Here is a 56250-nt window from a genome sequence, read left to right as displayed (position 1 = left end):
CTCCGACCGCCTCGACGCGCTCCTGCGTCGCCGTGAGGCCGGGGAGCCGCTCGAGCAGATCCTCGGCTGGGTCGCCTTCCGCGGGCTGCGCATCCCGGTCTCGCCCGGCGTCTTCGTCCCCCGACGGCGCACCGAGGCCGTCGTCGACGCGGCGCTCGCGCTGCTGGATGGGCGGGGGCCCGCGACCGTCCTCGACCTCTGCTGCGGTGTCGGAGCGATCGGGCGAGCCCTTCTCGAGGAGCGCGACGGCCTCACCCTCCACGCGGCCGACCTCTCCCCCGCCGCGGTCGCGTGCGCCCGGCGAACCCTGGCGGGACTCGCGACGGTCCACCGAGGCGACCTGTTCGCCGCCCTCCCCGAGGATCTCCGGGGTCGGATCGACCTCGTCGTGGTCAATGCGCCCTACGTGCCGACCGCCGCGATCGCCCTGATGCCGCCGGAGGCGCGCCTGCATGAGCCGGCGTCCACCCTCGACGGCGGGGGCGACGGCCTCGCGCTGCACCGCCGGATCGCGGCGGAGGTCCTACCCTGGCTGACTGAGGACGGCGCGGTCGCGATCGAGACGAGCAGAGAGCAGGCGGAGCGGACGGCGGCACTCTTCGCGGACGTGGGATTCTACCCGTCGATCCTCCTCGACGAGGACCTCGACGCCACGGTCGTCTCCGCCCCTCGACGGCGAACTACACGCGTGTAATTATCCCCAGGTGTTGAAACTCCTGTGGACAACTTCGGACCCCGCGCCAGTCCGCGGATGCGGAGCGTGATCGGGCGCGCATCGGCGGCGGGACGGGGCGGGATCGCCGATCCGGAGGCCGTCTCACCGGCCGCTCCGAATGACAACTGCGTAGTTCTCCCCAGTGTTAACAACTCTGTGGATAACTTCGTCCCCAGCTGTGGACAGCTGCTGTGGACAGTGGAGAACGCCCTGTGGACAGGCTCCCGGCCCGTGCCGCGGGGCCTCAGGCCAGGACGTACGCCCCGACGGTGATCGCCACGAGGCCGACGCCGATCAGCCCGACGAGAAGGTTCTGGGTGCGTCGCTGCGAGCGCTGCCGCGTCCGGGTGAAGACCAGCCCGATGAGAGCACCGGCGACCAGGCCGCCGACGTGCGCCTGCCAGGCGACGTTCATCCCCGGCAGGAAGCCGATCACGAGGTTGAGCCCGACCAGCACCAGCAGCTGCGAGGCCTGCCCGCCGAGGTGGCGAAGGATCACGAGGTACGCGCCCATCAGCCCGAAGATGGCGCCCGAGGCACCGATCACCGGCGTCAGCGGGCTGGAGAGGAGCAGGACGCCGACCGAGCCGGCGAAGCCGCTGAGGAGGAACAGCGTCAGGTAGCGCCCGCGGCCGAGCATCCGCTCGAGCGCCATGCCGAAGACCCACAGCGTGTACATGTTCAGCAGGAGGTGGAAGGGCACCACGAAGAAGAGGGACGTGCTGTGCGCGAAGATCGACGTGATCATCCGCCAGGGCTCGAAGCCCGCACCGAAGCCGGGCAGCGTGTACGCGGGGAAGTAGGCGATCGCGTTGAGCACGGTGTTCCCGATGAAGGGGAGCACCTCGAGGATCCAGACCAGGACGCAGAGCGCGATGATCGCGTAGGTGACGGTCGGCTGGTCGGCCCGTGTCATCGCCCGGACCCGCGACACGAGCGGTCCGCGGACGCGCGGGGCCTCGCTGCGCTGCTGCGCCATGTCGTCCGGGCAGATGACACCGACCGGGGCCGGGGTCTGGCACTCGCCGCAGATCGTGCGACCGCACCGCTGGCAGCGCACGAAGCTCTGGCGATCGGGGTGGCGGTAGCAGGTGTAGGTGCTGCTGCTCGGCGGGACCTGGGTCACGGACGTTCCTCCGGGAGAGAGAACGAGGGCCGGGCCCAGACGGACCCGACCCTCGATGAGTGGTGGAGAGGCGGTCAGACCTCGGTGATCTCGACGCTCTCGATGACGACGTCCTCGAGGGGCTTGTCGCGACCGTCGGTCGCCACGGCCGACAGGGAGTCGACGACCTTCTTGGACTCGTCGTCGGCGACGGCGCCGAAGATGGTGTGCTTGCCCTGGAGCCAGGTGGTCGGCGCGACGGTGATGAAGAACTGCGAGCCGTTGGTGCCGCGACCCGCCTGCTTGCCGGCGTTCGCCATCGCGAGGATGTAGGGCTGGGTGAAGTCGAGCTCGGAGTTGATCTCGTCGTCGAACTGGTAGCCCGGGCCGCCGATGCCCTGGCCGAGCGGGTCGCCGCCCTGGAGCATGAAGTCGGGGATGATGCGGTGGAAGACGGTGCCGTTGTAGAGCGGCTCCTTCGTCTTGGCGCCCGTCGCCGGGTGGGTCCATTCGATGTCGCCGGTCGCGAGACCGACGAAGTTGCGGACCGTCTTCGGCGCGTGGTTGCCGTAGAGGTTGACGACGATGTCGCCCTTGGTCGTGTGGAACGTCGCGACTGCGGTGTGCAAAGGCATGGGTGGATTCTCGCACAGCGGCTCTGTAGGGCTCCGCAACGCCGGGTGTCAATGCGCTGGGTGCGCGATGCGCGGGCCGCGGGATGAGTGGCAGTATTGAGCCGTTGTTCGCCGCTCGTAGCCGATGGAGGACCAAGTGGGTCTGTCACGTAAGCACAAGAAGGATCTCAAGCGCCTCCGCAAGAACGCCGAGGCGGTCTGGAGTGAGCAGCAGGAGGTGCTGGCGCACGCCGCCTCCGTTCTCGAGAAGAGCCGCCGCCACGCGACCAAGTACGCGAAGAAGGAGGTCGTGCCGGCCGTCAAGGACGCCTACTCGAGCCGGGTGAAGCCCGTCTACGACAACGGTGTCTCCGCCGTCGAGGGCACGTACTCCTCCGCACGCGACGCCTACAAGCACAAGGTCCTCCCGACCTTCGCCGCTGTCGGCGGCACCGCCGCAGCCGCGTTCGAGGCCGCCAAGGACTCGAAGAACCGCGCGAAGCTCGCCGAGATCTCGAAGGCGCGCTGGGAGGAGCTCACCACTCCCCCGAAGAAGAAGAACAAGGTCGGCACGGTCTTCGCGATCGGCGCCGCCCTCGTCGCCGTCGGCGGCATCGGCTACGCCGTCTGGCAGACGTTCCGCGCCGACGACGAGCTGTGGGTCGCCGAGGACGAGCCGGCCAGCGCCGCGCAGTCGCCGGCGTCGACCGCTTCCTGAGTCGCCGCGTGAGGCCCGGACACCGCACTGCGGGTCCGGGCCTCACGCGTGTCCGGTGGTGCGCGGTCCGCGGTTAGGCTGCTGATGTGGACATCCGGGTCGCCGCGTACGGCGTGATCATCGACGGCGAGCGCATGCTCCTCGCGCACTGGAGCCAGGGACCCTGGGAGGCGTGGACGCTTCCCGGCGGAGGCATCGACGAGGGCGAGTCGCCCGCGGACGCGGCCGTCCGCGAGATCTTCGAGGAGACCGGCTACCACGCCGAGCTCGAGGGGCTGATCGGCGTCGACTCGCACGTGATCCCCGCGCACCGCCGCAGCGACCCCGACGCCGGCCCGCTGCACGCGATCCGCGTCGTCTACCGCGCCCGGGTGACCGGCGGCGAGCTGACCCACGAGGTCGACGGCTCGACGGACGCCGCGGCGTGGTTCCCGCTGGCCGAGGTCGAGGGACTCGAGCGGGTCGAGCTGATCGACGTCGCGCTGACGATGAACGAGGCCTGGATGCTGCGCTGACGGCGGGTCTCGATACGCCGCCTCCGGCGGCTACTCGACCAGCATGCAGGGCCGCCGCCGCGTCCTCTCCCTCATCACCGGGACGCCGAGCCGCTTCCCGCTCGACCTGAGACCTCCATGCTGATCGAGTATCCCGCGCAGCGGGCGTATCGAGACCCGCCCCCGGGAATCGTGCGGTACTCGCCGGCGTTGTCTCCCCTGTGATCGTCGAGCTCTACACGTCCGCGTTCTGCGGCGCCTGCAACGCGGCCCGCAGCGTGCTCGAGCGCGCGGCGGAGCTGGTCCCCGTTGCGGAGATCCGCGAGTTCGACGTCGCCTTCGCGCCCGAGGCCGCGGAAGCCGCGGACATCCGCTCCACCCCCACGGTCGTGGTCCGCGGCGCCGACGGCCGCGCGGTGTTCCGTGCGGAGGGGGCGCCGTCACTCCCCCAGGCGCTCTCCGCGCTCGCCCTCGCCGTAGGGTGACCTCGTGCCGCATCGTCGTCGAGTCGCCAGCGTCGCGGTCGTGCTGGCGGCCACGGCCTCGCTGGCGCTGTCCGGCTGCGCGACGGAGCCCGTCTCCGAGGCGACCGTCGGCATCGGCCGCGGCGGACAGCGCGCCGAGGTGCTGGGCGTCGTCGTCGTCTGCTCCGGAGCCGTCGACGGCCTCGACCTCGCCGTCGAGGACACCGCTCCCCTGCTGATCGGCGATCGCGCGCGGCGGATCACCCGGTGGGTCGCCCCGGAGCCCGTCGACGACATCGGCGCGACCGACCTCGCCGGGCGCACCGTCTGGCCCGCCGACCGGGAGATCGAGCGCTTCCCCCTCGGCGTCGACCTCACCCTCGGCGCCTACGCGGTCGGCGGCTCGGTCATCGGCCGCCCCGTGGTCTTCACCGCCGAGCAGTTCGACACCCTGTCCGTCGGCGAGATCATCGTCGGCGACATCCGCGACGGCACCTCCGAGACCCTCTCCGTCGAGAACTTCCTCGGCCTGGCCTGCCAGCCTCGCTGACCCCGCCGCCTCCCGCCGGAGAACGAGTTGCTCGCAGTCCGGAGAGTTCTTATTAAGGCTTATCGACTTTTCCTTGAGTACACTCCGAGGATGACCGAGGATCAGAGCCCCCCGAGCTACAGATCCTGGCCCGCGGTCGGCTTCGAGCAGCGACCGTGGCAGCGGAGCGGGGACGAGGTGGCGTCGCGCCGACTCCTCCGTGCCGCGGCCGGCCCGTATCGAGCAGCGGTCCCGCCCTTCGTCGCGGACCTCGACGTCTCGCTGCCCTCCGACCTGCTCGCCGTCAGCGAGGACGCGAGCCGGGAGCTGACGCGGTTCGATGCTCAGGTCGGCACCCTCACCGCGCCCTTCGCCTCCATCCTGCTGCGGACCGAGAGCGCATCGAGCTCCGAGGTCGAGCAGCTCACCGCGAGTGCCAAGCAGGTCGCGCTCGCCGAGCTCGGCGATTCCACGTCGACGAACGCTCAGCTGGTCGTCCGCAACGTCGCCGCGATGGAAGCGGCGATCGCGCTGTCCGACGAGCTGGACACCGATGCCGTGCTCACCATGCATCGCGTCCTGCTGGAGAGCACGGCCCCCGACATCGTCGGGCACTGGCGCGACCAGCAGGTGTGGATCGGCGGAGGCGGGGTGTCCCCGCACGGTGCCGTCTTCGTTCCTCCGCATCACGAGCGCGTCCCGGCGCTGATGCTCGATGTCATGGAGTTCGCCCGCCGGGTCGACGTCCCCGTCCTCGCGCAGGTGGCGATCGCGCATGCGCAGTTCGAGACCGTCCATCCCTTCCCGGACGGCAACGGCAGGACGGGTCGCGCGCTCGTCCAGGGCATGCTCCGCGCTGCCGGGGTCACGGAGAACGTCACCGTCCCCGTCTCCGCCGGCCTGCTCGGCGACATGAAGCGCTACTTCGACGCGCTGACCGCCTACCGCTCCGGGGATGTCCGCCCGATCATCGAGACACTCGCCGACGCCGCCTTCGCCGCCGTGCAGAACGGCCGGCGACTCGCCGCGGACATCGCGGCGATCGGAGCGCGGTGGGACGCCGGCATCCGCGCGCGGAGCGACTCCTCGGTGCATGCACTGCGTCAGCTGCTGCTCCGCCAGCCCGTGGTCACGGTCGCGCTGGTCGCCGCCCAGCTCGGGGTGAGCTTCCCGACCGCGGAGGCCTCGGTGCAGAAGCTCGTCGAGGCCGGAGTCCTCGCCCAGTCGCGAGCGGGACGCAGGAACCGATCGTTCGAGGCCGTGGAGGTCCTGGCGGCCCTCGACGACTTCGCCGCCCGAGCGCGCCGCCCGCGGCACGGCACGCACAGCGGGTGAGGAGGACCCCGAGAGGGGTTCGAGTGTGGAGCCTAGGAGATTCGAACTCCTGACATCCTGCTTGCAAAGCAGGCGCTCTACCAACTGAGCTAAGGCCCCGGACCGGCGGCGGAACACCGGCGAGAGTGGAACGGCCCGACACCTCGCGATGTCGGGCCGTTCGGCACGTGGGGGTACCAGGACTTGAACCTGGGACCTCTTCATTATCAGTGAAGCGCTCTAACCGCCTGAGCTATACCCCCGAAATGGCCAGATGTGACTCTACCCGACACCGGGTCAGAATCCCAATCGGCCGCTCCGCCCTACTGGTTGGTGAAGCCGACCAGCAGGCCGCCGGTGATCTTGACGCTGAGGTTGTACAGCAGCGCCACGATCGCACCGAGGGCGGTGGTGACGATGGTGTTCAGCACCGCGACGACGACCGCGAAGCCCATGATCTGGGGCAGCGAGATGATCGTGTTGAGGTCGAACGCCTCCGCGCCGGCGATGTCCTGGACGAGGCCGTTGACCTCGTCGAAGACGCCGGTCTGCGCGAGCACCGTGTAGACGAGGTAGACGACGACGATCGTGATGATCGCCAGCGTCAGACCGAGCAGGAACGACAGCTTGACGGCCGACCAGAAGTCGACGTACACCAGCTTGAGTCTGACCTGCTTCGCCGCCGGGCTCTTCGCGGACTTCTTGGCGAGCTTCTCGGCGACCGTGCTACTCATCGACGGACTCATCCTCCTCCGACACCGCTTCGGACTCGGCCGACGCCGCGGCGTCGGGATCCTCGTCCTGGGCGTCGAGATTGCGTTCGGTGTTCTTGGCGAGTGCGATGATGCGGTCGTCGTCTGCGAATCGTGCGAAGACGACTCCCATGGTGTCGCGACCCTTGGCCGGTACCTCGGCCACGGCAGAGCGTACCACCTTGCCACTGGCGAGGACGACGAGCACCTCGTCGTCCTCCCCCGTGATGATGGCGCCCACCAGGTCGCCGCGCTTCTCCTCGAGCTTGGCCACCTTGATGCCCAGACCGCCGCGGCCCTGGAGCCGGTACTGGTCGACCGCGGTGCGCTTCGCGTAGCCGCCCTCGGTCACGACGAAGACGTAGCCCTCGTCGCTGACGACGTTGGCGTCCAGCAGTCGGTCGTCGCCGCGGAACGACATGCCCATCACTCCGGAGGTGGAGCGGCCCATCGGGCGCAGCGCCTGGTCCGAGGCGGTGAAGCGGATCGACATGCCCTTGCGGGAGACGAGCAGCACGTCGCTGTCCTCGTCGACCAGGAGCGCGGAGACGAGCTCGTCGCCCTCGCGGAGCTTGATCGCGATGATGCCGCCGGAGCGGTTGGTGTCGTACTCCATCAGCGCCGTCTTCTTGACGAGGCCGTCGCGGGTGGCGAGGACGAGGTAGCGGGCCGCCTCGTAGTCGCGGATGTCGAGGATCTGGGCGATCTGCTCGCCGGGCTCCAGCGCGAGGAGGTTCGCGATGTGCTGGCCCTTCGCGTCGCGGCTGACCTCCTGCAGCTCGTACGTCTTGGCGCGGTACACGCGGCCGGTGTTCGTGAAGAACAGCAGCCAGTGGTGCGTCGTGGTGACGAAGAAGTGCTCGACGATGTCGTCGGCCTTGAGCTGGGCACCGCGCACGCCGCGGCCGCCGCGGTGCTGGGCGCGGTACGAGTCGCTGCGGGTGCGCTTGAGGTAGCCGCCGCGGGTGACGGTGACGACCATCTCCTCCTCGGGGATCAGGTCCTCGACGCTCATGTCGCCGTCGAAGCCGAAGAGGATCTCGGTGCGGCGGTCGTCGCCGAAGCGGTCGACGATCTCGTCGAGCTCGTCCGAGATGATCGTCCGCTGGCGCTCCGGGCTCGCGAGGATCGACTTGTAGTCCTCGATCTCGGCCTGGATCCGGTCGTGCTCGTCGATGATCTTCTGGCGCTCGAGGGCGGCGAGCCGGCGCAGCTGCATGTCGAGGATGGCGCGCGACTGCACCTCGTCGATGTCGAGGAGCTCCATCAGGCCGTCGCGGGCCTCCTCCACGGTGGGGGAGCGGCGGATGAGGGCGATGACCTCGTCGAGCGCGTCGAGCGCCTTGAGGTAGCCGCGCAGGATGTGGATGCGCGCCTCGGCCTCGTCGAGCAGGTACTGAGTGCGGCGGACGATGACCTCGACCTGGTGGTCGACCCACGCGCGGATGAAGCCGTCGAGCGAGAGCGTGCGCGGGATGCCGTCGACGATCGCGAGCATGTTCGCGCCGAAGTTCTCCTGCAGCGGGGTGTGCTTGTAGAGGTTGTTCAGCACGACCTTCGCGACCGCGTCGCGCTTGAGCACGACGACGAGGCGCTGGCCGGTGCGGCCCGAGGTCTCGTCGCGGATGTCGGCGATGCCGGAGACGCGGCCGTCCTTGACCAGCTCGGCGATCTTGATCGCGAGGTTGTCCGGGTTCACCTGGTACGGCAGCTCGGTGACCACGAGGCAGGTGCGGCCCTGGATCTCCTCGATCGAGACGACGGCGCGCATCGTGATCGAGCCGCGGCCCGTGCGGTACGCGTCCTGGATGCCGCGGACGCCGAGGATCTGCGCCCCGGTGGGGAAGTCGGGGCCCTTGATGCGCTGCAGCAGCGCCTCGAGCAGCTCCTCGCGCGACGCCTCCGGGTTCTCCAGCGCCCACTTCGCGCCGGCGGCGACCTCGCGGAGGTTGTGCGGCGGGATGTTGGTGGCCATGCCCACCGCGATGCCGACCGAGCCGTTGACCAGCAGGTTGGGGAAGCGCGCGGGCAGGATCGCCGGCTCGCGGGTGCGGCCGTCGTAGTTGTCCTGGAAGTCGACGGTGTTCTTGTCGATGTCGCGGACCATCTCGAGGGCCAGCGGGGCCATCTTGGTCTCGGTGTAGCGGGGGGCCGCGGCGCCGTCGTTGCCGGGGGAGCCGAAGTTGCCCTGGCCGAGCGCCAGCGGGTAGCGGAGGCTCCACGGCTGGACGAGGCGGACGAGGGCGTCGTAGATCGCCGAGTCGCCGTGCGGGTGGAACTGGCCCATCACGTCGCCGACGACGCGGGAGCACTTCGAGAACGCCTTGTCAGGGCGGTAGCCGCCGTCGTACATCGCGTAGATCACGCGGCGGTGCACGGGCTTGAGCCCGTCGCGCACCTCGGGGAGGGCGCGGCCCACGATGACGCTCATCGCGTAGTCGAGGTAGGAGCGCTGCATCTCGAGCTGCAGGTCGACCGGCTCGATCTTGTCGTGCCCGTGGATCACGACACCGGTCTCGGTGACGATGTCCTCGCCGTCGTCCGGTCCGGTGGGGGTGTCTGATTCGTCTGCCATGATCTCTGTCTTCTCAGGTGGGTCCGGGCCCCGGGTCGTGACGGGGGCGGGTCGCGCTGGGTGTCAGTTCAGTTCTTGTGATGCGGTGGTGCGAGGTGGCGCGCGGGTCTCGATACGGCCTGCGGCCTACTCGACCTCGACATCTGTCGGTTATCGCGGCGCGATAACCGATCAGATGTCGAGAAAGCGCACGTCCTTCGCGTTTTTTTGGATGAAGGAGCGGCGGGACTCGACGTCCTCGCCCATCAGGGTCGAGAAGATCTCGTCGGCGGCGGCCGCGTCGTCGAGGGTGACCTGGAGGAGGGTCCGCGTGGCGGGGTCCATCGTGGTCTCCCACAGCTCCTTGTAGTCCATCTCGCCGAGGCCCTTGTAGCGCTGGATCCCGTTCTCCTTGGGCATGCGCTTGTTCGACGCGGCGCCGTGCGCGAGCAGCGCGTCGCGCTCGCGGTCGCTGTAGACGTACTCGTGCGGCGAGTTCGACCACTTGAGGCGGTAGAGCGGCGGCTGCGCGAGGTAGACGTAGCCGAGGTCGATCAGCGGGCGCATGTAGCGGAACAGCAGGGTCAGCAGCAGCGTCGTGATGTGCTGGCCGTCGACGTCGGCGTCGGCCATCAGGATGATCTTGTGGTACCGCGCCTTGTCGGGGTTGAAGTCCTCGCCGATGCCGGCTCCGAAGGCCGTGATCATCGCCTGGACCTCGTTGTTGCCGAGCGCGCGGTCGAGGCGCGCCTTCTCGACGTTGAGGATCTTGCCGCGGAGGGGGAGGACCGCCTGCGTCTCGGGGTTCCGGCCCTGGACGGCGGAGCCGCCGGCCGAGTCGCCCTCGACGATGAAGATCTCGGAGATCGACGGGTCCTTCGACTGGCAGTCCTTGAGCTTGCCCGGCATGCCGCCGCCCTCGAGCAGGCCCTTGCGACGCGCGGTCTCCCGCGCCTTGCGGGCGGCCATCCGCGCGGAGGCCGCCTGGATCGCCTTCCGGATGATGTCCTTGGCCTGGTTGGGGTTGCGGTCGAACCAGTCCGCGAGCTGCTCGCCGGCGACCCGCTGCACGAACGCCTTGGCCTCGGTGTTGCCGAGCTTGGTCTTGGTCTGGCCCTCGAACTGCGGCTCGCCGAGCTTGATCGACACGACGGCGGTGAGGCCCTCGCGGATGTCGTCGCCCGAGAGGTTCTCGTCCTTGTCCTTGAGCAGGTTGTTCGCGCGCGCGTACTTGTTGACGAGCGTCGTCAGCGCCGCCCGGAACCCCTCCTCGTGCGTGCCGCCCTCGTGGGTGTTGATCGTGTTCGCGTAGGTGTGCACGCTCTCGGTGTACGCCGTCGTCCACTGCATCGCGACCTCGAGCGAGATGCGGCGCTCGGTGTCCTCGGACTCGAAGTCGATGATCTCGGAGTGCACGAGATCGGACTTCTTCAGCGAGTTGATGTACTCAACGTAGTCGACGAGGCCCTTCTCGTAGAGGAAGACGTCGCTGCGCGGGCCGGAGGTCTCGTTCTCCCCCTCGCCGTCGAACTCGATCTCCTTCTCGTCGGTCAGCGCGATGCGGAGGCCCTTGTTGAGGAACGCCATCTGCTGGAACCGGGCGCGGAGGGTCTCGTAGTCGAACTCGACGGTCTCGAAGATCTCGGCGTTCGGCCAGAAGGTGATGGTGGTGCCGGTCTCGTCGCTCGGCCCGCCCTTCGCGAGCGGCGCCTCCGGCACTCCGTCCGCGAAGGTCATGCTGTAGGAGGCGCCCTGGCGCTTCACCTCGACCTCGAGGCGGGTGGAGAGCGCGTTGACGACGGACGAGCCGACGCCGTGCAGACCACCGGAGACGGCGTAGCCGCCGCCGCCGAACTTGCCGCCGGCGTGCAGGACGGTCAGCACGAGCTCGACGGTGGAGATGCCCTCGGTGGGGTGCATGTCCACCGGGATGCCGCGGCCGTTGTCGACGACGGTCAGGCCGCCGTCAGCGCGCATGACGACCTCGATGTTGTCGCAGTAGCCCGCGAGCGCCTCGTCGACGGCGTTGTCGACGATCTCGTAGACCAGGTGGTGCAGACCGCGCGGGCCCGTCGAGCCGATGTACATGCCGGGGCGCTTGCGGACCGCCTCGAGGCCCTCGAGGACCTGGATCTGGTTCGCGCCGTAGTCGCCGGAGGACTTCGTCGACATCCCCGAGGAGTGCGACGCCTCCGTCCCGGCGGTCTCGGGAGCAGCGGAGGGGCCGGTGGAGCCGTTCGCGTCCAGGTCGTTCGCTGCGGGGGCTGACGTGGAGTCGGTCGGCTCGGGTGTCATAGCTGTGGAGTTCTCCTCTGACGGTCCGTCGCGGCGCGCAGGCGGATCTGGAGATCTCGCGCACGGGGTCGACGCTGCGGTTCGGCGGCCCTCCATTCTACCGCGCGGCGGCCGGTCGCGCGGCGCTCAGTGGCGATCTGACGAACGATTTCTGGAGGGTCGACCGAAAATGCGTCCTCAACCGTAGGTATCGCGCGGACCACGCCCTGGAATCGACCTGGGGCCCTTTTTCCAGTTCGGGACGTCGGGCCCCTGGAAACGGATCGCGGTGATCCCCGCGTCCGGGTGGTTCACCGCGATGTGGTTCATGATCTCGATCCGCATCAGACGCAGCTGCGTCGACCAGGCCGTCGACTCGCACGCCACCGTGAGCACGCCGTCCACCACGCCGACCGGAGTGGAGTGCTTCGCCGTCTCCTCGCCGGCGATGGCCGTCCAGGACGACATCAGATCGCCCTGGGCGAGGGGAGCGGTCCAGCCGAGCTTCACCGTGAGAGAGGAGAGGACGTCGCCGAGGTCGTGCGGATCGCGGCCACCGCCGAACGGGGCGGCGTCGCCCTTGGGCTCGGCGCGGTCGACGGTCTTGCGCACCCGGCGGGGGGCGTCGCCGCCGAAGACCTCCTTGAGGTGCTGGTAGACGCGAGCGGCCTCGGAGTCGGGCGCGGGGGAGGGCGCGCCGCGGCGGGGGGAGTCAGCCACGGTCGGGGTCCGCGGCGGGCTCGGGCTCTTCGGAAGGCTCGGGGACGGGCTCAGTCTCCGCGGAGGGCGTCGGCTCCGGCTCGGAGTCCGGCTCGGACTCGGGATCCGCGGCCTTCTCGGGCGCGGTCAGGGGCGTCTCCGGGACCACGACCGCGTCGGACTCGACGATGCGGCCCGCCTCGATCCGGACCGTGTGCGCCGCCAGCGCCGCGGGCACGTCGTCGAAGACGGCGGCCGTGATCAGCACCTGCTCGTAGTCGGCGACCACGGCCGCGAGCCGCTCGCGCCGGCGGGCGTCGAGCTCGGCGAAGACGTCGTCGAGCATCAGCACGGGGTCGCCCATGGGGGAGTCGCGCCGGAGCAGCTCGGCCGCGCCGAGCTTGAGCGCGAGCGCGAACGACCAGCTCTCGCCGTGGCTGGCGTAGCCCTTCGCCGGGAGGTCGTTGAGCTCGAACTGGACGTCGTCGCGGTGCGGCCCGACCAGCGAGATCCCGCGGTCGAGCTCACGGCGGCGCACGGAGAGCAGGGCCGCGGAGAAGGTCGAGGCCAGCTCCGCCGGTGCCGCGGACGCCTGGGCCGTCGCGACGGGCTCGTCGTCGTCGTCGACCGCTCCCTCGATGCTCAGGCGCGAGCGCAGGACCGGGCGCTGGTCCGCTCCGGCGACCGCCTCGTAGGCGGCGCGGACCGGTCCGCTCAGCTCGTCGACCAGGGTCAGCCGCGACTGCATGATCTCGGTGCCGAGGGCGACGAGTCGCTCGTCCCAGATGTCGAGCGTCCCGAGCTTGGCGGGATCGCGGACGCCGCTCGCCCGCGCGGACTTGAGGAGGGAGTTGCGCTGACGGAGCACCCGCTCGTAGTCCGCCTGCACGGCGCTCATCCGCGGGGAGCGGAGGACGACCAGCTGGTCGAGGAAGCGGCGCCGCGCGGACGGGTCGCCGCGGATGAGGAGGAGGTCCTCCGGCGCGAAGAGGACGCTCGAGAAGAAGCGGGGCAGCTCGCGCGGCTTGATGCCGCCGCGGTTGATCTGCGCGCGGTTGGCCGAGGAGCGGTTGATCTGCACCTCGGCGAGCAGGTCGCGGTCGCCGTTGCGCAGGCGGGCGCGGATCACCGCGCTGTCCCGACCCGCGCGGATCAGCGCCTGATCGGTGGACACCCGGTGCGAGCCGAGGGTGGAGAGGTAGCCGAGCGACTCGACCAGGTTCGTCTTGCCCTGGCCGTTGCGGCCGACGAAGAGGTTGGGGCCAGGTGCGAGCGCGACGTCCACGGAGGCGTAGTTGCGGAAGTCGCTCAACGCCAGCTGCGTCACCTGCACGCGCTCACCTCCTCCGTGTCCACTCTGCCCGATGCGGCACCTGCCGACGCGGGGTCTCGATACGCCGCTGCGCGGCTACTCGACCAGCATGGTGCGGCCGTGCACCGCGACGGAGCCTTGCTGATCGAGTAGCCCGTGGAGCGGGCGTATCGAGATCCACCCGCGTCAGAAGGACGAGTCTGCAGGCCCCACGGTTGACGACGGCGGGTCTCGATACGCCCCTGCGGGGCTACTCGACCAGCATGGAACCCCGCCGTCCGCAGGACGCGACCGAGCAAGCCACCGCGTCGTCCGAAGGACGCGCCTCTCCCACCGAGCACAGCAGAAGCCGACGAACTCCCCCGCGCAAGGTGAAGGCGGCCGGAGGCCCGCCGCCGCCGTGAGAGCATCCCTGCCTCACGGTGGCGGCGGGCCGCAGGTCGCCGTCCGCGACCGGCTCTGCGAAACGCAACGGCTTCGACAAGCCGACCGCCGTTGAGGACCGCCTCGGCGGTCCTCAACCAGTCGACTCAGTCGACCGCTTTGACGGAGTGCCCGCCGAACTGGTTGCGGAGCGCCGCGACCGCCTTCATGGCGGGGGAGTCCTCCTGGCGGGAGACGAACCGCGCGAAGATCGAGGCGCTGATCGTGGGGACGGGGACGGCGTTGTTGATGGCCTCCTCGATGGTCCAGCGGCCCTCGCCGGAGTCCTGGACGTAGCCCTCGATGTGCTCGAACTCGGGGTCCTGCTCGAGTGCGCGGACGAGCAGCTCGAGGAGCCAGGAGCGGACGACCGTGCCGCGCTGCCACGCCTTGAAGGTGCCGGTGACGTCCTTGATGATGTCCTTGCGGGTGTCGAGGAGCTCGTAGCCCTCGGCAAACGCCTGCATCAGCGCGTACTCGATGCCGTTGTGCACCATCTTCGCGTAGTGGCCGGCCCCGACCTCGCCGACGTGGACGAAGCCCTCCTCGCGGGGGCCCTCGGGGCGCAGCGCGTCGAAGACGGGCATCGCGTACTCGACGAGCTCCTTGGGGCCGCCGACCATCAGGCCGTAGCCGTTCTCGAGGCCCCAGACCCCGCCGGAGACGCCGGCGTCGATGTAGTGGATGCCCTTGGGCTTGAGCAGCGCGTCGTGCTTGAAGTCCTCGGTGAAGCGGGAGTTGCCGCCGTCGATGACCAGGTCGCCCTCGCTGAGCTTCTCGGACAGGTCGGTGACGACGGCGTCCGTGATGGCGCCGGCCGGGACCATGACCCAGACGACGCGCGGCGCGGGGAGGGCGGCGATCATCTCGTCGAGCGAGGCGGCGTCCGAGACGTCCGGGTTGCGGTCGTAGCCGGTGACCTCGACGCCCTTCTCCCGCAGGCGGGAGCGCATGTTGTCGCCCATCTTGCCGAGTCCGACGAGTCCGATGTGCATGGTGAACCTTCCTGGGATTCGATGTCCGGCGGGCGGGTGCTCGTCGGGAGCAGGGCGGTCGCGGCGCTGCGATCGGGGAGGAGCGGTCAGCGCAGGAGCAGGTTCGGCTGGAGCAGGTAGCGGTAGCTGTCGCTCCCGGGCTGCTCGCGCGAGGTCTGCGCCGTGATCAGGACCGGTCCGGGCTTGTTGGGGTTCTCGGTCTTCGTGAACGCGATGCGCACGAACTCCGAGTGCACGGCGGCGAGGCCGTCGAGCAGGAACTGCGGCTTCAGCGACACGACGACGTCGACGCCGGTGACGATGGCGTCGATGCTCTCGGACGCCTGCGCCTGCTCGGAGCCGATGGCCTCGAGGGTGAGCCCGTCGCTGCTGAAGCTGAAGCGCAGGGCGGCCTCGCGCTCGAGGACGAGCGAGACGCGGCGGGTGGCCTCGATGAGGTCGCTCGTCGCCATCACGGCGTAGTTCTCGACCGAGGCGGGGAAGAGGCGCTTCACGGGCGGGAAGTTGCCCTTGATCAGGAGCGACGTGACGGTCTTGCGATCGGCGGTGAAGGCGATCAGCTCGCGCTCGTCGCGCTGGGTGATCGCGACCGAGACGGTGCCGGAGTGGCTGAAGGTCTTGCCGACCTCCTGCAGGGTGCGCGCGGGCACCAGCGCGGTCAGCGGCTGGCTGGGAGCGGCGTTGTCGCCGTTGTCCCAGTCGATCTCGCGGACGGCGACGCGGTAGCGGTCGGTGGCGACGAGGCCGATGGTGTTCTCGGTGATCTCGAGCTGCACGCCGGTGATCACGGGGGTGACGTCGTCGCGGGAGGCGGCGACGGCGACCTGCGAGATCGCGGCGGAGAAGGCGTCCGCGGGGACGAGGCCGGTGGAGGCGTCGATCTCGGGGATGCTCGGGTACTCCTCCACGGGCATCTGCAGGAGCGTGAAGTGCGCGGAGCCGGCCGAGACCGAGACGCGCGACTCCTCCGTCGCGACGCGCACCGGGGCGTTGGGGAGGCGGTTGGCGATGTCGGCGAGCAGCCGGCCGGAGACGAGGACCGTGCCGGTCTCCTCGACGTCGGCGGCGATCTGCGTCTGCGCGGAGACCTCGTAGTCGAACGAGGAGAGCGTGAGGCCCTCGGCGGTCGCCTCGATGAGGATGCCCGAGAGGATCGGCAGGGTCGTGCGCTGCGGCAGCAGCTTGACCGCGAACGACACCGCCTCGCTGAAGACATCGCGGTTGGCTTGGAACCTCACGAGAACACCCCTGACGAGTCGTGGACGAAGACCGACGCCCATCGTACTCGTCAGCTTCGACGTGCCCGGAAGCACGGCGCCCTCCCGGCGCAGCCGAGCCCTGTGGAGAGGTTGCCGGTCCGCCCCTGATTAAAGAGAGAACTGCGTTAACAGTGTTAACACGTGTGGAAACTGTGGAAAACGTCCGGGACCCCTACTGCCGACTGCGATGCGGAGGGGGTCGAGCTGTGGACGGAGTGTGAGCGCGGTCGTGGACGGCCTGTGGAGGGATTCGACCGGGTCGTCCGGAGTGCACAGGCGGGTGCTCGGAGCGCACAGATCGAGGGCGGTTGTCCACAGTTATCCACAGGTTGCTCACACGTGTGGAAATCGACCGGAATCGTTCGATGTGGCGAACGAGGGCGGGCGTGGCGGGGTGGTGAGGGGGCGTAGTGGGAGACGGCGTCACCGGGAGGGGTGGGTCTCGATACGCCGCTGCGCGGCTGCTCGACCAGCATGTGGGGGCCGCTCTACGGGTGCTCCGCCGGCATGCGAGGGCCGCAGCGCGGCTGCTCGACCGGAGAGAGGGAGCAGCCGCGGCTCGGCCGTCAGCGGTTGGTCTTGATGCGGGTGGTCAGCTCGGTGACCTGGTTGTAGATGCTGCGGCGCTCCTTCATGAGCTCCGAGATCTTCTTGTTCGCGTACATGACGGTGGTGTGGTCGCGGTTGCCGAACAGCTGGCCGATCTTGGGCAGCGAGAGGTTGGTCAGCTCGCGGCAGAGGTACATCGCGATCTGACGGGCGGTGGCCACGGCCTGCGAGCGCGACGAGCCGTAGAGGTCGTCGACCGTGAGCTTGAAGTAGTCCGCGGTGTGATTGATGATGTCGACCGGCGAGATGACGTTGTCCTCGTCGAGGGTGATCAAGTCCTTCAGGACCGTCTGCACCAGCGCCATGTCCACCGGGGTGCGGTTGAGGCTCGCGAACGCGGTGACGCGGATCAGCGTCCCCTCCAGCTCGCGGATGTTGCTGGACACCTTCGACGCCATGAACTCGAGGATGTCGTCCGGGACGAGCAGCTTCTCGCTGACGGCCTTCTTGCGGAGGATCGCGATGCGGGTCTCGAGGTCGGGCGCCTGCACGTCGGTGATCAGGCCCCACTCGAACCGCGAGCGCATGCGGTCCTCGAAGCCGGTCAGCGCCTTCGGCGGCAGGTCGGACGTGATCACGACCTGCTTGTTGTGGTCGTGCAGCTGATTGAAGGTGTGGAAGAACGCCTCCTGCGTCTCCGCCTTCCCCTGCAGGAACTGGATGTCGTCGATCAGGAGGATGTCGACATTGCGGTACCGGCCGTGGAACGCGTTGCCGCGGTTGTTCGCGATCGAGTTGATGAAGTCGTTGGTGAACTCCTCGCTCGACACGTACCGCACGCGGATGCCCGGGTAGAGGCTCATCGCGTAGTGGCCGATGGCGTGCAGGAGGTGGGTCTTGCCGAGGCCCGAGTCGCCGTAGACGAAGAGCGGGTTGTACGCCTTCGCCGGCGCCTCGGCCACGGCGACCGCGGCGGCGTGCGCGAAGCGGTTGGAGCCGCCGATGACGAAGTTGTCGAAGCTGTACTTCGGGTTCAGCCGGGTGTCGGTCGCCGGCACGGTGCGCAGCTCCTCGACGACGCGGACCGGCGGGGCGACCGTGGCGGAGGAGCCGGTCACCGGCTCGAAGGGGTTCAGCGAGTCGGACGACGGGGAGCTCATCGGCTCGTGCTCGATGTCGGGGTTCACCACGAAGGCGAAGGTCGAGACGCCGAAGGAGTCGTCGAGGGCGCCGATCGCGCTGAGCAGCGGCACGCGGACCCGGTGCTCGAGCATCCCGCGGGTGAACTCGTTCGGGACCTCGAGGTAGAAGGTGCCCGCCATGATGCCCTTGGGCTCCACCAGCGAGACGAAGCCGTACATCGGCGCGGTGATGCGCTCGTCCCGCGACAGCTCGCCGCGGATCACGTTCCACGCGTCGATCATCGACGTGTCGTCAGGCATCTGTCTCCGGTCCTCGGTCGCTCTCGAAATCCTGGCCGCCGCCTCGGGCTGTCGTCCGTCACGGCGGGCCCTCGGTTCCAGCGGAGATCCGGGGCCCGATCCCTGCACAGGCGCTTCCACAGGCCTCGCCCGATCCCCGCGATCACGCGGGAGGGGGCGGTTCGCGCCTGTGGATAACTGCGGCTCAACACCGTAACCAACGGAGCCGACGGGAGACAAATCCACCACAGCGACACCCGCGTGTCAATGCGCGGAACACCGCGTCCCGTGTGCAGAATCGAGGTTTCGCCCGGCGCACATTTGACCGGTGGCGGCGGAGGACGTAGTTTAAGTCAGTTGACGCCTGCCCGGCGTCGGGAGCACGGTCCTCGCGGATCGGGCCGATCGGCACCCGGGCACCCCCTCTTCCCGGACGAACCGGAGCCCCCGCCACCGGCGTGGAGCCCCGCTCGCACCGCGGAACCCGTACGTGGAGATCTGACTATGAGCAAGCGAACCTTCCAGCCGAACAACCGTCGTCGCGCCAAGGTGCACGGCTTCCGTCTGCGCATGCGCACGCGTGCCGGTCGCGGCATCCTGAGCGCTCGCCGCGCCAAGGGCCGCACCGAGCTCTCGGCGTAGCGCCTAGCGATTCCGTCCAGCGGTGCTGGCCAGAGCCCATCGCATCGTCCTCGGTGGCGAGTACCGGGTAGTCGTCCGTCGCGGTGTGCGGTCCACGGGACCGCACACCGTCACGTATGTCCGGAGGTCCTCCGGCGACGCACCGGTGCGGTTCGGCTTCATCGTGGCCAAGACGGTCGGGACGGCCGTGAAGCGGAACACCGTGCGGCGCCGGCTCAAGGCCGTCGCCTTCGAGCTCGTGCCGCAGCTGGAGTCCGGGACCGACGTGGTCGTCCGGGCACTGCCCGGCAGTGCCGACGCTCCGTGGTCCGCGCTGCGGCAGGACGTGGTCGCCGCCGTCACCCGTGCGCGCGCCGTCCGCACGGGCGAGGCGCTCCGGTGACGGCCGCGCCGTCGACGACCGCGCCGGTCGTCACCGCTCCCGGATCGCCGCCCGCGGCCTCCTGGACCGCCCGTCTGGGCTGGTTCCTCCTCCTGCTGCCGCGCAACATCGGCATCCTGCTGCTCGTCGTGTACCGGGCGGTGATCTCGCCGCTGTACGGCGACGTCTGCCGCTACTACCCGTCGTGCTCCTCCTACGCACTCCAGGCGGTCCAGCTCCACGGGCTCGTCCTCGGGTCCGTCCTCGGCGCCCGCCGACTCCTCCGCTGCCACCCGTGGGCGGCCGGCGGGGTCGACGACGTGCCGACCTCGATCCCCCTGCACCGACCGGCTCCCGGCCGGACCCGCTTCGCCGTGACGCGATTCGGGTTCGTCGCGGGCCCTCGAAAGGACTGACCCCCTCCCATGGACCTCCTCGGCACGATTCTCTGGCCCCTCAAGTGGGTGGTCGAGCTGCTCCTCGTCGCCTTCCACCAGCTGCTGACCTTCACCGGCCTCGATGCGGCGGCCGGCATCACCTGGGTGCTGTCGATCGTGGGGCTGGTCCTCGTCATCCGCGCCGCGCTCATCCCGATCTTCGTCAAGCAGATCAAGAGCCAGCGCCGCATGATGGAGGTGGCGCCGCAGCTCAAGAAGATCCAGGACAAGTACAAGGGCAAGCGCGACCAGCTGTCCCGCGAGGCGATGTCCCGCGAGACGATGGAGCTCTACAAGAAGACGGGCACCAACCCGCTCGCCTCGTGCCTCCCGCTGCTGATCCAGATGCCGATCTTCTTCAGCCTGTTCTCGGTGCTGAACTCGGCGCAGCACAGCCAGCGCGGCGTCGGCCCGCTGGACGACGTCCTCGCCCGCCAGTTCGGTGAGGCCAACCTCTTCGGCATCGCCCCGCTGCACCAGTCGATCCAGGGTGCGCTCGCGGAGGGCGGCCAGGAGCTCGTCGTCGTCATCGCCGTCGTCATGGTGGTCCTGATGACCGCCTCGCAGTTCATCACCCAGCTGCAGATCGTCTCGAAGAACATGTCGCCCGAGGCCAAGGCCTCGCCGACGTTCAAGCAGCAGCGGATCCTGCTCTACATCCTCCCGCTCGTCTTCGCCTTCTCGGGCTTCGCCTTCCCCCTCGGCGTCATGTTCTACTGGCTGACCTCGAACATCTGGACGATGGTCCAGCAATTCATCGTCATCCGGAACATGCCGACCCCCGGCAGCGAGGCCGCGAAGGCCCGCGAGGAGCGCCTGCGCCGCAAGGGCAAGCTCGTCGAGGAGACGACCGACGCCGGCACCGTCACGCTCGTCGAGAAGAAGGTCGTGCAGCGCGCGCAGCCCGTCAGCAAGAACCGCTCCAAGAAGCAAGCCGGAAAGAAGTAGGCCCCCAGAATGACCGATTCGACGCAGATGTTCACCGGTGCTCCTGCGGCCCCGGACGCGCAGGCTCCGGCCGACGAGGAGCTCGCTCCGCGGGCCTCCTCCGCCGACGGCGGTGCCGCTCCGACGCTGTCGCAGCTCGAGGAGGAGGGCGACGTCGCCGCGGACTACATCGAGGAGTTCCTCGACATCTGCGACCTCGACGGCGACATCGACATCGAGGTCCGCAACGGCCGTGCCTACCTGTCGGTCACGGCCTCCGGCGACACCAACCTGCGCGTGCTCTCCCGCCCGGACGCGGTCCAGGCGCTGCAGGAGCTCACGCGCCTGGCGGTGCAGACGAAGACGGGCGGCTTCTCGAGGCTCATCCTCGACATCGGCGGCTCGCGGGACGCCCGTGAGGCCGAGCTGGCCCAGCTGGTCGACCGGGCGATCGAGCGCATCGAGGAGGGCGCGACGTCGGCGTCGCTGCCCCCGATGTCGTCCTACGAGCGCAAGCTGGTCCACGACATGGTCGGCGAGCGCGGTTTCGTGTCGGAGTCGCGCGGCGAGGCCCGCGAGCGCCACACCGTCATCACCCGCGGCTGAGCGCCGTGGAGCCGACCCTCGAGCCGGAGCCCGCTGCCGCCGCCGCGATCGTCGGTGAGCGACTGCCCGTCCTGCGGCGCTTCACGGAGGCGCTCGCCCGCGAGGGGGAGGAGCGGGGCCTCATCGGTCCGCTGGAGCTCCCGCGCCTGTGGACGCGGCACGTGCTCAACAGCGCCCTGGCGGCCCCTCTCCTGCGTCCGGGGCTCGTGGGTGATGTCGGCAGTGGTGCCGGCCTTCCCGGCGTCGTGCTGGGCATCGTGCGGCCGGACGTCCGCTTCGTGCTGATCGAGCCGATGGAGCGCCGGGTGCTCTGGCTGCAGGAGCAGGTCGACGCGCTCGAACTCGAGAATGTCTCGGTTCTGCGGGCTCGCGCCGAGGAGGTCCGGCTGGCGGAGCCGCTGGACCAGGTCACGGCGCGGGCGGTCAGTGCTCTCTCGAAGCTGATTCCGCTGACGGCGCCGCTGCTGCGACCGGGTGGCGAGCTCGTCCTGCTGAAGGGCATCAACGCCGAGAAGGAGATCGAGGCCGCGGCGAAGCAGATCCGCCGCTTCAAGCTCTCCCCGCCCGAGGTCGTCGTGCTCGGCGACGGCGTGCTCTCCGAGGTGACGAGGGTCGTCCGAGCTACAGTGGGATGATCGCCACGACGTCGCACGCGATCCCCTGAATCCTCGACTGTCGGTCCCTCGGTGCTGCCCCACTTCCACCCGCTGAGCGAAGGTTTCACGTGAAACGATCCGACCCCGCCGGACTGACCGGAGGATTCGACGCCTCGACCCCGCTCGCTCGCGAGATCGCGGACATGACGCGCCGGCGCGCGCTGCTCAACGCGCAGCCGCTGCCGAAGCCGGAGACGACCCGCGTCATCACGATCTCGAACCAGAAGGGTGGCGTCGGCAAGACGACGACCACCGTGAATCTCGCGGCAGGCCTAGCGCGTGGCGATGCGAAGGTCCTGGTCATCGACCTCGACCCGCAAGGCAATGCCTCGACAGCGCTCGGCATCGAGCACCGGGCTGAGACGGCGAGCGTGTACGACGTCATCGTCAACGACACCCCGCTGGCGGACGTCGTGCAGAAGAGTCCGGAGTTCGAGTCGCTTTACGGCGTCCCGGCGACGATCCACCTCGCCGGCGCTGAGATCGAGCTGGTCTCTCTCGTCGCCCGGGAGCAGCGACTGCGTCGAGCGCTCGACCGGATGCTGAAGGGGATGGACGAACCGTTCGACTACGTCTTCATCGACTGCCCGCCCTCGCTCGGTCTGCTGACGATCAACGCCTTCGTCGCGGCGCGCGAGGTGCTGATCCCGATCCAGTGCGAGTACTACGCGCTCGAGGGACTCAGCCAGCTGCTGAAGAACATCGACCTGATCGAGCGGCACCTCAATCCGAACCTGGCGGTGTCCACCATCCTGCTGACGATGTTCGACGGACGCACCAACCTGTCGAACCAGGTGGCGGCGGATGTCCGCGAGCACTTCCCCAAGGAAGTGCTGCGCGCGGTGATCCCCCGCAACGTGCGGATCTCCGAGGCGCCGTCCTACGGCCAGAGCGTGATCAGCTACGACCCGCAGTCCTCCGGCTCGCTCGCCTACCTCGAGGCGGCCGCGGAGATCGCACGACGCGGCGTGCCGAAGACCCCTGCTGCACCCACCGATGGAGAGGATCGCTGATGGCGACCAAGCGCACAGGACTCGGCCGGGGCATCGGTGCCCTGATCCCGGTCAGCGACGACACCCGCTCGCGGCCCGTCGACGTCTTCTTCCCGGATCAGGTCGGTGCGGCGAACGCCGAGGATGAGCTGCTGCAGGTTCCCGGTGCTCGACTCGCTCAGCTGTCACTCTCGGAGATCGTGCCGAACGCGGCGCAGCCCCGCTCCGTCTTCGACCAGGACGAGCTGGCCGAGCTGGTGCACAGCATCCGCGAGTTCGGGGTGTTGCAGCCGATCGTCGTGCGGCCGGTCACCGGGCGCAAGGGCGCGAAGTACGAGCTGGTGATGGGGGAGCGGCGCTTCCGCGCCTCCAAGGCCGCCGGTCTGAAGACCATCCCCGCGGTGGTCAAGGACACGGCGGACGAGAACATGCTCCGGGACGCGCTCCTGGAGAACCTGCACCGGGCCGAGCTGAACCCGCTCGAGGAGGCGTCGGCGTACCAGCAGCTGCTGAGCGACTTCGGCATCACGCAAGAGGCGCTCGCGACGCGGCTCGGACGCTCGCGTCCGCAGATCTCGAACACCCTCCGCCTGCTGCGTCTGCCCGCGGATGTGCAGGCGCGGGTGGCAGCCGGTGTGCTCAGCGCCGGACATGCACGTGCGGTGCTGTCCGTGGAGACGCCGGAGCTCATGCGCCGGCTCGCGGACAAGATCGTCAACGAGGACCTGTCGGTGCGTGCCGCCGAGGCGGCTGCTGCGCAGCTGAAGGCTCCGAAGGCGAGCGCGCGCGAGCCGGAGGAGGAGCAGGGCGGTCATGCCGGGCACCTCAGCACAGTGGCGGACCACCTCGGCGACCGGTTGAACACTCGGGTCAAGGTGACGCTCGGAGCCCGCAAGGGGCAGGTGGTCATCGACTTCGCGACGATCCATGATCTGAACCGCATCCTCGCGGAGATCGGTGAGCCGACCGAGGTGTCGCTGGCGCCGTAGGTGTATGGCCGTTTCACGTGAAACGGTGTGAGTACGGGGCGGGGTCTCGATACGCCGCTGGCGCGGCTACTCGACCAGCATGGTGGTGGGACGCACGTGCGTGGAGCGCTGACGTCTCCCCCGGTTGGCTGCCCGAGAGCATGCACATGCTGGTCGAGTAGGCGCGTAGCGACGTATCGAGACCGAGCTATCAGTTGCAGCGGATGCTGCAGCGCGGCGGGCGGGTCTACTTGGAAGAGACACCTGCAGGCATGCTGGTCGAGTAGCCCCGCAGGGGCGTATCGAGACCCACCACCGCAAGGACGTCGGTCTCTTCCCTGCCCTGCGCTGGCGCTGAAGGCGCCCCCTCCGCTTGATACGCCGCCGGTGGCGGCTACTCGACCAGCATGTTGTTGTCGCCCGTGCTCGGGTGATCAGGACGTTCGGTCGGCGGAAGTCCGGGCAGGAGCCTGTCTGTCGGCGGCTCACTGCGGTCAGCGACATGTTGGTCGAGTAGGCGCGCAGCGCCGTATCGAGACCGAGCCCGCCGATGCCGGCGATCGTCGTACTCATGAACGGGGTCTCGATACGCCGCCGTGGGCGGCTACTCGACCAGCATGTTCAGTAGGACCGAGGCCTGCGGAAGAGCCTGGACTCGTGCGGTACTCCGCAGGCGGCAGCATGCTGGTCGAGTAGGCGCAGAGCGCCGTATCGAGACCGGGCCCGCTGCTGCAGGCGGTAGCTGCATGGAGGCGGGTGGGTCTCGATACGCCGCCGCAGGCGGCTACTCGACCAGCATGGAGCGTTTCACGTGAAACGGCAGTGTGGCTGTAGCTCCGCACGACCAGAGTGGCGGGCCCGAGCGTTTCACGTGAAACGGAGCGGTCAGGGGGCGAGGGCCAGGCGGGCCAGGGTGGAGTAGACGTCGCCGAGGTAGCGGCCGGAGGCCTCGATGGCCTGGGGGACGAGGGAGGTCTCGGTCATTCCGGGGAGCACGTTGGCGTCGAAGAACCAGGGGAGGCCGTCGGGGTCGACGATGAAGTCGATGCGAGACAGGTGGCGGAGGCCGAGCAGCTCGTGGACGGCGACCGCGACGCGGGAGACCTCGGCGAGGGCCTCGTCCGAGAGGCGGGCCGGGGTGTAGAAGCGGGTCTCACCCGCGTTGTAGCGGGCCTCGAAGGTGTAGCGGCCCGCCACCGGGGCGATCTCGACCGGGGGGAGGGCGAAGGGGCCGTCTCCGAGGTCGAGGACGCCGACGGAGACCTCGGTGCCGATGATCTGCTGCTCGATGAGCGCGACCTCGCCGTAGGTGTAGGCGTCGACCATCGCACGCGGAAGCTCGTCGGTCTCCGTCACGATGCTCACGCCCTGGGCGGAGCCGCCCTGCGCAGGCTTGACGACGAGCGGGCCGGGGAGGTGGGCGCGGACCCGGTCGAGGATGCCTGCGGCGCCGAGCTCGCGGAACGTCTCGCGGGGGAGGGTGATCGAGCGAGGAGTGGCGATGCCGGCCCGCGCGACGAGCGTCTTCGCGGTCGGCTTGAACCAGGCGAGGCGGGCGGCATCCGTGCGCGAGCCGACGTAGGGGAAGCCGGCCGCCTCGAGCAGGCCGAGCAGCGCGCCGTCCTCGCCGCTCGCTCCGTGGACCGCGGGCCAGATCACGTCGGGACGCTGGTCGAGCAGCGCGGCCAGCAGACCGGCGTCGGGCTCGCGGTGGGTGATGCGGTGCCCCATGGCCGAGAGGCGGTCAGCGACCCGGCGGCCGGAGCGCAGCGAGACATCGCGCTCGTGGCTGATGCCGCCGCTGATCACGACGATGTCGAGGGTGCGGTCCAGGGTGGAGAAATCGGTCATGACCGGGCCTTCTGTCGTTCGCGGATCACGGAGTCAGGAGATCTGGGGCGGGAGGACGGCGTCGCGCTGATCGACGTCGGCGCTTCTCCGCACTCGGGCGTCGGCGAAGGTGGACAGCAGGTCGAGCTCGCCGTTGATCACCGTCGCGAGGCGGCGGATGCCGTCGCCGATCCGCTCAGGAGTCGGGTAGCAGAAGGACAGCCGGATGTTCTGCCGGCCGTCGCCGTTGCCAAAGAAGGCCGTGCCGGGCGTGTAGGCGACCAGCTCCTTCACCGCGCGGGGGAGCATCGCCTTCGAGTCGAGCTCCTCGGGGAGGGTGACCCAGACGTAGAACCCGCCGTTCGGATTCGTCCAGGTGAGACCGGGGAGGTGCGTCTCGAGCCCGCGGATCATCGCCTCCTTGCGCTCGCGGTAGACCCCGCGGAAGGTGCCGATCTGCGCGCGCCAGTCCGCAGTCGCCAGGTACTGCGAGATCACCAGCTGACTGAAGGACGAGGGGCTGAGCACAGCCGCCTCGTTCGCGAGGATCAGCCGCTCGCGGATGGCGTGCGGGGCCAGCGCCCAGCCGATGCGGAAGCCGGGCGCCAGCGTCTTCGAGAAGGTGCCGAGGTAGATGACGCCGTCCTCCTCGAGGGAGCGCATCGCCTTCGGTGGCACGTCCTCGAAGTAGAGCAGGCCGTACGGGTTGTCCTCGAGCACGAGGATGCCCTCGCTCTTGCAGATCTCGAGGATCTCGACGCGCCGGTCCCAGCTCAGCGTGACGCCCGCGGGGTTGTGGAAGGTGGGGATCGTGTAGAGGAACTTGATCCGCTTGCCGGCGGCGCGCACGTGCGCGATGTGCTCGCGCAGCGCCTCGGGGATCAGGCCGTGCTCGTCCATCGCCACGTGCTCGATCTCGGCCTGGTAGGAGTGGAAGATCACCATGGCGGTGACGTAGCTCGGGCCCTCGGAGAGGACGACATCGCCCGGGTCGAGGAACAGCTTCGAGACGAGCTCGAGGGCGTGCTGCGAGCCGGTGGTCACCACGATGTCGTCCGCGCTGGCGGAAATGCCCTCGAGCGCCATCACCTCGAGGATCTGCTCGCGCAGCACCGGCACGCCCTGACCGGAGCCGTACTGCAGCGCGACGGGTCCCTGCTCGCGCATGACGGTCGCCATGGCGTCGGTGACGAGGTCCTGGGGCAGTGCGGAGACGAACGGCATGCCGCCAGCGAGCGAGACCACCTCGGGGCGGGACGCGACGGCGAACAGGGCTCGGACCTCGCTGGCCGCAAGGCCGGCCGTGCGCTCCGCGTAGGAGTCGTACCAGGGGTCGAGGTTGGTGCCGGCGTTGATCACGGTGTTGTCGCTCCGCTCGATGGACACGGTCTCCGACCGTCAGCCGGATCGATCCAGACTACTCGGCGGGGTCAGGGCGGACCGGCGGAGGGGAACGCCACCGTGCGGCCCGTGGCCTGCCTTCTGCGGCCGTTTCACGTGAAACACGATCGGGTGCCAGGAACGACGAAACCCCCGCGCCACAGGGGCACGGGGGCTTCGTCGGGGGTCGAGCTCACGTGAGCCCAGCTCAAGGAGCCCAGCTCGAGGAGTCGAATCCTGGGGGAGTCGAACTCAGAGGAACGCGGCCAGGTCGGCCTCGAGGGCGGGCTTCGGCTTGGCGCCGATGACGGTCTTGACGACCTCGCCCTTCTGGTAGACCTTCATCGCCGGGATCGAGGTGATCTGGTACTTTGCGGCGATCTGCGGGTTCTCGTCGACGTTCAGCTTGACGATCTCGATCTTGTCGCCGTGCTCGGCCGAGATCTGGTCGAGGATCGGGGCGACCATGCGGCAGGGGCCGCACCACTCGGCCCAGAAGTCGACCAGGACGGTCTTCTCGGAGTCGAGGACATCGGCCTGGAACGATGCGTCGGTGACGCTCTTCGCGGTGGACATGACGATTTTCTCCTTCGTGAGCCGGCGGCGCCGACTCGAGTGCGGGTGGTGGGAGGGCTAGAGGGTGAGGAGCTCGGCGGCCGGGGTGCCCTCGGTGCTGGCGATGCCATCGGTGAGGGCGGCGAGGTAGTGCTCGGCGTCGAGGGCGGCGACGGTGCCCGACGCGGCGGCGGTGACGGCCTGACGGTAGGTCGGGTCGATCACGTCGCCGGCGGCGAAGACGCCCGCCACGGAGGTCTGCGACGAGCGGCCGGTGACGGCGATCGTGCCGTCGGTCGTCAGGTCGAGCTTGCCGTGGACGATGTGGGTACGCGGGTCGTTGCCGATCGCGATGAACAGGCCGTCGAGCTCGAGCTTCGACTCGGTGCCGTCCACCGTGTTGCGCAGCTTGACGCCGTTCACGTGGTTCTCACCGGTGATGCCGGTGACCTCGGTGTTCCAGACGAACTCGATCTTCTCGTTGTCGCGGGCGCGCTTCTGCATGACCTTGGAGGCGCGGAGCGAGTCCTTGCGGTGGATGACGTAGACCTTCTCGGCGAACTTGGTGAGGAAGGTCGCCTCCTCCATCGCGGAGTCGCCGCCGCCGACGACGGCGATGGTCTTGCCCTTGAAGAAGAAGCCGTCGCAGGTGGCGCACCATGAGACACCGTGTCCCGACAGGCGGTCCTCGTCGTGCAGGCCGAGCTTGCGGTACGCGGAGCCGGTGGCGACGACGACGGTCTTCGCCTCGATGCTCTCGCCGGAGCCGAGGTGGATCGTCTTGGTCTCGCCCTCGAGGTCGAGCGACAGCACGTCGTCGTAGAACGTCTCCGCGCCGAACTTCTCGGCCTGCTTCTGCATGGCCGTCATCAGCTCCGGGCCGAGGACGCCGTCCGGGAAGCCGGGGAAGTTCTCGACGTCGGTGGTGTTCATCAGGTCGCCGCCGATCTCGACGGACGAGGCGACGACCACCGGGTGCAGATCGGCGCGCGCCGCGTAGATGGCGGCCGTCCAGCCTGCGGGGCCGGATCCGATGATGACGATGTCGCGCACGGCAACTCCTCGAGGTCTGTGCTGAGCGGGGCTGTACCGGCGGTCCGCCGGAGGGGGTGGTCTGCCCGGATCCGGTGCTGAGAGCGGATCCGCGGAGCCGGTCCCGCTCGCTCTGTCGTTCCCGGGCTCCAGGGGCTACAACACATCCTAGGCGGGGGCTATTCCGCGGCGTCCGGGGCACTCGGTCCGCGGTCAGGTTCGCCGAACGGCTCTTCGCGAAACGGCTCAGAAAGCTGCGTTGACCGGCTCTTTCTCTGCCGATCCCGCGACAGTGCCGCGCTGCCCGATCGACCGGCGCGAGATCAGGACCGTCAGCCAGCCGGCCGAGGCGAAGACCGCCGTCATCGCGGCGACGTAGAAGACCACCGCGATCATGCCGCCGGGGACGATCGGCGGGTCGGCGAGACGCGGATCCAGGAACGGGTACGGGTACCAGACCTGCTCGTGCTTCATCTGGTCGTAGACGAGGGGCGCCCGGATGATCGTGTAGACGAACCAGGCGACCGGGAAGGCGAGCAGCGCGGGGACGACGGCCCAGGAGAGGCGGCGCCGGCCGGGTGCGAAGAGCCAGTCCAGGATCAGGGCGAGCGGCGCCACGACGTGCATGACCTCGTTGGTCCAGTCCTGGCCGGCTCCGGCGCCCGTGACCACCGTGCCGCGCAGGAGCAGGTTGTAGACCACTCCGATCACGACCATGTAGGTGACGACCCCGGCGCGCAGCCAGGCGAACCAGCGCGGTTCCGGGAGCGCCCCGCGGGCGAGCACGACGGCGCCGATCAGCAGGACGACCACCGCGAGCAGGCAGACCTCGACGGTGATGTAGCTGAAGAAGTTGGCGGCGAGGGTGGCGCGGTCGCGGAAGCGGGCCTCGACCCAGAAGGCGTGGGAGTCGAGGAAGCTCACCGTGGTCGCGGTGAGGACGGCGGCCGCGACGAGCACGCGGAGGAGGACGAAGGTGGAGCGCATCGCGCCTTCCGGATCGGCGGGAGGGAGGAGGGGGGAGGCGGCTCTGCCGGAGGACGCCCCCACCCTTCCACGTCGCGCCCGGGGGCGCACCACCGGTCCGGTGACGTCCCAGTGTCGCGACGGGGGCTCTCAGGAACGCTTCGGCGTCCCGTGCCGCGTCAGCGCCCGAGGCGGCGGAGGAGCGGAGCGGCCATCGCGCGCAGCTCCGGGACGCGGAGGACCCAGAGCACGCCGAAGTAGACGAGGGCCATGACGACGCCCGTGAGCACCATCGAGATGAGGGCCTGCGGCCAGCCGGCGGCCGGGTAGTCGTCGGCCTGGGCGAGGACGAACATCACCAGGACGCCGGCGCCGATCGAGGGGAGGGTCGCGGCGGCGTAGGTGGCGAAGCGGAGCACGATGCGCGTCCCTCCCCAGCCGCCGAGCTTCTTCCGGAGCATCAGGCACGCCATCAGCGCCTGGACGGCGACGCCCGCCGAGATCGAGAGCGCGACGAAGAACGCGGTCGAGTCGTCGGGGAGGAGGAAGGCGATCCCGCAGCCGACGACGATGATCGCGGTCTGCACGAGCGTGTAGACGAACGGCGAGCGGCCGTCGTTGAGGGCGTAGAACCCGCGCTGCACGATCGCGAGTGTCGAGAACAGCGGCAGCACGATGACGTAGGCGGTGATGATCATGGCCATCTGCCCGGCGGCGACGGGATCGGTCGGCGCGAAGATCGTCGCGAAGGAGCGGGCGCAGACCACGAGGGCCGCTGTGGCGAAGAACAGGAAGAGCCCGACCACCCGGATCGAGGTGGAGATGTCGCTCCGGAAGTCCTTCATCTCGTTGCGCGAGGCGTGGCCGCTCATCTTCGTGTAGTACGCGGTGGCGATCGAGACGGCGATCACCGAGTGCGGGAGCATGAAGACGAGCCAGGCCTTCTGCAGCGCCGTGGCCGAGGCATCGTCGCCCGAGGGGCCGCTCACCGTGTTGTTCTCGATGAAGCCCGCGGCGACCGTCAGCAGCAGTGTCGCGAAGGTCCAGCCGGCGATCTTCCCGGCGCGGCCGAGGCCGACGCCGCGCACGTTGAAATCGGGACGGTAGCGCAGTCCGACCCGCTTCCAGAAGAAGACGAGCAGGATCGCCTGGAGCGCCACGCCGAGGGTCGCGGAGCCGGCCAGGACGGCGATCATCTCCGGCGTCCACTGCGTGGCGACGCGGTCGCCGCCGCCGTCGGAGCCGAAGAGCTGCTGGAAGGCCAGGAGCCCGCCGATGGCGACGACGTTGTTCACGACCGGGGTCCAGGTGAACGGACCGAAGGAGCCGCGCGCGTTGAGCACCTCGCCGAGGATCGTGTACAGCCCGTAGAAGAAGACCTGCGGCAGGCACCAGTAGGCGAAGGTGACGGCGAGGCGGGTCTGCTCCGGTCCGTACTGCGAGGCGTTCAGCTGGATGAGCAGCGGCGCCGCGAGCGTCGCGATCACCGCTGCGCCGAGGAGGACGAGGAGCGCGAGGGTCAGCAGCTTGTTGATGTAGCGCTGACCGCCGTCGGCCTGGAGACCGGCGCGCACGATCTGCGGCACGAGGACCGCGTTGAGCGCACCGCCCGCGATGATCGCGTAGATCGTGTTCGGGAGGCCGTTGGCGACGGTGAAGGCGTCGGCGCCCTGGCCGACGAGGCCGATGGTCTGGGTGAAGACCAGCGACATCACGAAGCCGAGGACCCGCGAGACCATCGTGCCGGAGGCGAGGACGGCGCTCGCGCGACCGAGGGAGAAGCTAGCCACGGGGGTCCGTTCGATCGTCGTCGAGGCCCGGCTGGACGGCGAGGGGGGCGTTCGGGTCCTCCTCGTCCTCCCCGGGGGTGTCGCCGCGGCGGCGCCGGCGGATGTTGCGGAGGATGCCCGCGCCGAAGACGAGGACGAGGAGGATGCCGATTCCCAGGGTGCCGACGGTCTCCCAGTCGGCCCGGACGTTGGTCACGATGCCGGTGGGGGTGCCGATGGGCGTGCCGTCCTGCGCGGTGAGCTGCATGCGCAGCTCGGTCTCGCCGTTGCCGACACGGGCCTTCACCGGGATGAGGACGCGGCCCTGGGAGCGGGCGTCGATCGCGGTCGGCTCGACCGAGGACTCGTCGATGTCGAGGACGGCGTTCGAGGTCGAGGCCTGGATGCGGACCGTCACGGGCCAGGGCAGGTCGTTGCGGACGTAGACGGGGATGCTCGAGTCGCGCGAGAGCTGGGTGACGCTGTCGGAGCTCTCGATGGCGACGGAGGAGAGCGTCGTGTCGGCCTGCTCACGGCTGGCGGTCACCGCCTCCTGCCAGCCGGTCGCGTCCTCGCGCCAGGTCACGGCGAGCAGGGCCAGGAGGTCGTTGCGGCGCTTGCCGCTGAGCAGCTGCGGCTCGGTGAGCACGGCCGAGAACGACTCGACGCGGGCGGCTGCGGTCAGCAGGTCCGAGACGCCCTCGAGGCGCTGCTCCGACTCGGGGGAGTCGACGACCGTCGCGTCCTCCGTGGCCGGCGAGGTGAGGGCGGCGGCGAGGGACGAGCCCTCGGCCCAGGGCAGGGCGTCGACGGCGTCGAGCGTCTGCGCGAGGCGGACGCCGTCGATCGCCGCGCCGCGATCGAGTGCGAGGACCACGTCGGGCGACTCGTCCTCCCGCTGCACCTGCGCGAGGTCGGCGGTGAGGTCGGCCATGCTCGCGCGCCACTCGGAGTCGGTGCTCGCGCTGACGGCGGCGTCGAAGGCGGAGGAGAGGGCGCTGTCGGCGACGATCACGTCGTGGTCGTCGACCGTGGCGCGGGTGGTGGTCGAGACGCCGTCGGGCAGGACGAGGCCTGCGGAGGAGACGACCGTGCGGGTCATGCCGCCCGTGGCATACACGCCCAGATCCGCCGCACGGACCGTGCCGTCGTCCGGCCAGGCGATGCTGCCGACCGTGGGCGACCAGTCGAAGGCGAGGAGCGACTCCGTCGTCGGGCGGTCGGGGAGGTCCTGCGTGGTCGAGTCGTCGGGCACGGCCGTGGGGGTCGGCGTGCCCGTGCTCGTCGGCGCGAAGAGCGCGGGATCGAGCGCGTACTCGAACGAGGTCGGCGCGAGGAGCGTGGAGAGGCCGGCCTGGGCCTGGGCGGCGACGTCCGCATCGGCGTAGGGCAGGGCGAAGACCTCGTTCGGCACCGACTGGAGCCGCTCCAGCCAGGCGGTCGCCGACTCCGGTGCCGTGTCGCCGAGGACGCGGATCGACGCCAGGATGCGCGGGTCGACGCCGAGAGTGACGGCGCGGCCGTCGACGCTGTCGAGCTGGCGGGAGAGCGTGCCGGTGGTCTGGGTGTAGTCCTGCAGGGTCTCGGCCGAGAGCAGGCCGTCGGCGGTGTCGGGGACGGTGAGCGGCACGAGGACGCTGACGCCGGTCTCCTGCTCGCTCGGGAAGCCGGTCGTCAGCTCGACGACGCCCCGGGCGGTCGCGACGGTCCCGCCGGGGCTGGTGACGGTCACCGAGATCGCGTGGCTGCCGAAGGCCTCGGGGTCTCGGCCGAAGTCCATCGAGAAGGGGAGCGAGGCGGCCGGCACGGTGACGCCGACCTGGGCCGAGCTGGAGGGCAGCAGCCGCACGTCGGCGCCGTCGCCGGTGCTCGTGCCCTCGTCCTCGGACTCGCCGTCGAGCCACTCGGCAAGCTCGGCCCGGGAGTCGAGGGTGTCCTCGTCGATCGCGACCTCGACGCGCGCGCCGTCGATCGACTCGGTGGTGCCGTTGCGCACCGAGATCGCGAGCTGGAGGTCCTGGCCGGGGAGGAGGACGCCGTCGTTCGCGGCGCCGACCGTCGCGGTGACGGTGGCCTGCCCGGACTCGAGGGCCGTGCGCTCGGCGGCGGTCGCTGCCGCGGGGAGGGCGCCGCCGAGGAGCGCGATCGACAGCGCAGCGGCACCGGCGGAGCGGAGCAGCTGCGGGACCGCTCGCCGGGGGCGGGGACGATCGGAGGGGGTGAGGTCGTGCCGACGCATCGAACTCACTCGGCCTCCATGCGGGTGATTCTACGGGCAGGCCCCCCGGCGGTCGGCTGATCGACCGCGGGATGCGCTGCGGAGTCGCTCAGCAACCGTAACCGGTCGAGCCGGTTGCGGCCCGGCGCGCACCGCGGCCCGGTCACGCCTCCCCGGTAGGATCTGCCGGATGCACAGCGTCCAGACCGCCCTCGAGACCCTCCGAGCTCTCGCGGCGACACCGACGGTGGCCCGGCTCGCGGAGGCGTTCGCCGCGCAGGGCCACGAGCTCGCGCTGGTCGGCGGCCCCGTCCGCGACGCCTTCCTCGGCCACGGCGTGCACGACCTCGACTTCACGACCTCGGCGCGGCCGGACGACATCGTGCGGATCGTCGCTCCGATCGCCGAGGCGCACTGGGACATCGGCCGCGCGTTCGGCACGATCGGCGCGCGGATCGCGGGCGAGACGGTGGAGATCACCACCTACCGCAGCGACAGCTACGACGGGGTCAGCCGCAAGCCCGAGGTCGAGTTCGGCGACAGCCTCGAGGGCGACCTCGTGCGCCGCGACTTCACCGTCAACGCGATGGCGCTGCGGCTGCCCGAGATCGTGCTCGTCGATCCGGCCGGGGGAGTGGAGGACCTGCTCGCCGGCCGACTCCGCACGCCGGCCGCCGCGGACCTCTCCTTCGGCGACGACCCGCTGCGGATGCTGCGCGGTGCGCGGTTCACCTCGCAGCTCGGCTTCCGGACGACCGACGAGGTCGAGTGGGCGATGGCCGAGCTGGCCCCGCGCATCGACGACGTCTCCGCGGAGCGGATCCAGGAGGAGCTGCGGAAGCTCCTCGCGACCGCCTCGCCCCGAGCCGGACTCGAGCTGCTCGTCGACACCGGTCTGGCCGGTTACTTCCTCCCCGAGCTGCCGGCCCTGCGCCTGGAGCAGGACGAGCACCACCACCACAAGGACGTCTACGTGCACAGCCTCACGGTGCTGGAGCAGGCGATCGCGCTGGAGGGGCAGCGGAACCCCGGCGCGGCGCCGGACGTCACCCTCCGCATCGCGGCGCTGCTGCACGACATCGGCAAGCCGGCGACGCGGCGGCTGGAGCCGGGCGGTGCGGTCAGCTTCTACCACCACGACCTCGTCGGCTCGAAGCTGGCGATCAAGCGGCTGCGCTCGCTCAAGTTCGACAAGCAGACCATCGCGGACGTCGCCCGGCTGATCGAGCTGCACCTGCGCTTCTTCGGCTACACCGAGGGCGCCTGGACCGACTCGGCCGTCCGCCGCTACGTCACCGACGCCGGCCCGCTGCTCGAGAGGCTGCACATCCTCACCCGGGCCGACGTGACCACCCGCAACACCCGGAAGGCCGACCGGCTCGCGCACGCCTACGACGACCTGGAGCAGCGGATCGCGGAGCTCGCCGAGAAGGAGGAGCTCGCCTCGAAGCGGCCCGACCTCGACGGCACGCAGATCATGGCGATCCTGGAGCTGCCGCCGGGGCGCGAGGTCGGACTCGCGTACAGGTTCCTGCTCGAGCTGCGGCTCGAGGAGGGACCGCTCGGCGAGGAGGAGGCCGCCCGGCGGCTGAAGGAGTGGTGGGCGGCGCGCTGAGCGTCGTCGCGCGGGATCGGGAGCCGATCAGTCCCGGTCCGTGAGAACGGACTGCCAGTCGCGCGGCACCCGGTCCGCCGGTCCGGGCGTCGACTGGTCGGCGGGGTGGCTCTGCGGGTCGGCGAGACGCGGACCGTCGGCGTAGTCGTCCGTCCGGTAGTCCCAGAACCACTCCTCGCCGGGCTCGAAGCTCCGGATGACCGAGTGGCCGGTCTCGTGGAAGTGCGCGGTCGCGTGCCGGTTCAGCGAGTCGTCGCAGCAGCCGATGTGCCCGCAGAGCGCGCAGCGGCGCAGGTGCAGCCACCACGAGCCGGACTGCTCGCACTCGACGCAGCCGGGGCCGCTCGGCGGGACGGAGGGGTCGATCGTCTGCTGCGTCGTCATGCGCTCAGCTTGTCCCTCCGCGGCGTCCGGCACCAGATCCGTCCCGTCCTCCGGACGACCGTCTGAATGGTTCTCGAACTTCGGAGCGATCCCTCCGTGTCGCGACGCGGCAGGCCTATCGTGGAGCCACTTCTCCCCTGCTTCGGGGAGGAGCGCACGCTGACGTCGACTCGGGCGTGCCCCGGGCCGACCCGAGCACGGAGGTACGACCATGCCGTATGTGACCACGGACGACGACGTCGAGATCTACTACAAGGACTGGGGATCCGCGGACGCGCAGCCGATCGTGTTCCACCACGGCTGGCCGCTGTCCTCGGACGACTGGGACGCGCAGCTCCTCTTCTTCCACGCACACGGCTACCGCGTGATCGCGACCGACCGCCGGGGCCACGGGCGGTCGGCCCAGGTCGGCACCGGACACGACATGGACCACTACGCCAGCGACGTCGACGCCGTGGTGCGGCACCTCGACCTGCACGACGCGGTCCACATCGGCCACTCCACCGGCGGCGGCCAGGTCGCGCGCTACGTCGCGCAGTACGGCCAGCCGCAGGGCCGCGTGGCGAAGGCGGTCCTCGTCTCCTCCGTGCCGCCGCTGATGGTGCAGACGGAGGCGAACCCCGAGGGCACGCCGATGAGCGTCTTCGACGGGTTCCGCGAGGCGCTCGCCGCGAACCGCGCCGAGTTCTTCCAGGCCGTCGCGTCGGGTCCGTTCTACGGCTTCGACCGCGACGGCGCGGAGGTCTCGCAGCCGGTGATCGACAACTGGTGGCGCCAGGGGATGACGGGCAGTGCGCTCGCGCACTACGAGGGGATCAAGGCGTTCTCGGAGACGGACCAGACGGAGGACCTGAAGGCCATCACCGTGCCGGTGCTCGTGCTGCAGGGCGACGACGATCAGGTCGTGCCGTACCAGGACGCGGCGCTGAAGCAGCACGAGCTGCTGCAGGACTCGACGCTGAAGATCTACGAGGGCTACCCGCACGGCATGCTGACGACCCACGCGGACGTGATCAACCCGGACCTGCTGGCGTTCATCCAGCGGTAGCGCGTCCCGGTGACGGCGGGATCCGGCGGGCGACCGCGGATCCCGCCGGATCGGCCCTGGGCTCGGAGCCCCGCGGATGGTAGGGTCGTCAGGTTGTCCATGACCAGACGCACTCGCGTCCGCGGGAGTGGGCAGATGCTACATACCCTCCTGTCACGGAAATACCGTGGCCGTTCAGTCCGAAGGAGGTGGGTTAGTGACGCATCAGTACGAACTCATGGTCATCCTGGATCCCGAGATCGATGAGCGCACCGTCGCTCCGAGTCTCGACAAGTTCCTCAACGTCATCCGCACCGATGGTGGATCCATCGACAAGGTCGACGTCTGGGGCCGCCGTCGTCTGGCGTACGAGATCAACAAGAAGTCCGAGGGCATCTACGCCATCGTCGACTTCACGTCGACCTCGGCCGCCGCGAACGAGCTCGACCGTCAGCTGAAGCTGTCGGAGGCCGTCATGCGGACCAAGGTGCTCCGCGCCGAAGAGGGCATCGCCCAGGTCGCCGCCGCCAAGAAGCTCGCCGACGAGAAGGCCGCCCGCAAGGCTGCCAAGGCTCCGGCCGCTCCCAAGGCGTAACGCTGATGGCCGGCGAGACGATCATCACCGTGGTGGGGAACCTCACCGCCGACCCCGAGCTGCGCTACACGCAGGGCGGGCTCGCGGTCGCGAACTTCACCATCGCCTCCACGCCGCGCACCTTCGACCGTCAGGCGAACGACTGGAAGGACGGCGAAGCGCTGTTCCTCCGGGCCTCCGTCTGGCGCGAGTTCGCCGAGAACGTCGCGGGGACGCTGACCAAGGGCAGCCGTGTCGTCGCGACCGGCCGCCTGAAGCAGCGCTCCTACGAGACGAAGGAAGGCGAGAAGCGCACCAGCATCGAGCTCGAGATCGACGAGATCGGCCCCTCGCTGCGCTACGCGACCGCTCAGGTCACGCGCGCAGCCGGTGGCGGCGGTGGACGCGGTCAGGTCGGCGGCGGCGGCGGTGGCAACCAGGGCGCGAGCCAGGGCGGCTTCGGCGGCGGCAACGGCGGCAACCAGGGGGGCTCCGGCGGAAACGGCGGCGGCAACCGCGGTGGCGGCCAGGCCGAGGAGCCGTGGGCGCCCAGCGCTCCGGCCGGTGGCGACGTGTGGAGCACGCCGGGCAGCTACAACGACGAGACGCCGTTCTGAGCCTCCGGCTCGAGCGCGCCCTCACCTGAATCACGCGTCCCCGCCCCGAGAGGGGTGCCGACGGACGCGAACCAGAATCTAAGGAAACCACTATGGCTGGAAAGAGCAGCGGCGATCGCCGCAAGCCGATCCGCGGCAAGGGCGCGAAGAACGCGGCCCCCGCGAAGTCGGTCCGCGTGGGCGTCATCGACTACAAGGACGTCCCGACCCTTCGCAAGTTCATCTCCGAGCGCGGCAAGATCCGCGCCCGTCGCATCACCGGCGTCTCCGTCCAGGAGCAGCGCCTCATCGCCCGCGCCGTCAAGAACGCCCGCGAGATGGCGCTCCTGCCCTACGCCGGCAGCGGAAGGTAGGTAGAAGATGTCCAAGGTCATCCTGACCCACGAGGTCGACGGGCTCGGCTCCGCCGGCGACGTCGTCGACGTGAAGAACGGGTTCGCCCGCAACTACCTCATCCCGCAGGGCTTCGGCGTCGCGTGGACCCGCGGTGGCGAGAAGCAGGTCGAGCAGATCAAGTCGGCGCGAGCCGCTCGTGAGCACAAGACCATCGAGGAGGCTCAGCACACGAAGCAGGTCCTCGAGGCCAACCGCGTGAAGCTGACCGTCAAGGCCGGAAAGGACGGGCGCCTCTTCGGGTCCGTCAAGACCTCCGACATCGCGACCGCGGTGGCGGCGGCCGGCTACGGCGAGCTCGACAAGCGCAAGATCGTGATCTCGAACGCGATCAAGAACGTCGGCGAGCACGAGGCCGTGGTGCGTCTGCGCGACGACATCCAGGCCACCGTGAAGCTGCAGGTGGTCGCGGCCAAGTAAGGCCGCGAGAACGCCGCGGAGGGCGGTGCGACGGGACTTCACGGTCCCCTCGCACCGCCCTTCGTCGTTGCGGTTGTCCACAGCTCCATCCACATACACCCTCGCGGGAGGGCAACCTTCAAGGTGGTCTGGAGACTCTTTTCCCCACACACCTGTGGAAAGAGGGAAAGGCCTGGTCAAGCGGTCGAAAAAACTTGTCCGACAGTCGAGTTCCCACAGGGTTGTCCACACGTTGCCCACAGCGGGTGCGGCGTTTCCCGCTCGTTCTCCACAGTTCTCTCCACAGGGTGGTTTGACCCCGGCGGCGGGCGGTCCGTAGTGTGGCGCAGCGCCCCGCGAGGGGAGCGGGGCGGGCGCCGAGCGGCCGCTGTCGGAGGTCGGGCGTAGACCTGTTCCCGGCACTCGCGACAGACGGCTCGACCGTGTCGCCACCCGTTCCGCGAGGCACCCGACAGGAGGAGGCGAAGGCATGACGATCGCGCACCTGGCGGTTCCCGGCTCGGACGGACGAGACGGGCGGGACTCCCGAGGGGACTCCCCGCGCAGCAACGAGCGCACGCCCCCGCACGACCTGCTCGCGGAGCAGTCGGCGCTCGGCGGCATGCTGCTCTCGAAGGACGCCGTCGCCGACGTCGTGGAGAGCGTCAAGGCGACCGACTTCTACATCCCCAAGCACGAGATCGTCTTCGAGGCGATCCTGGCGCTCTACTCGCACGGCGAGCCGACCGACGTCATCGCCGTCACCGACGAGCTGACCAAGCAGGGCGAGCTGCAGCGCGCCGGCGGCGCCGACTACCTGCACTCGCTCACCGCGATGGTGCCGACCGCGGCGAACGCGGGCTACTACGCGTCGATCGTGGCCGAGCGCGCGCTGCTGCGCCGCCTGGTCGAGGCGGGCACGCGCATCGCGCAGATGGGCTACCAGGGCGAGGGCGAGGTGCTCGACCTCGTCAACACGGCGCAGGCCGAGATCTACAACGTCACCGGGTCCGAGACGGCGGAGGACTACGTCCCGCTGACCGACGCGGTGACCGTCGCCATCGACGAGATCGAGGCCGCGGCGCACAAGGACGGGGCCTTCACCGGCGTGCCGACCGGCTTCGCCGACCTGGACGACCTCACCAACGGCTTCCACCCCGGCCAGATGATCATCGTCGCGGCGCGACCGGCGCTGGGTAAGTCGACGCTCGCGCTCGACTTCGCCCGCGCCGCCGCGATCAAGCACAACATGGCGACGATCTTCTTCTCGCTCGAGATGGGGCGCAGCGAGATCGCGATGCGCCTGCTCTCGGCCGAGGCGTCCGTTCCGCTGCAGCACATGCGCAAGGGCACGGTCGACCAGCGCGACTGGACGACCATCGCCTCGACCCGGGGCCGCATCAACGACGCTCCGCTCTACATCGACGACTCGCCGAACCTCACGCTCGTCGAGATCCGCGCGAAGTGCCGCCGGCTCAAGCAGCGCATCGGCCTGAAGATGGTCGTCATCGACTACCTCCAGCTGATGACCTCGGGCAAGAAGGTCGAGAGCCGCCAGCAGGAGGTCTCCGAGTTCTCCCGTGCGCTGAAGCTGCTCGCGAAGGAGCTGCAGGTGCCGGTCATCGCGCTGTCGCAGCTGAACCGTGGACCGGAGCAGCGCGCCGACAAGCTGCCCGCCATCTCCGACCTCCGCGAGTCCGGCTCGATCGAGCAGGACGCCGACATGGTGATCCTGCTGCACCGCGAGAGCGCCTACGAGAAGGACAACCCGCGCGCCGGCGAGGCCGACCTCATCGTCGCCAAGCACCGCAACGGCCCGACCCGCACGGTGACCGTGGGCTTCCACGGCCACTTCTCCCGCTTCGCGGACATCCCGGCGGTCTGACGCTCGTGGCTGCACAGGATCCGGTCGAGGAGGTCGCGCTCGACGGGGAGAGCATCCGGCTCGGGCAGTTCCTGAAGTTCGCGGGGATCCTCGACTCCGGCGGCGAGGTGAAGGAGGCCGTCGCGGACGGCTCCGTCAGCGTGAACGGCGAGGTGGACCGGCGGCGCGGGCGGCAGCTGGTGGTCGGCGACGTCGTGGAGTTCGGCGGGCGCCGGTTCCGCGTCGGGGCGTAGGACTCGTTCGGACGTCTCCTCTTCCGGACGCCGCGGGCGCGTGGCTAGCATCGGGGCGTGCGACGCCGGGGTCGCGCCGATCAGGAGGCTCCGATGGGGTTCGTCAGCTACGGGATGCTCGTGTCGATCGACGGGTTCGTCGCGGCGGCGGACGGGGACCTCTCCGGTTTCCCTGCCCCAGGCCCCGAGCTGCACCGGGTCTTCAACGACGGGCAGCGGGCCGCCGCGCTCTCGGTCTACGGCACTCGCATGTGGCGGATGATGGCGTACTGGGGCCGGCCGGATCCGGAGTGGGACGAGGTCTCCGAGGACTTCGCCCAGGCGTGGGTCGAGACTCCGAAGGTCGTCTTCTCGTCGACGGTGACCGAGGTGCCCGAGGGAGTGAGGCTGATCGCGTCCGACGCGGTCGACGCGTTCCGGCGGATCAAGGCCGAGACCGACGGCGCGATCGAGGTGAGCGGGCCGACTGTGGCCGCGTCGCTCGGGGCGGCCGGGCTGATCGACGAGTACCGGCTCTACACGCAGCCGTTCGTGCTGGGCGGCGGCACGCCGTACTTCGCCGCCGGGTTCCGACCGGAGTTGCGCTTCCTCGGCAGCGAGCCGCTGCCGGAGGGCGCGGTGCTGACGCGGTACGCCCCGCGGTGACGGTGCGGCGGCAGCATCCTGCTGCGTCGGACGCCAAGGACTCGACGTTCCGCGCCGGTACCGGTCCGACAGTCCGCGCCGCGTGGGCACCTGGTAAAGTCGAACCAATCGACCCCCTCCCAAGCCTCTCCTTGAAGCTCAAATGGGAGGGGCCTTTTTTATGGGTATCGGGGTACTGCAGTGGCTCTGAAGCCGAGCCTTTCGTGGGCGCAGCAGGTTCAGTTGCTTCGCCAGCGCGACCTCGCCATCGGTGACCCAGCGGCCTGCGAGAGATTCCTAGCGGCGCAGAACTACTACCGGTTCTCCGGCTATGCCAGGTATTTTCAGCGCGCCCCACAGGACGGCGACGACATGTTCGTCCAGGACACCTCCTTCGAAGGGATCCGGAGGATCTACGACGCAGACGAAGAGCTGAGGCAGTCGCTCAGCGCGCAGCTCGCGCACGCCGAGATCCTCCTCCGCAGCCACACCGCTCATGTCATCGCCGATCGACACGGCCCCTACAGGTCGTATCTCTCGGCCGCCTTCTACTCGGATGCTCCCTCTGTGGAGCCGACCGCGGAGGCGTGCCTCCGAGACATCGAACGCAGTCGGGAGAGGCACATTCTGCGGTTCACAGCGAACACTCGCGAGGTGGGGACCGCACGCTTCGATGCGCTGCCGATCTGGTCTGCAGTCGACGCTTGGTCGTTCGGCACGCTGTCGAAGTGCATCGAACGCGGTGATTCCGGGTCGTTGGCCGGCGCAGTCGCCTCGAGCCTCGGCGTCGCTCAGGCGGGATTCGCGTACCGAGTACGGGCGCTCGTGTATCTCCGCAACAGGTGTGCTCACCACAGTCGGCTGTGGAACCACTCGATCATCGACGCCGGACCGACGCCGAACAACGTCCGGACGAAGGCGAAGCGTCTGGCCGGGCAGTTCGACCCGAGATCCGTGCTCGACGTCGTCGCGTCGCTTGATGACATCCTCCTTCGAGGTGCAGGCGCCGTAGCCATCCTTCCGTCGCTCATCATCGAGCACTCACCACACGAGCCCTTCTGGCGGGGACTCCGCGCGCCGCAGACCACTCACGACCAGCACGACCACATTCCCTGAGGAGACGGGTCGAAGCGCAGCGCCGATGGTCCGTCGGAAGACACGGCGTCTAGCCGAGGGTCGGACGTGCGGTCTCGCCGGCGCGGGGGGCGGCGGCGATCAGCTCTCCGTAGCGCTCGAACTCGATCTGCTGCAGGGTCTTCCCTCTGGTCTGCGGGGCCCAGATCGCACCGACGGCGAGGGCGATCAGAAGCAGCGCGATCATGATGAGACCGACCACGGGGACGCCGTGGGCGGCGAGCACCGTCGGGAAGTAGGAGCTGAGCACCCCGACTGCGACGCGGGCGGCGAAGAACAGGACTCCTTGTGCGCTCGCGCGGTACGGGGTGGCGAACAGCTCGCTCGCCCACAGGCTGTAGAACGCCTGCGCGCCGATGCCCGCGGAGACTCCCCAGCAGACCGCGAACAGCAGGAGGACCGGGAGCGTGACCTCGGCGAACACGAGCAGCACCCACGCGACGATCCCCAGTGCCGCACCGGCGGCGTAGAGCAGCCTGCGGCTCACCCGGTCTCCGAATCGCATGAAGCCCAGCCAGGTCGCGAGGACGGTGCAGCTCCAGAGCAGCACCTGGAGCAGGTTCTGCGCGACGGGGTCGGCGACTCCCGCCGTGGCGTAGACCCGGGGCATGAAGATCCCCATCTGACCCGCGCACACCCCCCAGAATCCGTAGATCCCGAAGAGGAAGACCAGGGCCCTGACGTTCGTCGGCCTCGAGAGCAGCTCCCGGAGGCCGCGACGCGGTTCGCGGGTCCGCAGCGCGCGGCTGTTCGACTCCTTCCAGAGGACCGACTCGTGGAGTCCCTGGCGGATCCACCAGACGACGAACGCGACGAGGAACAGGTGGACGAAGACGAGTCGACTGCCCAGCAGGCCGAGGGGGGCGAGCACCGTCGCGAGCGCGAAGCCGACCACGGGCCCCATCGACCAGGCCAGCTGGGCCGTGCCGACGTGCTTCGCGCGCCGGCCGGCCGGTGCCTCCTCCGCGATGTACGTCCAGGACGCGGGGACGCCGGCGCCGACCGCGATCCCCGTGAGGACGAAGGCGGCCCCCAGCATCCAGACGTCGAAGGCGAACGCCGCCAGCAGGATCCCGACCATGTAGAGGATCAGGTCGTAGGTGTAGATGAACTTGCGGCCGTAGCGGTCGCAGAGCGGACCGCCGATCAGCGCGCCGACCGCGGCTCCGAACGCGTTCGCGCTGACGGCCGCGAGCAGGCCGACGGCCGTGTCGTCGATGCCGAACTCCGCCTGCCAGAAGCCGAGGCTGGTGGCGATCGCGATGATCGAGCCGGCCTCGATGTAGTTCGACATCGCCACCGAGACGGTGGCCTTCCAGCCGGTGGTGGAGGTCGCTCCGAAACGTGCCATTGGACTGTTCTCCCTTGAACGAGGTGGTCGTGCGCCGTCGATGGACGCCGAGGTCAGAGCTGAACCCGGCGGAAGGCCACGCCGAGGAGCTCGGCGGCGGCTTGGAGGTCGCGTGCGCGGTGACCGACGCAGAGCGCCCAGTGGTGGTCGACGCCCGAAGCGCTCCACTCGTCGACCCAGAGCCCCGGATCGCCGCCGAAGTCGACGCGGGACGTGGTGTTGCCGATCCGCAGCAGAGGGCCGGGCACCACGGTGCCCTCGGAGGCGACGAACACGTAGGAGCCGTCGCGCTCCTGCCCGAGGCCGAAGACGGTCACGGGGCCTGGGCGGACGTCGAGCTCGACCGAGACGCCCCAGCCGCGCTTGCCGTGGTAGACCCCGAGGCCGCGCAGCAGCGGATCGCCGGAGGAGATCGCGAGGTGCGCGGGTCCGTCGTGGCCCATCTCGACGACGCCGTCGACGAAGTTCAGGCCCTGGATCTCGGTGAAGGAGCCGCCGGCTCCGAGGCGCTGGGCGATCAGCATCGCGAGCGACGCGCGCAGCTCGTACTCGCCCGCGACCGGGACACCGCGGGCCGTGAGCAGTGATGCGCCCAGGATCATGCCGGCGCCGAGTCGCTCGTGCTGCTCGCCGTTCAGGCCGCGGTGATAGTAGGCGAGCGAGTCGAGCCGGAAGTCCTCGATCAGCCGGTCGAGGCCCACCGAGACCTTCGCGGCCCAGGAGAAGTCCTCCTCGTCGACCGTGTCGTCGACTGTGAAGACGCGCCGTGCCAGCTCTACGCGCTCCTCCACCTCGGCATCGGTCACCTCGTCGACACGGACGCGCAGGTCGTCGAACTCGAGGACCTCGACGTGCGAGCCGAAGGTCGTCGAGACCGTGGTGAGGTCGGTCGAGACGTCGAGCATCCCGGGATAGAGGTGCCCCATGAGGCCGTGCCTGCCGTGGCGCAGCGCGGCGCGGACGTGAGCGGCGCCGATCCAGCGTCCGATCCGCTCCCACGCGCTCTCGTCGCGCAGGTGCCCGGAGACGGAGCGGAACGGGATCCCGGCGCGGCGGAACACGTTGCCCACCTCGGGCACGGAGCACTGCCCGCAGTAGGCGAGCCACTCCCCGGTGCCGAAGCTCTCGTGGTCCATCGCCGCCGTGGGCTGGAGGTCGATGATCAGGACGGGAGCGCCCGTCCGCTGCGCGATCGGGAGGACCATCGAAGCGGTGAGGTAGGTGGTGAGGAAGACCACGAGGAGATCGGGGTCGGCGCGGCGCAGCGCCTCCGCCGCCGAGGCCGCGCCGTGGGCGTCGCTGATGAAGCCGGCATCGGTCACCTCGACGTCGAGCTCCGCCAGGCGGTCGGAGACGTAGCGGGCCGATTCCTGCACGTGAGGCAGGAGGGCGGGGAACTGGGGCCAGTAGGCGCCCAGCCCGCCGGCGACGAGTCCGACGCGGGTCCGCCGGCGGACGGTCTCGGGAAGCAGTCCTGGGACTCGCGCGCGCTCTGCGGACATGGTGCGAACTCCTGTGGTCGACGTGGAACGGACGGGCGGGCGGCGGCCGGGCCTTGCATCTGCGGGTGCGGAGCGGGCTCTTCGTGGAACGTTTCACCACGGTAGGGGCCCAGTGCTCTGCTGGAGCGACCGTCACCGCCGGGTGGCGCGTTCCGACCACTGCGTGGATGGGAGTCCGCGGAGTGCGGGCCCGACCGGCGGCGGCGCGTGGGAGGCTCGGATCGAGTCATCAGCAGGGGAGCGGGCGTGGAGACGGCGGAGTCCCGCCGGACGCCATCCGCCTCCGAGGAGTCAGGAGCGCGCGCATGCAGGTCGGAACGCACGTCGAGTCGGTTCAAAGGTCGCCTCGCGACGGGACGGAGGGGCTCGCATGAAGGTGGGAGTTCATTTCATGAACTTCACGCTGCCGGGGGGCAGTGCCGGGATCGCGCCGATCCTCGGGGCGACGGCCCGGACGGCGGAGGACGTCGGCTGCGAGTGGTTCACGCTGATGGACCACTACTTCCAGATGGAGCAGTTCGCGACGAGCGAGGATCCGATGCTCGAGGGGTACACCTCGCTCGGGTTCGTCGCGGGGCGGACGGAGCGGCTGCGGCTGGGGCTGCTCGTCACCGGGGTGACCTACCGGCACCCGGGGCTGCTGGCGAAGATCGTGACGACGCTCGACGTGCTGTCCGGCGGGCGGGCGATGCTCGGGATCGGCGCGGCCTGGTACGAGCGGGAGCACCTGGGGCTCGGCGTGCCGTATCCGGCGCTGAAGGAGCGGTTCGAGCGGCTCGAGGAGACGCTGCAGATCTGCAAGCAGATGTGGAGCGAGGACGACGGGCCGTACTCGGGGAAGCACTTCCAACTGGCGGAGACGCTGAACCACCCGGAGCCGATCCAGCGGCCCGGTCCGCCGATCCTGATCGGCGGGAGCGGGGAGAAGAAGACGCTGCGGCTGGTCGCGGAGTACGGCGACGCCTGCAACCTGTTCGCGATCGGGGCGGAGGGGATCGCCCACAAGCTCGAGGTGCTGCGCCGGCACTGCGACGAGCTGGGGCGCGACTACGACGCGATCACGAAGACGATCATCGGCGGCGGGGATCCGGTCGGCGACCCCGACGGCTTCGTGCGGGCGATGGAGGAGTACGCGGCGCTCGGGATCTCGCTGGTCGAGCTCGCGCCGCAGGGGCCGGACCCGGAGGGGTACGTGGCGCGGCTGGGCGAGGGCATCGTGGGGCGGCTGGCGGCGATCGGCTGAGGGCGGCGGGTCTCGATACGCCGCTGGCGCGGCTACTCGACCAGCATGGAAGGGGTGCTGCGCGGCCGGCCGGCCGACGTGGAAGGGGCGCTGCGTGGCCGGCCGACTGGCGTGGAGGGGTGCTGCGCGCACAACATCAGCTGAGAGCACCCGGCCTCCGCTGTCAGCGGAGGGGCCCCCGTCTCAGCTGATGTTCTGCGCAGTGGCGGCGGCGGTACATCAGCCGAGGACGTGCGTCGTCGCCGAGGGGCGCTGAGAGTGACGCCTGGCTGATGTTCTGCGTCCGGATCGGGTGCCGTGGTCTGCGGATCCGGACTGTCGGGCGCACTTCATGCTGATCGAGTAGCCCGCGGAGCGGGCGTATCGAGATCCACCGGCGCCAGAAGGACGAGTCTGCAGACCGGGCCTTCATCGGACGGTGGGTCTCGATACGCCGCTGCGCGGCTACTCGACCAGCATGGAGGGGCCGCTGCGCGGCTACTCGACCAGCGTGTCTGCGGGCCACTCTTCCCCGTGGATCCGGCGTCAGGGGGTGGGGGTGCAGCCGCAGGTCTCGCCGAGGACGAGGGTGGTCGGCAGGCGGACGTGGCGGACGGGGGCGTCGGCCAGGGTCTCGTCGAGGAGCTCGAAGGCGATGCGGGCCATCTCGCGGACGGGGACGGCGACGGTGGTGACGCGGACACCGCCGAGCAGTGCCTCGCGGATGCCGTCGAAGCCGACGATCGCGAGCTCGGCCGGGACGCGGATCCCCTCCTGGGAGGCGGCGCGGAGGAGGGCGAGGGCGTGCTCGTCGGTGGTGGCGAAGACGGCGCGCGGGCGCTCCGTGCGCAGGATCGTGCGGAGGGCCGCCTCGGCCGAGACGCGGTCCATCGGCACGCGGTGCAGGCGGCCGGCGGTGCCTCCCATCGCCTCCGCCCAGAAGCGCGCGCGGAGGCCTGAGGGGCCGAAGTCGTCGGGGCCGGTGATGCAGTGCACGTCCTCGTGGCCGTGCGAGAGCAGGTGCTCGACCGCGGCTCGCACGCCCTGCTCGTCGTCGAAGACGACGCTCGGCTCGGTGTCGGTGGGGGCCGCGGAGTGCAGGAAGACGCGGGGGGCGGTGTCGGCGGTGCTGGCGGGGTCGATGGTGATCAGGAGGATGCCGGCGGTGCGGAGGTCGGCGAAGGTGCGCTCGTAGCCGCGCTCCACCTCCGGGTCGTACTCGGTGTTGCCGAGGAGGGTCAGCAGCGAGCGACGGCGGGCCTCGTGCTCGATCTCGCGCGCCAGCTCGCCGAAGAAGGCGTTGGAGGAGTCGGGGACGAGCAGGCCGACCAGGTTCGAGCGGCCGACGCTGAGCGCCTCGGCGAGGGAGTTGCGGCGGAAGCCCAGCTCGGTGATGGCGGTCTCGACACGGGCGCGGAGCTCGGGGGAGACGGGGCGCGGGCCGTTGTTGACGACGTAGCTGACGACGGTGGCGGAGGTGCCGGCCGAGCGGGCCACATCGGCGAGGGTGGGGCGCCGAGGGCGGGCTGACATCCGGTCAGCCTAAGGGAGGGGGTGGGGGGATCTCGATACGCCCGCTGCGCGGGATACTCGATCAGCATGATCGGCTCGGGATGTGCGGGCTGCTCGATCAGCATGATCTGCGCCGGACGCCGGTCGGGGTGATCGGTCCAGTCGACGAATGTTTCACATGGGCGTAATAAACGGGCGGGTGGGGGAAACAGGGCGCGACTATGGTCACGCTAACCGCTTAGAACCGCCGACTCCCCTGGAGCGTCATGCACGCCACCCTCACCCCGTTGCGCCGCGCCGCGCTGCCCGCGACGGCGGCCGATGCGTCCGGTGACTCCCGGGTCGTCCGAGCGCTGACCCGCACCGCGTGGGCACAGGCCGTGCTCCGCGCGGTCGCCGCGGCCTCCAACCTCTCCTTCGCGCACACCCGGGTCGCCGTGCTCGGGACCGGGCCGCTCGCCATCGAGCTGGCGACCAGGACCGCCGCGATGGGCGCTCGCGTGATCGTCGTCGGCGACGACCCGGTCGCGCTGGTCGAGATCGCCCAGCTCGGGCTGACGGTGCAGACGGCGGACTCGGCGGACCTGCGGGATGCGACGATCGCGTTCGCAACGGGCGAGCTCCGGTCGCCGGTCACCGCGGCGCTGCTCGGCACCGGCGGTCCGCTGCTCCTGGTCGACGCGGCGGAGGAGCGCCCGGCGGTCGCCGCGGCCACCGACCCCTCCTCCGGCCGCCCCGGGATCGACCGGATCGCGGACGCCGGGCGCGAGCTCTTCCTCCTCGTGGCGCGCGACGTCGCCGACGGCTCGGTCCGCCGCACGCGCGAGCAGCTGTCCGCGCGCTTCGCGGCCGCTGTCGAGGCCGCCCGTGAGCAGGACCCGTCGCCCGACCTGCACGAGCGCGCCGATCGCGCCCTGGCGCTGGAGCTGCTCCGATGACCGCGCCGATCCGGGACCCCTCGCTCTGGCGGCAGGGGCAGGACAAGATCGACTGGGCCGCGCGCTTCATGCCGGTGACCCGCGGGATCGCCGGACAGCTGCGCGAGAGCGGCACCGTGCGGGGCCTGCGGATCGGGCTGGTGCTCGTGCTCGAGCCCAAGACGGCGACGCTCGCGCTCGAGCTGGCGGCGGCCGGCGCGGACGTCAGCGTGATGTGCGGCGCCTCCAACACCCACGACGACACCGCGGCCGCCCTGCAGCACGCGGGGATCGCGGTCTTCGCCCGCTCGGACGCGAGCGCCGCCGACGACCGGGCGTTCGCGCTCGGGCTGCTCGACCGGCGGCCGGACATCCTGGTCGACGACGGCTCGTCGGTGACCCGGCTCGCGCACACCGACCGGCCCGCGGTCTTCGAGACCCTGCGCGGCGCGACGGAGGAGACCACGAGCGGCCTGCGCCCGCTCCGGGTGATGGAGCGCGAGGGCGCGCTGCGGATCCCGGTGCTCGCGGTCAACGACGCGCGCTGCAAGACCCTCTTCGACAACCGGCACGGCACGGGGCAGTCGACGCTGCTGACCATGCTCGACCTGCTCGCGACTCCGCTCGACCGCGCGCACGTCGTCGTCGCCGGCTTCGGACCGGTCGGCCGCGGGGTCGCCCAGCACGCCCGCGCGCTCGGCGCCCGCGTGACGATCGCGGAGGTCGACCCGGTCCGCGCACTCGAGGCGGTCTTCGCCGGCTACGACGTCGACGCCCTGGAGTCGGCGGCCGGCAGCGCCGACCTGCTGATCTCGGCGACGGGCATCGCGCACACCGTCGACGTGGAGCACCTGCTCGCCCTGCCGGAGGGGGCGGCCGTGGCCGTCTCAGGCGGTGTCGCGCAGGAGATCGCGATCGACGCGGCGCTCGCCGCGGGCGCGACCCGGCAGAGCATCGGCCACGCGCTCGAGAGCTTCACGCTGCCCAACGGCCGTTCGATCGTGGTGCTCGACGACGGCGGCTGCATCAACTGCACCGCCGGTGAGGGGAACCCGATCGAGATCATGGACCTGTCCTTCGGCGTCCAGGTGGCCGCCGTCGACCTGCTCGCGCGGGAGGCGGGGAGCCTCGCTCCGGCTGTGCACCTGCTCCCGCCCGAGGTCGACGACCGGGTCGCGCGCGCCAAGCTCGACGCGCTCGGGCTGCGGATCGACGCGCCGAGCAGCGCCCAGCGCGACTTCCTCGGCAGTTGGGCCTCGACCGGCCGCCGGGCCGCGCCGCAGCGGGACGGAGCGCGCTCGTGACCGAGCTGTTGCGCCTGGACGGCGTCGGAGTGACCTACCGCAATGCGGAGCAGCCCTCGCTGGTGGACGCGAGCTTCTCGGTGTCGAGCGGCGAGGTCGTGCTGGTCGCGGGCCCGTCCGGCTGCGGCAAGAGCACGCTGCTGCGGGTGCTGAACGGACTGGTTCCGCGCTCCTACCGCGCCGAGGTGACCGGGCGGATCGAGGTCGAGGGGCGGGACGCGACTCCGCTGGCCCTGCGCGACATCTCGGAGGTCGTCGGCACGCTGCTGCAGGACCCGGGCAAGCAGGTGGTCGGGCACAGCGTGCTCGCCGAGATCGCCTTCGGGCTGGAGAACCGCGGGACGCCTCCCGCCGAGATCCGCGAGCGCGCGCACCGGGTCGCCGAGCGGCTCGGGCTGACCGCGCTGCTCTCGACGCCGCCGCACGAGCTCTCCGGCGGGCAGCTGCAGCTCGTCGCCTTCGCGGGGATCCTGGTGCTCGACCCGCGGGTGATCGTCATCGACGAGCCGCTCGCCAACCTCGATCCCGACGCGGCGGACGTGCTGCTGCGGGCGGTGCGCGCGTACGTCGACGGCGGCGGGGCGGCCGTGATCGTCGAGCACCGCGTCGACGAGGTGCTCGCGCTCGAGCCGGACCGCGTCGTGTACCTGGAGGAGGGGCGCGTCGTCTACTCGGGCGACGTCGCCGGGTTCCTCGAGGTCGCGTCGCCCGAGTCGGTGAAGCTTCCGTTCGAGGCGCTGCTCGCCGGCGCCGCGGGAGAGGAGTCGCCCGAGGAGGAGGCGCGTCCGGCCCCGGCCGGTGCTGCCCGCCTGCACTTCGACGGCGCCGAGCTCGGCTACGGCGCGCGGACGATCGTGGCCGCCGTGGATCGGCGCTTCCACGCGGGGGAGAGGGTGGCGATCCTCGGCCGCAACGGCGCCGGCAAGTCGACGCTGATGCGCGCGGCCGTCGGTCTGGTCGCGCCGACGCGCGGACGCGTGCTGCTGGACGACCGGCCGGTGCACGAGCTGACCGCGGCCGAGCTCGTCTCGACCTGCGGCTACCTCTTCCAGAACCCCGGCCAGGCGCTCTTCAGCGAGACGGTCGAGGCGGAGCTGGCCTTCGGGCCGCGCAACCTCGGGGTGCCGGCGGAGGAGATCCCCGCGATCGCCGACGCTGCGCTGCGCGCCGTGTCGCTCGACGACGTGCCGGGGATCCTGCAGCGGCCGCCGCGGACGCTCTCCTTCGGGCAGCAGCGCCGGCTCGCCGTCGCGCTCGCCCTCACGCTGCGGCCGCGGACGCTGATCCTCGACGAGCCGACGGCGGGGCAGGACGAGCGCTCCTCCCGCCACTTCCTCGACGCGGTCTGGGCGATCGGCGGGATCGACAGCGTGTACTTCATCACCCACGACGTCGACATGGCCCTCGCCCGCGCCGACCGCGTGGTGGTCGTCGACGGCGGCGGGATCGTCGCCGACGCCAGCCCCGCCGAGGTCGTGCACGACACGGCGCTCTGGCACGGCCCGGGCATCGACCCCGGCCACTCCCGCGCGGTGCTGCGCGAGACCGACTTCGTGCGCGCCGCCCGGCACCACGGACCCGCGAGCGGCCGCCTCCCGCGCCCGCTCGACCTCGCCCGGCGCCTCCGCCGTGCGCAGCAGGACTCCGGCAGCACCCCCCACGCCGGACGCACCGCCGATCCCCGCAGCTCCTCTCCCTCCCTCGAAAGGACACACCCGTGACCGCCACCACCTCCACCGCCGCGAAGACCGGCCCCTGGGCCGTCTCCTCCCGCACGATCGTCTTCGGCGCCGTCGGCGCCGCCCTCTACGGCGCGCTCGGCGCCCTGAGCTTCGTGATCCCCGGGACGATGATCTCGATCCGCCCCGCGATCGCGATCATCCCCTTCGTGGGCCTGCGCTTCGGACCGGTCGCCGGCTTCTTCACCGGCGCCGTCGGCAACGCGATCGTCGACCAGATCATGGGCTACGGCTTCCTCACCTACTGGAACTGGAGCATCGCGAACGGCCTCGTCGGCCTGCTCGCCGGACTGATCGGCTACTACGCCAAGGAGCCGCGCACCACCGGCCGCCAGCTCGTCTGGGCCGCCGCCATCGCGGTCGCCGCGGTCGTCGTCGGGCTGCTCTTCACCGCCACCGACTTCCTGTTCCTCGGCCAGACCTTCCAGTACTGGTTCTTCGGCTCCTACCTCCTGGCGATCCTCGCCACCGGCATCACCGCGGTGATCCTGGTGCCCGTGCTCGACCGGGTCTGGAAGCCGCTGCAGAACCTCGCGGGACGCTGACGGGCGCCCGGGATGGAGGTCTCGCCTCGATACCTCGGCGGTGACTCCTTCCTCGGCCGCCGGGATCCGCGCGTGCTGATCCTGGTGCCGGTGATGTTCGTCGTCACGGCCAGCCAGGTGCGCGATCTGCGCTGGATGGCGGCGCTCGCCGTGGTCGCCTTCGCGTACTACTTCAGCGCGCGGATCCCGTTCCGCGAGGTGCGCTCGAACTGGGCCGTCGTGGCCGTGTTCGTGCTGGTCTTCGCGGGGATCAACGGGCTCATCGTCGGCGCGACCGGCAGCGGCGAGCCGGAGGCCGGCGCGACGCTGTTCACGGTGCCGGTCGTCGGGCTGGCGATCACGGAGGGGGCGGTGTCGTACGCGGTCAACCTGCTGCTGCGCTTCCTCGCGCTGGTCGCGGTCGGGTTCCCGCTCGCGTTCGCGATCCGTCCGGGAGACCTCGCGGTCGCGTTCGCGCGGCTCGGGGTACCGGCGCGCTTCGCCTACGGGATCGACCTGACCTTCAAGTTCCTGCCCAGCGCGGCCTCGAACCTGCAGGAGACGGCCGCGGCCCAGCGGCTGCGCGGCTACGAGCGGACGCAGACCCGCAATCCGATCCGGCGCCTGCGTGAGGTGGCGCCGCTGATGGTGCCGGTCACCATCACGTCGTTCGTGGACGCGGAGGACACGGTGGACGCCCTCGACCTGCGCGGCTTCGGGACGCGCAAGCGCACCTGGCTGCGGGAGATCCGGTACACGCCGCTCGACTGGGCGGTGACGGGCGGCGCGGTGCTGCTGGCGGTCGCGGCGAGCACGGCGAGTCTCTCGGGACTGATGCCGTCGGCGTGGATCCCGTGAGCGGCGCGGTGTCGCTCGGCCGCGAGAGCGCCGGGAGCTCGACGTCGGTGCTCACCGTGCACAGTGCGCCGTGGGTGCTGCCCGTGGCGGGTGCGCCGGTGCGGGACGGGGCGGTCGCCGTGCGCGGCGAGCGGATCGTCGCGGTCGGGGCGCGGGACGAGGTGCTGGAGGGGCTCCGCGACGAGTCGTCGGCGGTGCGGGAGTGGCCGGGCGCGATAGTGCCGGGCCTCGTCAACGCGCACTCGCACCTGCAGTACACCTGCATGTCCGCGGTCGGCCAGGGCCGGTACGCCGGCTTCGAGGACTGGTCGCGCGCCTTCCAGGAGGTCTACGAGCAACCGCACGACTGGGGCGCCTCGGCGGCCGCCGGACTGGAGATCGCGGTCTCGACCGGCACGACGGCGATCGCCGACATCGTCACCGACCTCGACGCGCTGCGCGTGCTCGAGGACGGCCGGGTGCACGGGATCGCCTACTGGGAGCTGATGAGCCTCCTCGAGGACGACTGGCGCGGCAGCGGGCGCGCGATCACCGCCGAGCTGGTGCGCACCTCCGGCGTGACGCGCATCGGACTCTCGCCGCACGCCCCGTACTCCCTGGACACCCCGGTGCTGAGCGACCTGACCGGGCTCTCGCAGGAGCTCGGCGTGCGCCGGCACCTGCACCTGGCCGAGTCGGCGTGGGAGGCGGAGTACACGATGCACGGCCGCGGCGACCTGGCGGAGCAGTGGCGCCGCTGGGGCTACGACGGCTTCCACCTGCTGCGCAACGGCGGCAGCGCGCTGCGGCCGGTGGCGTACGCGGAGACGATCGGTGCGCTCGGCGACGACGTGCACATCGCGCACGGGATCTACGTGGACGCGGACGATCGCGCGACGCTGCGGCGCACCGGGACCTCTGTGGCGCTGTGTCCGCGCTCGAACGCGGTGATCGGGCTCGACGAGGCGCCGGTCGCGGACTACCTGCGCGAGGGGAACGCGATCGCGGTCGGGACGGACTCGCTGTCGTCGACGCCGTCGCTGGACCTGCTCGGGGACGTGGCCGAGCTGTACCGGATCGCGCGGGCGCAAGGGTACGCGGGGCGCGATCTGCACGCGCGGCTGCTCGCGGCGGCGACGCTCGGCGGCGCGGTGGCGATGGGGGCGGCGGAGTCCTTCGGCACGCTGGTGCCGGGAGCGCTCGCCGACCTCGCGGTGCTCGAGGTGTCCGGTTCTTCTTCCGACGACGTGCTCGCCGCCGTCGTCGAGGCCGGCGAGGGGACCGCCCTCGCCACGATCATCTCCGGGGAGGTCCGATGGCAGGCGCGGAGGTGAGCGGGTTCGTCGACCGGCTGAGCGTCGACGGGCGGGTGCTCGAGCGGGTGCGGCGGCCGGCGCTCGCCGAGACGATGGGGCTGGAGCCGCATCCCGAGGGCGGCTGGTATCGGCGGACGTGGGAGTCGCCGGAGCGGCTGACGCTCGTCGGCGCGGACGGCTCGGTGCGGGAGCGGCCGGCGGCGACGCTGATCGTCTTCCTGCTGCCGGCGGGCGAGGCGTCGGCCTGGCACCGGGTGTCGTCGGCGGAGACGTGGATCTGGAACGGGCCCGGCCGCGTGGCGCTGCAGTACGGCGGGCTCGGCGAGGAGCCGGAGGACGGCGAAACGGTCGTGCTCGGCTCCGCGTTCGAGGGGCTGCCGGTGCAGGCGCTGGTGCCGGCCGACGTGTGGCAGCGGACGCTGCCGTCGGTGGGGGACGCGGTGGTGAGCTGCCTGGTGTCGCCGGGCTTCGACTTCGCGGACTTCTCGATGCCGGAGTAGGGGGTGGGGCGGGTCTCGAGACGCCGCCGGAGGCGGCTACTCGACCAGCATGGAGCGGACCGCTGCGCGGGCCGGTCGATCGCGTGGAAGGACCCGCTGCGCGGGCTGCTCGGCCGGCATGGAGCGGACCGCTGGGCGGGCTGCTCGATCACGTGGACGGGTCCGTCGCATGTTGATCGAGTAGCGCGCGGAGCGGGCGTATCGAGATCCACCACCGTCAGGACGCTGAGTCTGCAGACCCGCCCGGCTGCGGACGGTGGGTCTCGATACGCCCCTGCGGGGCTGCTCGACCAGCATGAGACGGCGCAGCCGCTCGGGGCGTCGGTGGGTGCCGATTCCGTCAGGGCTGACGTGAACGCGTCATCGTTGTGCTTCGGCCGCCCGGGATTTCGCAGGTGCGGCGCGAGGGCAGCACGCTGGTCGGCAGGCGCGCCGAGACGGAGACCGGACCGGCGCCGAGGCGGACCGCGACAGCGGTCGCCCCTCGACACCCCGGGAGACGCACTCATGGCGCACGACGACGACACTCGCGCAACGGCCTCCGACGGTGCGCGTGCAGTGGGACGACGGGCACTCGTCGCCGGAGGCGTCTGGACGCTGCCCGTCATCGCCCTGGCGACGGCGGCCCCGGCGGCCGCGGCGTCTCCTGCCCCCTGCCCGACGGTCACCGACCCCTCGCAGTGGCGGCGCACCGACAACGGCTACGCCTACCAGGGGGCGTCCGGCATCGAGGAGAAGGACGGCGACGTCTACTTCCTCCAGCAGGCGGACGATGCGGCGTCCTTCGAGGGGCTCAACCTGGAGGTCTGGTTCCGGGCCGCGCTGCCGGTCGTCGCGGGGACCACCTACAACTTCCTCTATCGGGCCGGCGGCGAGCACGGGCAGACCCGCGACCCGAGGACTCGCGGTGCGCAGTACGCACGACTCGAGATCGACGGTGCGGCCGTCTCGCCCGACTACAGCACCGACACGACCCAGTACGGCACCGTGCAGCTGACCACGGACTTCTCCTTCGTCGACTACTCCTCCCTCTGGGTGGCGAAGACCACGGGAATCGTCCAGCTCACCTGGCACTTCATCGTCCCGGCGCGCAGACTCTGGAGGACCGACG

General features: G+C 70.5%; 54 protein-coding genes and 2 tRNA genes (2 of these 56 running past the window's edge). 33 read left to right on the top strand and 23 right to left on the bottom strand.

Annotated features, from left to right (window positions below):
• A protein-coding gene (locus tag EDF35_RS06935; RefSeq protein WP_133961343.1) for a putative protein N(5)-glutamine methyltransferase crosses the window boundary here: on the top strand, positions 1 to 694 show its 3' portion. The gene continues 155 nt to the left of window position 1, outside the view; only the last 694 of its 849 coding nucleotides appear in the window; its start codon lies beyond the left edge, outside the window; its stop codon occupies positions 692 to 694.
• Between the two features lie 265 nt (positions 695 to 959).
• Here the strand turns inward: EDF35_RS06935 and EDF35_RS06930 are convergent, their stop codons facing one another.
• Together EDF35_RS06930 and EDF35_RS06925 are read right to left on the bottom strand one after the other, a co-directional pair.
• The gene (locus EDF35_RS06930; protein WP_123447249.1) at positions 960 to 1841 is read right to left on the bottom strand and encodes a rhomboid family intramembrane serine protease; all 882 of its coding nucleotides are present in this window, start codon (positions 1839 to 1841) and stop codon (positions 960 to 962) included.
• Positions 1842 to 1915: 74 nt separating this feature from the next.
• Positions 1916 to 2455, bottom strand: coding sequence for a peptidylprolyl isomerase (locus EDF35_RS06925; protein ID WP_133961341.1), 540 nt, complete (start codon positions 2453 to 2455; stop codon positions 1916 to 1918).
• Between the two features lie 136 nt (positions 2456 to 2591).
• Between EDF35_RS06925 and EDF35_RS06920 the strand changes: the two genes are divergently transcribed.
• From EDF35_RS06920 to EDF35_RS06900, 5 genes are all read left to right on the top strand, one after another.
• A complete protein-coding gene (locus EDF35_RS06920) occupies positions 2592 to 3152 on the top strand; it encodes a hypothetical protein (protein WP_123706109.1) in 561 nt (186 codons plus the stop codon).
• A gap of 86 nt (positions 3153 to 3238) precedes the next feature.
• The gene (locus tag EDF35_RS06915; protein ID WP_133961339.1) at positions 3239 to 3667 is read left to right on the top strand and encodes an NUDIX hydrolase; all 429 of its coding nucleotides are present in this window, start codon (positions 3239 to 3241) and stop codon (positions 3665 to 3667) included.
• Between the two features lie 200 nt (positions 3668 to 3867).
• Positions 3868 to 4131: a thioredoxin domain-containing protein gene (locus EDF35_RS06910; protein ID WP_133961337.1), complete on the top strand. Its 264-nt coding sequence runs from the start codon at positions 3868 to 3870 to the stop codon at positions 4129 to 4131.
• Between the two features lie 4 nt (positions 4132 to 4135).
• Positions 4136 to 4660, top strand: a complete 525-nt coding sequence (locus EDF35_RS06905) for a hypothetical protein (protein WP_133961335.1) — start codon at positions 4136 to 4138, stop codon at positions 4658 to 4660.
• A gap of 90 nt (positions 4661 to 4750) precedes the next feature.
• Entirely contained in the window at positions 4751 to 5974 is a 1224-nt protein-coding gene (locus EDF35_RS06900) for a Fic family protein (RefSeq protein WP_133961332.1), read from the top strand.
• A 26-nt stretch (positions 5975 to 6000) separates the two neighbouring features.
• On the opposite strand, the gene EDF35_RS06895 is transcribed toward EDF35_RS06900, so the two are convergent.
• The 10 genes from EDF35_RS06895 to dnaA form a co-directional block, all read right to left on the bottom strand.
• Positions 6001 to 6073 (bottom strand) — tRNA-Ala (locus EDF35_RS06895).
• Between the two features lie 69 nt (positions 6074 to 6142).
• Positions 6143 to 6216 (bottom strand) — tRNA-Ile (locus EDF35_RS06890).
• Between the two features lie 60 nt (positions 6217 to 6276).
• Positions 6277 to 6687 (bottom strand): DUF3566 domain-containing protein, encoded by a 411-nt coding sequence (locus EDF35_RS06885; RefSeq protein ID WP_123447255.1) that lies wholly within the window; start codon positions 6685 to 6687, stop codon positions 6277 to 6279.
• A complete protein-coding gene (gene gyrA, locus EDF35_RS06880; RefSeq protein WP_127887911.1) occupies positions 6680 to 9280 on the bottom strand; it encodes a DNA gyrase subunit A in 2601 nt (866 codons plus the stop codon). Before gyrA ends, EDF35_RS06885 begins: the two co-directional genes overlap by 8 nt.
• A 171-nt stretch (positions 9281 to 9451) precedes the next feature.
• Positions 9452 to 11431, bottom strand: coding sequence for a DNA topoisomerase (ATP-hydrolyzing) subunit B (gene gyrB / locus EDF35_RS06875; RefSeq protein WP_133961569.1), 1980 nt, complete (start codon positions 11429 to 11431; stop codon positions 9452 to 9454).
• A 300-nt stretch (positions 11432 to 11731) separates the two neighbouring features.
• A complete protein-coding gene (locus EDF35_RS06870) occupies positions 11732 to 12253 on the bottom strand; it encodes a DciA family protein (RefSeq protein WP_123447257.1) in 522 nt (173 codons plus the stop codon).
• Positions 12246 to 13565, bottom strand: coding sequence for a DNA replication/repair protein RecF (gene recF, locus EDF35_RS06865; protein ID WP_133961330.1), 1320 nt, complete (start codon positions 13563 to 13565; stop codon positions 12246 to 12248). Before recF ends, EDF35_RS06870 begins: the two co-directional genes overlap by 8 nt.
• 509 nt (positions 13566 to 14074) lie before the next feature.
• Positions 14075 to 14962 (bottom strand): phosphogluconate dehydrogenase (NAD(+)-dependent, decarboxylating), encoded by an 888-nt coding sequence (gene gnd, locus EDF35_RS06860; RefSeq protein ID WP_123447259.1) that lies wholly within the window; start codon positions 14960 to 14962, stop codon positions 14075 to 14077.
• Between the two features lie 86 nt (positions 14963 to 15048).
• On the bottom strand, positions 15049 to 16200 hold the full coding sequence (dnaN, locus tag EDF35_RS06855) for a DNA polymerase III subunit beta (RefSeq protein WP_123447260.1): 1152 nt from the start codon (positions 16198 to 16200) through the stop codon (positions 15049 to 15051).
• 587 nt (positions 16201 to 16787) lie between these two features.
• Positions 16788 to 18212 (bottom strand): chromosomal replication initiator protein DnaA, encoded by a 1425-nt coding sequence (dnaA, locus tag EDF35_RS06850; RefSeq protein WP_123447261.1) that lies wholly within the window; start codon positions 18210 to 18212, stop codon positions 16788 to 16790.
• A gap of 483 nt (positions 18213 to 18695) precedes the next feature.
• Here dnaA and rpmH point away from each other — a divergent pair, with 483 nt between their 5' ends.
• From rpmH to EDF35_RS06810, 8 genes are all read left to right on the top strand, one after another.
• Positions 18696 to 18833: a 50S ribosomal protein L34 gene (gene rpmH, locus EDF35_RS06845; RefSeq protein WP_055784512.1), complete on the top strand. Its 138-nt coding sequence runs from the start codon at positions 18696 to 18698 to the stop codon at positions 18831 to 18833.
• Between the two features lie 22 nt (positions 18834 to 18855).
• The gene (gene rnpA, locus EDF35_RS06840; protein WP_133961328.1) at positions 18856 to 19215 is read left to right on the top strand and encodes a ribonuclease P protein component; all 360 of its coding nucleotides are present in this window, start codon (positions 18856 to 18858) and stop codon (positions 19213 to 19215) included.
• A gap of 74 nt (positions 19216 to 19289) precedes the next feature.
• A complete protein-coding gene (yidD, locus tag EDF35_RS06835; RefSeq protein ID WP_123447535.1) occupies positions 19290 to 19610 on the top strand; it encodes a membrane protein insertion efficiency factor YidD in 321 nt (106 codons plus the stop codon).
• 9 nt (positions 19611 to 19619) lie between these two features.
• Complete coding sequence (gene yidC, locus EDF35_RS06830) at positions 19620 to 20579, top strand: membrane protein insertase YidC (protein ID WP_123447263.1); 960 nt, start codon at positions 19620 to 19622, stop codon at positions 20577 to 20579.
• A 9-nt stretch (positions 20580 to 20588) separates the two neighbouring features.
• Positions 20589 to 21164: a R3H domain-containing nucleic acid-binding protein gene (locus EDF35_RS06825; protein ID WP_243732904.1), complete on the top strand. Its 576-nt coding sequence runs from the start codon at positions 20589 to 20591 to the stop codon at positions 21162 to 21164.
• Between the two features lie 5 nt (positions 21165 to 21169).
• The gene (gene rsmG / locus EDF35_RS06820; protein WP_133961326.1) at positions 21170 to 21799 is read left to right on the top strand and encodes a 16S rRNA (guanine(527)-N(7))-methyltransferase RsmG; all 630 of its coding nucleotides are present in this window, start codon (positions 21170 to 21172) and stop codon (positions 21797 to 21799) included.
• Between the two features lie 164 nt (positions 21800 to 21963).
• Positions 21964 to 22833: a ParA family protein gene (locus EDF35_RS06815; protein ID WP_133961567.1), complete on the top strand. Its 870-nt coding sequence runs from the start codon at positions 21964 to 21966 to the stop codon at positions 22831 to 22833.
• Positions 22833 to 23801 (top strand): ParB/RepB/Spo0J family partition protein, encoded by a 969-nt coding sequence (locus EDF35_RS06810; protein WP_123447265.1) that lies wholly within the window; start codon positions 22833 to 22835, stop codon positions 23799 to 23801. Before EDF35_RS06815 ends, EDF35_RS06810 begins: the two co-directional genes overlap by 1 nt.
• Positions 23802 to 24665: 864 nt before the next feature.
• Here EDF35_RS06810 and EDF35_RS06805 read toward each other — a convergent pair.
• The 7 genes from EDF35_RS06805 to EDF35_RS06775 all read right to left on the bottom strand — a co-directional run bounded on the left by EDF35_RS06805 (position 24666) and on the right by EDF35_RS06775 (position 33551).
• Positions 24666 to 25631 carry a D-alanine--D-alanine ligase gene (locus EDF35_RS06805; RefSeq protein WP_133961324.1) on the bottom strand — a complete coding sequence of 322 codons (966 nt, stop codon included), beginning with the start codon at positions 25629 to 25631 and terminating at the stop codon, positions 24666 to 24668.
• A gap of 33 nt (positions 25632 to 25664) precedes the next feature.
• Positions 25665 to 26990 (bottom strand): PLP-dependent aminotransferase family protein, encoded by a 1326-nt coding sequence (locus tag EDF35_RS06800; protein WP_243839894.1) that lies wholly within the window; start codon positions 26988 to 26990, stop codon positions 25665 to 25667.
• Between the two features lie 252 nt (positions 26991 to 27242).
• A complete protein-coding gene (gene trxA, locus EDF35_RS06795) occupies positions 27243 to 27566 on the bottom strand; it encodes a thioredoxin (protein ID WP_123447267.1) in 324 nt (107 codons plus the stop codon).
• 57 nt (positions 27567 to 27623) lie between these two features.
• Complete coding sequence (trxB, locus tag EDF35_RS06790; protein ID WP_133961322.1) at positions 27624 to 28598, bottom strand: thioredoxin-disulfide reductase; 975 nt, start codon at positions 28596 to 28598, stop codon at positions 27624 to 27626.
• Between the two features lie 225 nt (positions 28599 to 28823).
• Positions 28824 to 29564 (bottom strand): Pr6Pr family membrane protein, encoded by a 741-nt coding sequence (locus tag EDF35_RS06785; RefSeq protein WP_133961320.1) that lies wholly within the window; start codon positions 29562 to 29564, stop codon positions 28824 to 28826.
• A 158-nt stretch (positions 29565 to 29722) separates the two neighbouring features.
• Positions 29723 to 31333 carry a murein biosynthesis integral membrane protein MurJ gene (gene murJ, locus EDF35_RS06780; RefSeq protein ID WP_243839866.1) on the bottom strand — a complete coding sequence of 537 codons (1611 nt, stop codon included), beginning with the start codon at positions 31331 to 31333 and terminating at the stop codon, positions 29723 to 29725.
• The gene (locus EDF35_RS06775; protein ID WP_243839893.1) at positions 31326 to 33551 is read right to left on the bottom strand and encodes a DUF6049 family protein; all 2226 of its coding nucleotides are present in this window, start codon (positions 33549 to 33551) and stop codon (positions 31326 to 31328) included. The genes murJ and EDF35_RS06775 overlap by 8 nt, the downstream gene beginning before the upstream one ends.
• Positions 33552 to 33720: 169 nt before the next feature.
• Here EDF35_RS06775 and EDF35_RS06770 point away from each other — a divergent pair, with 169 nt between their 5' ends.
• Positions 33721 to 35145 carry a CCA tRNA nucleotidyltransferase gene (locus EDF35_RS06770; protein ID WP_133961316.1) on the top strand — a complete coding sequence of 475 codons (1425 nt, stop codon included), beginning with the start codon at positions 33721 to 33723 and terminating at the stop codon, positions 35143 to 35145.
• 27 nt (positions 35146 to 35172) lie between these two features.
• Here the strand turns inward: EDF35_RS06770 and EDF35_RS06765 are convergent, their stop codons facing one another.
• Positions 35173 to 35529 (bottom strand): UBP-type zinc finger domain-containing protein, encoded by a 357-nt coding sequence (locus tag EDF35_RS06765; RefSeq protein ID WP_123706124.1) that lies wholly within the window; start codon positions 35527 to 35529, stop codon positions 35173 to 35175.
• 211 nt (positions 35530 to 35740) lie between these two features.
• Here EDF35_RS06765 and EDF35_RS06760 point away from each other — a divergent pair, with 211 nt between their 5' ends.
• From EDF35_RS06760 to EDF35_RS06720, 9 genes are all read left to right on the top strand, one after another.
• Entirely contained in the window at positions 35741 to 36577 is an 837-nt protein-coding gene (locus tag EDF35_RS06760) for an alpha/beta hydrolase (protein WP_133961314.1), read from the top strand.
• 196 nt (positions 36578 to 36773) lie between these two features.
• Positions 36774 to 37151, top strand: a complete 378-nt coding sequence (rpsF, locus tag EDF35_RS06755; RefSeq protein WP_123447279.1) for a 30S ribosomal protein S6 — start codon at positions 36774 to 36776, stop codon at positions 37149 to 37151.
• Positions 37152 to 37156: 5 nt separating this feature from the next.
• Positions 37157 to 37747, top strand: coding sequence for a single-stranded DNA-binding protein (locus EDF35_RS06750; RefSeq protein WP_123447280.1), 591 nt, complete (start codon positions 37157 to 37159; stop codon positions 37745 to 37747).
• Between the two features lie 92 nt (positions 37748 to 37839).
• Positions 37840 to 38100, top strand: coding sequence for a 30S ribosomal protein S18 (gene rpsR, locus EDF35_RS06745; RefSeq protein WP_056039813.1), 261 nt, complete (start codon positions 37840 to 37842; stop codon positions 38098 to 38100).
• 7 nt (positions 38101 to 38107) lie between these two features.
• Entirely contained in the window at positions 38108 to 38560 is a 453-nt protein-coding gene (gene rplI, locus EDF35_RS06740) for a 50S ribosomal protein L9 (RefSeq protein WP_123447282.1), read from the top strand.
• A gap of 469 nt (positions 38561 to 39029) precedes the next feature.
• The gene (dnaB, locus tag EDF35_RS06735) at positions 39030 to 40424 is read left to right on the top strand and encodes a replicative DNA helicase (protein WP_123447283.1); all 1395 of its coding nucleotides are present in this window, start codon (positions 39030 to 39032) and stop codon (positions 40422 to 40424) included.
• A 5-nt stretch (positions 40425 to 40429) separates the two neighbouring features.
• Positions 40430 to 40657, top strand: a complete 228-nt coding sequence (locus tag EDF35_RS06730; protein WP_123731445.1) for an RNA-binding S4 domain-containing protein — start codon at positions 40430 to 40432, stop codon at positions 40655 to 40657.
• Positions 40658 to 40750: 93 nt separating this feature from the next.
• Entirely contained in the window at positions 40751 to 41302 is a 552-nt protein-coding gene (locus tag EDF35_RS06725) for a dihydrofolate reductase family protein (RefSeq protein WP_133961312.1), read from the top strand.
• Between the two features lie 180 nt (positions 41303 to 41482).
• Positions 41483 to 42397, top strand: coding sequence for an Abi family protein (locus EDF35_RS06720; protein WP_243839865.1), 915 nt, complete (start codon positions 41483 to 41485; stop codon positions 42395 to 42397).
• A 49-nt stretch (positions 42398 to 42446) separates the two neighbouring features.
• On the opposite strand, the gene EDF35_RS06715 is transcribed toward EDF35_RS06720, so the two are convergent.
• Together EDF35_RS06715 and EDF35_RS06710 are read right to left on the bottom strand one after the other, a co-directional pair.
• Entirely contained in the window at positions 42447 to 43766 is a 1320-nt protein-coding gene (locus tag EDF35_RS06715; protein ID WP_133961310.1) for an MFS transporter, read from the bottom strand.
• A gap of 53 nt (positions 43767 to 43819) precedes the next feature.
• Positions 43820 to 45268: an L-fucose/L-arabinose isomerase family protein gene (locus EDF35_RS06710; RefSeq protein WP_133961308.1), complete on the bottom strand. Its 1449-nt coding sequence runs from the start codon at positions 45266 to 45268 to the stop codon at positions 43820 to 43822.
• Between the two features lie 391 nt (positions 45269 to 45659).
• Here EDF35_RS06710 and EDF35_RS06705 point away from each other — a divergent pair, with 391 nt between their 5' ends.
• Positions 45660 to 46511 carry an LLM class F420-dependent oxidoreductase gene (locus EDF35_RS06705; RefSeq protein WP_243839864.1) on the top strand — a complete coding sequence of 284 codons (852 nt, stop codon included), beginning with the start codon at positions 45660 to 45662 and terminating at the stop codon, positions 46509 to 46511.
• A 525-nt stretch (positions 46512 to 47036) separates the two neighbouring features.
• Here the strand turns inward: EDF35_RS06705 and EDF35_RS06700 are convergent.
• On the bottom strand, positions 47037 to 48023 hold the full coding sequence (locus EDF35_RS06700; protein WP_133961303.1) for a LacI family DNA-binding transcriptional regulator: 987 nt from the start codon (positions 48021 to 48023) through the stop codon (positions 47037 to 47039).
• A gap of 245 nt (positions 48024 to 48268) precedes the next feature.
• Here EDF35_RS06700 and EDF35_RS06695 point away from each other — a divergent pair, with 245 nt between their 5' ends.
• The 8 genes from EDF35_RS06695 to EDF35_RS06660 all read left to right on the top strand — a co-directional run.
• Entirely contained in the window at positions 48269 to 48940 is a 672-nt protein-coding gene (locus EDF35_RS06695; protein ID WP_133961301.1) for a hypothetical protein, read from the top strand.
• Positions 48937 to 50223: an adenosylhomocysteinase gene (locus EDF35_RS06690; RefSeq protein WP_133961299.1), complete on the top strand. Its 1287-nt coding sequence runs from the start codon at positions 48937 to 48939 to the stop codon at positions 50221 to 50223. Before EDF35_RS06695 ends, EDF35_RS06690 begins: the two co-directional genes overlap by 4 nt.
• The gene (locus tag EDF35_RS06685; RefSeq protein WP_166674031.1) at positions 50220 to 51944 is read left to right on the top strand and encodes an ABC transporter ATP-binding protein; all 1725 of its coding nucleotides are present in this window, start codon (positions 50220 to 50222) and stop codon (positions 51942 to 51944) included. Before EDF35_RS06690 ends, EDF35_RS06685 begins: the two co-directional genes overlap by 4 nt.
• Positions 51941 to 52507, top strand: a complete 567-nt coding sequence (locus tag EDF35_RS20725) for an ECF transporter S component (protein WP_123447291.1) — start codon at positions 51941 to 51943, stop codon at positions 52505 to 52507. The genes EDF35_RS06685 and EDF35_RS20725 overlap by 4 nt, the downstream gene beginning before the upstream one ends.
• 12 nt (positions 52508 to 52519) lie before the next feature.
• The gene (locus tag EDF35_RS06675; RefSeq protein WP_133961295.1) at positions 52520 to 53344 is read left to right on the top strand and encodes an energy-coupling factor transporter transmembrane component T; all 825 of its coding nucleotides are present in this window, start codon (positions 52520 to 52522) and stop codon (positions 53342 to 53344) included.
• Complete coding sequence (locus tag EDF35_RS06670) at positions 53332 to 54657, top strand: amidohydrolase family protein (RefSeq protein ID WP_347876894.1); 1326 nt, start codon at positions 53332 to 53334, stop codon at positions 54655 to 54657. The genes EDF35_RS06675 and EDF35_RS06670 overlap by 13 nt, the downstream gene beginning before the upstream one ends.
• Positions 54654 to 55139 carry a cupin domain-containing protein gene (locus tag EDF35_RS06665; protein ID WP_243839863.1) on the top strand — a complete coding sequence of 162 codons (486 nt, stop codon included), beginning with the start codon at positions 54654 to 54656 and terminating at the stop codon, positions 55137 to 55139. Before EDF35_RS06670 ends, EDF35_RS06665 begins: the two co-directional genes overlap by 4 nt.
• A gap of 558 nt (positions 55140 to 55697) precedes the next feature.
• Positions 55698 to 56250 carry the 5' portion of a hypothetical protein gene (locus EDF35_RS06660; RefSeq protein ID WP_133961291.1) on the top strand. Its footprint extends 50 nt past the window's final position, so 553 of the gene's 603 nt are visible here — the first part of the coding sequence; the start codon lies at positions 55698 to 55700; its stop codon lies off the right edge, out of view.

The sequence above is a fragment of the Rathayibacter sp. PhB151 genome, assembly GCF_004366415.1.
Taxonomy (GTDB): Bacteria; Actinomycetota; Actinomycetes; order Actinomycetales; family Microbacteriaceae; genus Rathayibacter; species Rathayibacter festucae.
This window is presented reverse-complemented; position numbering and strand designations above follow the sequence as displayed.

What these genes read in the sequence shown, in the direction of transcription:
- EDF35_RS06925 (WP_133961341.1), bottom strand. Translation starts at nt 2,455, where the DNA reads ATGCCTTTGCACACCGCAGTCGCGACGTTCCACACGACCAAGGGCGAC.
- EDF35_RS06900 (WP_133961332.1), top strand. Translation starts at nt 4,751, where the DNA reads ATGACCGAGGATCAGAGCCCCCCGAGCTACAGATCCTGGCCCGCGGTC.
- EDF35_RS06885 (WP_123447255.1), bottom strand. Translation starts at nt 6,687, where the DNA reads ATGAGTAGCACGGTCGCCGAGAAGCTCGCCAAGAAGTCCGCGAAGAGC.
- gyrA (WP_127887911.1), bottom strand. Translation starts at nt 9,280, where the DNA reads ATGGCAGACGAATCAGACACCCCCACCGGACCGGACGACGGCGAGGAC.
- gyrB (WP_133961569.1), bottom strand. Translation starts at nt 11,431, where the DNA reads ATGTCGACGAAGTCCTCCGGCGACTACGGCGCGAACCAGATCCAGGTC.
- gnd (WP_123447259.1), bottom strand. Translation starts at nt 14,962, where the DNA reads ATGCACATCGGACTCGTCGGACTCGGCAAGATGGGCGACAACATGCGC.
- dnaA (WP_123447261.1), bottom strand. Translation starts at nt 18,212, where the DNA reads ATGCCTGACGACACGTCGATGATCGACGCGTGGAACGTGATCCGCGGC.
- rpmH (WP_055784512.1), top strand. Translation starts at nt 18,696, where the DNA reads ATGAGCAAGCGAACCTTCCAGCCGAACAACCGTCGTCGCGCCAAGGTG.
- yidC (WP_123447263.1), top strand. Translation starts at nt 19,620, where the DNA reads ATGGACCTCCTCGGCACGATTCTCTGGCCCCTCAAGTGGGTGGTCGAG.
- EDF35_RS06825 (WP_243732904.1), top strand. Translation starts at nt 20,589, where the DNA reads ATGACCGATTCGACGCAGATGTTCACCGGTGCTCCTGCGGCCCCGGAC.
- EDF35_RS06815 (WP_133961567.1), top strand. Translation starts at nt 21,964, where the DNA reads ATGACGCGCCGGCGCGCGCTGCTCAACGCGCAGCCGCTGCCGAAGCCG.
- EDF35_RS06810 (WP_123447265.1), top strand. Translation starts at nt 22,833, where the DNA reads ATGGCGACCAAGCGCACAGGACTCGGCCGGGGCATCGGTGCCCTGATC.
- EDF35_RS06805 (WP_133961324.1), bottom strand. Translation starts at nt 25,631, where the DNA reads ATGACCGATTTCTCCACCCTGGACCGCACCCTCGACATCGTCGTGATC.
- trxA (WP_123447267.1), bottom strand. Translation starts at nt 27,566, where the DNA reads ATGTCCACCGCGAAGAGCGTCACCGACGCATCGTTCCAGGCCGATGTC.
- EDF35_RS06785 (WP_133961320.1), bottom strand. Translation starts at nt 29,564, where the DNA reads ATGCGCTCCACCTTCGTCCTCCTCCGCGTGCTCGTCGCGGCCGCCGTC.
- EDF35_RS06775 (WP_243839893.1), bottom strand. Translation starts at nt 33,551, where the DNA reads ATGCGTCGGCACGACCTCACCCCCTCCGATCGTCCCCGCCCCCGGCGA.
- EDF35_RS06770 (WP_133961316.1), top strand. Translation starts at nt 33,721, where the DNA reads ATGCACAGCGTCCAGACCGCCCTCGAGACCCTCCGAGCTCTCGCGGCG.
- EDF35_RS06765 (WP_123706124.1), bottom strand. Translation starts at nt 35,529, where the DNA reads ATGACGACGCAGCAGACGATCGACCCCTCCGTCCCGCCGAGCGGCCCC.
- EDF35_RS06760 (WP_133961314.1), top strand. Translation starts at nt 35,741, where the DNA reads ATGCCGTATGTGACCACGGACGACGACGTCGAGATCTACTACAAGGAC.
- EDF35_RS06750 (WP_123447280.1), top strand. Translation starts at nt 37,157, where the DNA reads ATGGCCGGCGAGACGATCATCACCGTGGTGGGGAACCTCACCGCCGAC.
- rpsR (WP_056039813.1), top strand. Translation starts at nt 37,840, where the DNA reads ATGGCTGGAAAGAGCAGCGGCGATCGCCGCAAGCCGATCCGCGGCAAG.
- rplI (WP_123447282.1), top strand. Translation starts at nt 38,108, where the DNA reads ATGTCCAAGGTCATCCTGACCCACGAGGTCGACGGGCTCGGCTCCGCC.
- dnaB (WP_123447283.1), top strand. Translation starts at nt 39,030, where the DNA reads ATGACGATCGCGCACCTGGCGGTTCCCGGCTCGGACGGACGAGACGGG.
- EDF35_RS06725 (WP_133961312.1), top strand. Translation starts at nt 40,751, where the DNA reads ATGGGGTTCGTCAGCTACGGGATGCTCGTGTCGATCGACGGGTTCGTC.
- EDF35_RS06715 (WP_133961310.1), bottom strand. Translation starts at nt 43,766, where the DNA reads ATGGCACGTTTCGGAGCGACCTCCACCACCGGCTGGAAGGCCACCGTC.
- EDF35_RS06710 (WP_133961308.1), bottom strand. Translation starts at nt 45,268, where the DNA reads ATGTCCGCAGAGCGCGCGCGAGTCCCAGGACTGCTTCCCGAGACCGTC.
- EDF35_RS06705 (WP_243839864.1), top strand. Translation starts at nt 45,660, where the DNA reads ATGAACTTCACGCTGCCGGGGGGCAGTGCCGGGATCGCGCCGATCCTC.
- EDF35_RS06700 (WP_133961303.1), bottom strand. Translation starts at nt 48,023, where the DNA reads ATGTCAGCCCGCCCTCGGCGCCCCACCCTCGCCGATGTGGCCCGCTCG.
- EDF35_RS06695 (WP_133961301.1), top strand. Translation starts at nt 48,269, where the DNA reads ATGCACGCCACCCTCACCCCGTTGCGCCGCGCCGCGCTGCCCGCGACG.
- EDF35_RS06690 (WP_133961299.1), top strand. Translation starts at nt 48,937, where the DNA reads ATGACCGCGCCGATCCGGGACCCCTCGCTCTGGCGGCAGGGGCAGGAC.
- EDF35_RS06675 (WP_133961295.1), top strand. Translation starts at nt 52,520, where the DNA reads ATGGAGGTCTCGCCTCGATACCTCGGCGGTGACTCCTTCCTCGGCCGC.